The sequence below is a fragment of the Herbaspirillum sp. GW822-FHT03A08 genome (assembly GCF_058801885.1).
Map to the genome: position 1 here is coordinate 461,372 of NZ_JBXANR010000004.1, position 57,671 is coordinate 519,042.

At 59.6% G+C, this 57,671-nt stretch carries 48 protein-coding genes, 1 pseudogene and 1 riboswitch (2 of these 50 running past the window's edge); of the genes and pseudogenes, 16 read left to right on the top strand and 33 right to left on the bottom strand.

What is annotated here, in order from left to right; all coding sequences use genetic code 11:
• Nucleotides 1–1,637 carry the 5' portion of a methyl-accepting chemotaxis protein gene (locus AC1RN6_RS15310; RefSeq protein WP_493006294.1) on the bottom strand. The gene continues 16 nt to the left of window position 1, outside the view, so the window shows 1,637 of its 1,653 coding nt (coding positions 1–1,637); the start codon lies at nt 1,635–1,637; its stop codon lies off the left edge, out of view.
• Between the two features lie 500 nt (nt 1,638–2,137).
• Complete coding sequence (gene polA / locus AC1RN6_RS15315; RefSeq protein ID WP_493006295.1) at nt 2,138–4,930, bottom strand: DNA polymerase I; 2,793 nt, start codon at nt 4,928–4,930, stop codon at nt 2,138–2,140.
• Here polA and AC1RN6_RS15320 point away from each other — a divergent pair, their 5' ends adjacent.
• From AC1RN6_RS15320 to AC1RN6_RS15340, 5 genes are all read left to right on the top strand, one after another.
• A complete protein-coding gene (locus AC1RN6_RS15320; RefSeq protein ID WP_493006296.1) occupies nt 4,931–5,677 on the top strand; it encodes an LOG family protein in 747 nt (248 codons plus the stop codon).
• 116 nt (nt 5,678–5,793) lie between these two features.
• Complete coding sequence (locus AC1RN6_RS15325) at nt 5,794–6,207, top strand: DUF2782 domain-containing protein (RefSeq protein WP_493006297.1); 414 nt, start codon at nt 5,794–5,796, stop codon at nt 6,205–6,207.
• Between the two features lie 71 nt (nt 6,208–6,278).
• Nucleotides 6,279–7,235: a homoserine kinase gene (locus AC1RN6_RS15330; RefSeq protein ID WP_493006298.1), complete on the top strand. Its 957-nt coding sequence runs from the start codon at nt 6,279–6,281 to the stop codon at nt 7,233–7,235.
• A gap of 2 nt (nt 7,236–7,237) precedes the next feature.
• Entirely contained in the window at nt 7,238–8,038 is an 801-nt protein-coding gene (locus AC1RN6_RS15335; RefSeq protein WP_493006299.1) for a BPSS1780 family membrane protein, read from the top strand.
• 76 nt (nt 8,039–8,114) lie between these two features.
• Complete coding sequence (locus AC1RN6_RS15340) at nt 8,115–9,677, top strand: methyl-accepting chemotaxis protein (RefSeq protein ID WP_493006300.1); 1,563 nt, start codon at nt 8,115–8,117, stop codon at nt 9,675–9,677.
• A 77-nt stretch (nt 9,678–9,754) separates the two neighbouring features.
• On the opposite strand, the gene xylB is transcribed toward AC1RN6_RS15340, so the two are convergent.
• From xylB to AC1RN6_RS15370, 6 genes and pseudogenes are all read right to left on the bottom strand, one after another.
• Nucleotides 9,755–11,248 (bottom strand): xylulokinase, encoded by a 1,494-nt coding sequence (gene xylB, locus AC1RN6_RS15345; protein WP_493006301.1) that lies wholly within the window; start codon nt 11,246–11,248, stop codon nt 9,755–9,757.
• Between the two features lie 73 nt (nt 11,249–11,321).
• A complete protein-coding gene (gene dalD / locus AC1RN6_RS15350; RefSeq protein ID WP_493006302.1) occupies nt 11,322–12,734 on the bottom strand; it encodes a D-arabinitol 4-dehydrogenase in 1,413 nt (470 codons plus the stop codon).
• A 65-nt stretch (nt 12,735–12,799) separates the two neighbouring features.
• Nucleotides 12,800–13,912 carry an ABC transporter ATP-binding protein gene (locus tag AC1RN6_RS15355; RefSeq protein ID WP_493006303.1) on the bottom strand — a complete coding sequence of 371 codons (1,113 nt, stop codon included), beginning with the start codon at nt 13,910–13,912 and terminating at the stop codon, nt 12,800–12,802.
• 106 nt (nt 13,913–14,018) lie between these two features.
• Nucleotides 14,019–14,714: an HAD family hydrolase gene (locus tag AC1RN6_RS15360; protein WP_493006304.1), complete on the bottom strand. Its 696-nt coding sequence runs from the start codon at nt 14,712–14,714 to the stop codon at nt 14,019–14,021.
• A gap of 11 nt (nt 14,715–14,725) precedes the next feature.
• A pseudogene (locus AC1RN6_RS15365) lies at nt 14,726–15,508 on the bottom strand (carbohydrate ABC transporter permease); the annotation flags it as partial.
• Nucleotides 15,509–15,537: 29 nt separating this feature from the next.
• Nucleotides 15,538–16,506 carry a carbohydrate ABC transporter permease gene (locus AC1RN6_RS15370; RefSeq protein ID WP_493006305.1) on the bottom strand — a complete coding sequence of 323 codons (969 nt, stop codon included), beginning with the start codon at nt 16,504–16,506 and terminating at the stop codon, nt 15,538–15,540.
• Between AC1RN6_RS15370 and AC1RN6_RS15375 the strand changes: the two genes are divergently transcribed.
• Nucleotides 16,400–16,627, top strand: coding sequence for a hypothetical protein (locus tag AC1RN6_RS15375; protein ID WP_493006460.1), 228 nt, complete (start codon nt 16,400–16,402; stop codon nt 16,625–16,627). The two genes, AC1RN6_RS15370 and AC1RN6_RS15375, sit on opposite strands and share 107 nt — an antisense overlap.
• On the opposite strand, the gene AC1RN6_RS15380 is transcribed toward AC1RN6_RS15375, so the two are convergent.
• Nucleotides 16,620–17,909: an ABC transporter substrate-binding protein gene (locus AC1RN6_RS15380; RefSeq protein ID WP_493006454.1), complete on the bottom strand. Its 1,290-nt coding sequence runs from the start codon at nt 17,907–17,909 to the stop codon at nt 16,620–16,622. The genes AC1RN6_RS15375 and AC1RN6_RS15380 overlap by 8 nt on opposite strands.
• A gap of 353 nt (nt 17,910–18,262) precedes the next feature.
• Between AC1RN6_RS15380 and AC1RN6_RS15385 the strand changes: the two genes are divergently transcribed.
• Together AC1RN6_RS15385 and AC1RN6_RS15390 are read left to right on the top strand one after the other, a co-directional pair.
• Nucleotides 18,263–19,231 carry a sugar-binding transcriptional regulator gene (locus tag AC1RN6_RS15385; RefSeq protein ID WP_493006306.1) on the top strand — a complete coding sequence of 323 codons (969 nt, stop codon included), beginning with the start codon at nt 18,263–18,265 and terminating at the stop codon, nt 19,229–19,231.
• A 54-nt stretch (nt 19,232–19,285) separates the two neighbouring features.
• Entirely contained in the window at nt 19,286–20,188 is a 903-nt protein-coding gene (locus AC1RN6_RS15390) for a carbohydrate kinase family protein (protein ID WP_493006307.1), read from the top strand.
• Nucleotides 20,189–21,010: 822 nt separating this feature from the next.
• On the opposite strand, the gene AC1RN6_RS15395 is transcribed toward AC1RN6_RS15390, so the two are convergent.
• On the bottom strand, nt 21,011–23,308 hold the full coding sequence (locus AC1RN6_RS15395) for a UvrD-helicase domain-containing protein (RefSeq protein WP_493006308.1): 2,298 nt from the start codon (nt 23,306–23,308) through the stop codon (nt 21,011–21,013).
• A 187-nt stretch (nt 23,309–23,495) separates the two neighbouring features.
• Here AC1RN6_RS15395 and AC1RN6_RS15400 point away from each other — a divergent pair, with 187 nt between their 5' ends.
• Together AC1RN6_RS15400 and AC1RN6_RS15405 are read left to right on the top strand one after the other, a co-directional pair.
• Nucleotides 23,496–24,740 carry an MFS transporter gene (locus AC1RN6_RS15400; RefSeq protein ID WP_493006309.1) on the top strand — a complete coding sequence of 415 codons (1,245 nt, stop codon included), beginning with the start codon at nt 23,496–23,498 and terminating at the stop codon, nt 24,738–24,740.
• A 137-nt stretch (nt 24,741–24,877) separates the two neighbouring features.
• Nucleotides 24,878–25,366 (top strand): Dps family protein, encoded by a 489-nt coding sequence (locus tag AC1RN6_RS15405; RefSeq protein WP_493006310.1) that lies wholly within the window; start codon nt 24,878–24,880, stop codon nt 25,364–25,366.
• A gap of 108 nt (nt 25,367–25,474) precedes the next feature.
• On the opposite strand, the gene AC1RN6_RS15410 is transcribed toward AC1RN6_RS15405, so the two are convergent.
• The 13 genes from AC1RN6_RS15410 to AC1RN6_RS15470 form a co-directional block, all read right to left on the bottom strand.
• Nucleotides 25,475–26,728: an MFS transporter gene (locus AC1RN6_RS15410; protein WP_493006455.1), complete on the bottom strand. Its 1,254-nt coding sequence runs from the start codon at nt 26,726–26,728 to the stop codon at nt 25,475–25,477.
• 185 nt (nt 26,729–26,913) lie between these two features.
• Nucleotides 26,914–27,918 (bottom strand): 4-hydroxythreonine-4-phosphate dehydrogenase PdxA, encoded by a 1,005-nt coding sequence (locus tag AC1RN6_RS15415; protein ID WP_493006311.1) that lies wholly within the window; start codon nt 27,916–27,918, stop codon nt 26,914–26,916.
• A 118-nt stretch (nt 27,919–28,036) separates the two neighbouring features.
• A complete protein-coding gene (locus tag AC1RN6_RS15420; RefSeq protein WP_493006313.1) occupies nt 28,037–28,987 on the bottom strand; it encodes a LysR family transcriptional regulator in 951 nt (316 codons plus the stop codon).
• 125 nt (nt 28,988–29,112) lie between these two features.
• Entirely contained in the window at nt 29,113–29,745 is a 633-nt protein-coding gene (thiE, locus tag AC1RN6_RS15425) for a thiamine phosphate synthase (protein ID WP_493006315.1), read from the bottom strand.
• A complete protein-coding gene (gene thiD, locus AC1RN6_RS15430; RefSeq protein ID WP_493006316.1) occupies nt 29,742–30,572 on the bottom strand; it encodes a bifunctional hydroxymethylpyrimidine kinase/phosphomethylpyrimidine kinase in 831 nt (276 codons plus the stop codon). The genes thiE and thiD overlap by 4 nt, the downstream gene beginning before the upstream one ends.
• A gap of 14 nt (nt 30,573–30,586) precedes the next feature.
• A complete protein-coding gene (locus AC1RN6_RS15435) occupies nt 30,587–31,396 on the bottom strand; it encodes a thiazole synthase (protein WP_493006317.1) in 810 nt (269 codons plus the stop codon).
• A gap of 18 nt (nt 31,397–31,414) precedes the next feature.
• Entirely contained in the window at nt 31,415–31,615 is a 201-nt protein-coding gene (gene thiS / locus AC1RN6_RS15440) for a sulfur carrier protein ThiS (RefSeq protein ID WP_493006318.1), read from the bottom strand.
• A gap of 17 nt (nt 31,616–31,632) precedes the next feature.
• Nucleotides 31,633–33,546 (bottom strand): phosphomethylpyrimidine synthase ThiC, encoded by a 1,914-nt coding sequence (thiC, locus tag AC1RN6_RS15445; RefSeq protein WP_493006319.1) that lies wholly within the window; start codon nt 33,544–33,546, stop codon nt 31,633–31,635.
• A gap of 84 nt (nt 33,547–33,630) precedes the next feature.
• Nucleotides 33,631–33,735, bottom strand: a riboswitch (TPP riboswitch).
• An 87-nt stretch (nt 33,736–33,822) separates the two neighbouring features.
• A complete protein-coding gene (locus tag AC1RN6_RS15450) occupies nt 33,823–35,688 on the bottom strand; it encodes a TRAP transporter large permease (protein ID WP_493006320.1) in 1,866 nt (621 codons plus the stop codon).
• Nucleotides 35,685–36,725: a TRAP transporter substrate-binding protein gene (locus AC1RN6_RS15455; RefSeq protein WP_493006321.1), complete on the bottom strand. Its 1,041-nt coding sequence runs from the start codon at nt 36,723–36,725 to the stop codon at nt 35,685–35,687. Before AC1RN6_RS15455 ends, AC1RN6_RS15450 begins: the two co-directional genes overlap by 4 nt.
• Nucleotides 36,726–36,801: 76 nt before the next feature.
• On the bottom strand, nt 36,802–37,821 hold the full coding sequence (locus tag AC1RN6_RS15460; RefSeq protein WP_493006456.1) for a transketolase family protein: 1,020 nt from the start codon (nt 37,819–37,821) through the stop codon (nt 36,802–36,804).
• Nucleotides 37,822–37,841: 20 nt separating this feature from the next.
• Nucleotides 37,842–38,681 (bottom strand): transketolase, encoded by an 840-nt coding sequence (locus AC1RN6_RS15465; protein WP_493006322.1) that lies wholly within the window; start codon nt 38,679–38,681, stop codon nt 37,842–37,844.
• Between the two features lie 9 nt (nt 38,682–38,690).
• Entirely contained in the window at nt 38,691–39,440 is a 750-nt protein-coding gene (locus tag AC1RN6_RS15470; protein WP_493006323.1) for an SDR family NAD(P)-dependent oxidoreductase, read from the bottom strand.
• 297 nt (nt 39,441–39,737) lie between these two features.
• Here AC1RN6_RS15470 and AC1RN6_RS15475 point away from each other — a divergent pair, with 297 nt between their 5' ends.
• Nucleotides 39,738–40,640: a LysR substrate-binding domain-containing protein gene (locus AC1RN6_RS15475; RefSeq protein ID WP_493006324.1), complete on the top strand. Its 903-nt coding sequence runs from the start codon at nt 39,738–39,740 to the stop codon at nt 40,638–40,640.
• Between the two features lie 54 nt (nt 40,641–40,694).
• On the opposite strand, the gene AC1RN6_RS15480 is transcribed toward AC1RN6_RS15475, so the two are convergent.
• The 3 genes from AC1RN6_RS15480 to AC1RN6_RS15490 are packed head-to-tail and all read right to left on the bottom strand — an operon-like array spanning nt 40,695 to nt 44,271.
• Entirely contained in the window at nt 40,695–42,236 is a 1,542-nt protein-coding gene (locus AC1RN6_RS15480) for a M48 family metalloprotease (RefSeq protein ID WP_493006325.1), read from the bottom strand.
• Between the two features lie 32 nt (nt 42,237–42,268).
• Nucleotides 42,269–42,634, bottom strand: a complete 366-nt coding sequence (locus AC1RN6_RS15485; protein WP_493006326.1) for a hypothetical protein — start codon at nt 42,632–42,634, stop codon at nt 42,269–42,271.
• Between the two features lie 20 nt (nt 42,635–42,654).
• Nucleotides 42,655–44,271, bottom strand: coding sequence for a CHASE2 domain-containing protein (locus tag AC1RN6_RS15490; protein ID WP_493006327.1), 1,617 nt, complete (start codon nt 44,269–44,271; stop codon nt 42,655–42,657).
• 287 nt (nt 44,272–44,558) lie between these two features.
• On the opposite strand from AC1RN6_RS15490, the gene AC1RN6_RS15495 reads away from it, so the two are divergent.
• The 3 genes from AC1RN6_RS15495 to AC1RN6_RS15505 all read left to right on the top strand — a co-directional run bounded on the left by AC1RN6_RS15495 (nt 44,559) and on the right by AC1RN6_RS15505 (nt 49,421).
• Nucleotides 44,559–47,369, top strand: a complete 2,811-nt coding sequence (locus AC1RN6_RS15495) for a valine--tRNA ligase (RefSeq protein ID WP_493006328.1) — start codon at nt 44,559–44,561, stop codon at nt 47,367–47,369.
• A gap of 192 nt (nt 47,370–47,561) precedes the next feature.
• On the top strand, nt 47,562–48,014 hold the full coding sequence (locus AC1RN6_RS15500; RefSeq protein WP_493006329.1) for a DUF2147 domain-containing protein: 453 nt from the start codon (nt 47,562–47,564) through the stop codon (nt 48,012–48,014).
• Between the two features lie 294 nt (nt 48,015–48,308).
• Entirely contained in the window at nt 48,309–49,421 is a 1,113-nt protein-coding gene (locus tag AC1RN6_RS15505; protein ID WP_493006330.1) for a branched-chain amino acid ABC transporter substrate-binding protein, read from the top strand.
• 20 nt (nt 49,422–49,441) lie between these two features.
• Here the strand turns inward: AC1RN6_RS15505 and AC1RN6_RS15510 are convergent, their stop codons facing one another.
• Together AC1RN6_RS15510 and AC1RN6_RS15515 are read right to left on the bottom strand one after the other, a co-directional pair.
• A complete protein-coding gene (locus AC1RN6_RS15510) occupies nt 49,442–49,903 on the bottom strand; it encodes a YaiI/YqxD family protein (protein WP_493006331.1) in 462 nt (153 codons plus the stop codon).
• Between the two features lie 86 nt (nt 49,904–49,989).
• On the bottom strand, nt 49,990–50,832 hold the full coding sequence (locus tag AC1RN6_RS15515) for a 2-keto-4-pentenoate hydratase (protein ID WP_493006333.1): 843 nt from the start codon (nt 50,830–50,832) through the stop codon (nt 49,990–49,992).
• Between the two features lie 330 nt (nt 50,833–51,162).
• Here AC1RN6_RS15515 and AC1RN6_RS15520 point away from each other — a divergent pair, with 330 nt between their 5' ends.
• Entirely contained in the window at nt 51,163–52,272 is a 1,110-nt protein-coding gene (locus AC1RN6_RS15520) for a branched-chain amino acid ABC transporter substrate-binding protein (protein ID WP_493006334.1), read from the top strand.
• A gap of 29 nt (nt 52,273–52,301) precedes the next feature.
• Here the strand turns inward: AC1RN6_RS15520 and ruvB are convergent, their stop codons facing one another.
• On the bottom strand, nt 52,302–53,357 hold the full coding sequence (ruvB, locus tag AC1RN6_RS15525; RefSeq protein WP_493006335.1) for a Holliday junction branch migration DNA helicase RuvB: 1,056 nt from the start codon (nt 53,355–53,357) through the stop codon (nt 52,302–52,304).
• Between the two features lie 20 nt (nt 53,358–53,377).
• Nucleotides 53,378–53,956 carry a Holliday junction branch migration protein RuvA gene (gene ruvA / locus AC1RN6_RS15530; RefSeq protein WP_408168185.1) on the bottom strand — a complete coding sequence of 193 codons (579 nt, stop codon included), beginning with the start codon at nt 53,954–53,956 and terminating at the stop codon, nt 53,378–53,380.
• A 178-nt stretch (nt 53,957–54,134) separates the two neighbouring features.
• On the opposite strand from ruvA, the gene AC1RN6_RS15535 reads away from it, so the two are divergent.
• Entirely contained in the window at nt 54,135–55,088 is a 954-nt protein-coding gene (locus tag AC1RN6_RS15535) for a DUF808 domain-containing protein (RefSeq protein ID WP_493006336.1), read from the top strand.
• Here AC1RN6_RS15535 and ruvC read toward each other — a convergent pair.
• The 3 genes from ruvC to purH form a co-directional block, all read right to left on the bottom strand.
• Complete coding sequence (gene ruvC / locus AC1RN6_RS15540; RefSeq protein WP_493006337.1) at nt 55,085–55,627, bottom strand: crossover junction endodeoxyribonuclease RuvC; 543 nt, start codon at nt 55,625–55,627, stop codon at nt 55,085–55,087. The genes AC1RN6_RS15535 and ruvC overlap by 4 nt on opposite strands.
• A gap of 66 nt (nt 55,628–55,693) precedes the next feature.
• The gene (locus tag AC1RN6_RS15545; RefSeq protein ID WP_493006338.1) at nt 55,694–55,978 is read right to left on the bottom strand and encodes a GIY-YIG nuclease family protein; all 285 of its coding nucleotides are present in this window, start codon (nt 55,976–55,978) and stop codon (nt 55,694–55,696) included.
• 149 nt (nt 55,979–56,127) lie between these two features.
• Nucleotides 56,128–57,671 carry the 3' portion of a bifunctional phosphoribosylaminoimidazolecarboxamide formyltransferase/IMP cyclohydrolase gene (gene purH / locus AC1RN6_RS15550; protein ID WP_493006339.1) on the bottom strand. 28 nt of this gene lie beyond the right edge of the window, so 1,544 of the gene's 1,572 nt are visible here — the last part of the coding sequence; its start codon lies beyond the right edge, outside the window; it ends in the stop codon at nt 56,128–56,130.

The following is a 57,671-nucleotide window of genomic DNA, read 5'->3' on the forward strand; positions in this document are numbered from 1 at the left end:
TCCGGCAATTCCGGATGCATAGGCGTAATGTCGATAGTACGCTGCGCCGGCGGCGCCATGCCGATCTGGCGGCCGTCCAGCTTGAACACGCTGACCAGCTGCGTCAGGTTGCCCGCCTGGTCCTGCAGCGATTGCGCAGCGGCGGCAGCCTGTTCAACCAGTGCCGCATTCTGCTGCGTCATATCGTCGATCTGGATGATGGCTTCGTTGATCTGCTCGATGCCGCTGCTTTGCTCGGTATTGGCGCTGGTGATTTCCGACATCACATCGGTGACGCGGCGGATGCTGGTGACGATATCGGTCATCGTCACGCCGGCCTGCTCCACCAGCTTGCTGCCGGCTTCGACCCGCTCCACCGAATCGCCGATCAGGACCTTGATTTCCTTGGCGGCGCTGGCCGAACGTTGCGCCAGGCTGCGCACTTCCGACGCCACCACGGCAAAGCCGCGGCCCTGTTCGCCGGCGCGCGCAGCTTCCACTGCAGCATTCAAGGCCAGGATGTTGGTCTGGAAGGCAATGCCGTCGATCACGCTGATGATATCCACCACCTTTTGCGACGAAGCATTGATCGATTCCATCGTCGCCACCACTTGCGACACGATGCTGCCGCCTTGTACCGCGACATCCGACGCCGCCACCGCCAGCTGATTCGCCTGCAAGGCGTTCTCGGCATTTTGCTTGACGGTGGAATTGAGCTGCTCCATCGACGAGGCGGTCTCTTCCAGTGAACCGGCTTGCTGTTCGGTACGTGCCGACAGGTCGAGATTGCCGCGGGCGATTTCGGTCGACGCCGTGCTGATGGTTTCCGAGCCGGTGCGCACTTGCGTGACGATCGCCGCCAGCTTGTCGCGCATGACCCGCATGGCCGCCAGCAGACTTTCCTGGTCGCCCTGTTTGGTATCGATATGCACGGCGAGATCACCATCGGCAATCTGACCGGCGATGCTCACGGCGTAGTCCGGCTCGCCGCCCAGTTTTTTCAGCAGATTGCGCGTGATCCACACCGCCGCCAGCAGCGCGGTGATGATGCCGACTGCGCTGGTGACCAGCATCAGCCAGCGCGCCGCGTTGTAAGCGCTGGTGCTGTCGCGCGCCGCATCCACGTTCTGCTTGTCTTCGATGGCGTTGAGCGCATTCAGCTCGGCCTGCCATTTCTTCTGCGCCGGCAGATATTCTTCTTTCAGGAACTGTGCGAGTTCATAGGCTTCGCGCTTGAGACCGAGGTCAACAGCCTGGTCGATCAGCTTGTGCGCGATATCGGCTTGCGCCTTGATTCGGGGGAGTGCGGCTTTTTCTTCCGGCTGCGTCCCGGTTCCGGTGTCGAACATCGACCGCAGCTTCTGTTCGGCAGCGAGATACTTCTGCGTCTGCCCCTTGATATACGCCGCCTCCTTCTCGATATCGTCGGCACCGCCTTGCAACATCAGATTGCGCAGCGAGATTGAACGCTCCTGCACCGTCTCGGCCATCTCGCTGACGAGCCTCGACTCCGGATTATTGATGCTGACCACTTCAAGAAAGCGCCGCTGCATCTGATCCATGTTGTACAGACCGAACACCGTCACTGCAATCAGCAACAGCACCACCCACGCGAACCCCAACCCCAGCCGCGTTCCCACCTTCATCCCTGCAACCATGACGCCTCCTCGTTCTTCTACTTGATCCGATGATCCCGAGAAGCCGCTGCGCCTGAAACCGGCAATACGAATACGTCGACCTGCTTTGCTTTGTTTTCCGTCGACCTACGCCAACTTCACTGTGCAACAGCTTCGTGTCTTTTATTTAATTTGTTTCGTGGTCCCCCACCGTCACCGGGCGATGACGATGATGCAACTTTTAGCGTTACTTCTTTTTTATTGTGTTTACTTCAAGTACGGCCAATGCATTTGCCAGGTCATATTCTGCACCAAGCGGGACATGCTCGCAGGAATGTTAATGCAGGGCAAGCGAGGGAAGGAAGAATGTGCAACACCTGCAAAGAACGGGCGAAGCGGAGCGAGCAAGGAAAATCACAGAACGTTTAACAGGGCGGTGAAGCGCAGCGAGCGAGTCGCGATTTGGCCGAGGAGCGCAGACGTACTGGAGTCCGTCGAGCACCACAGGCCAAAGCCCGGCTCGCGCAGTAGCTTCCCCCCTGTTAATGGGCTTCGTCCCAGTTTTTGCCGGTTCCTACTTCGGCTAGCAAAGGCACCTTCAAGTCCGCAACATTTTTCATCAGTTCAGGTAATTTTTCACGCACGATTGCCAGCTCGTCATCCGGCACTTCCATGACCAGTTCATCATGCACCTGCATGATCAGCCTGGACTTCATGCCGTCACGCTCCAGCCAGCCCTGTACGGCGATCATTGCCAGTTTGATCAGATCGGCGGCAGTGCCCTGCATCGGCGCGTTGATCGCCGCGCGTTCTGCACCCTGGCGGCGAGGGCCGTTGGGTGAATTGATCTCCGGCAGCCAGAGTCGGCGGCCGAAGACGGTTTCCACATAACCTTGCGACTTGGCCTCGAGGCGCGTGTTGTCCATGTATTGCTTGACGCTGGAGAAACGCTGGAAATACTTGTCGATGTACATCGCCGCAGCCGCACGTTCGATGCCCAGGTTGCCGGCCAGGCCGAAGGCGCTCATGCCGTAGATCAGGCCGAAATTGATGACCTTGGCGTAGCGGCGCTGCTCGCCGGTGACGTCGCTCAATCCGACGCCGAAAATTTCCGCTGCAGTGGCGCGGTGAATGTCTTCGCCGTCGGCAAAAGCCTTGAGCATGTTCGCGTCTTCGGAGATATGCGCCATGATGCGCAACTCGATTTGCGAATAGTCGGCGGACACAATTGTGCTGCCTGCTGGCGCAATAAAGGCTTCGCGGATGCGGCGGCCTTCGGCGGTGCGGATCGGGATGTTTTGCAGATTGGGATCGTTGGACGCCAGACGGCCGGTGACCGCCACCGCTTGTGCGTAATTAGTGTGCACGCGGCCGGTGGTCGGATCGACCATCTTCGGCAACTTGTCCGTGTAAGTCGACTTCAGTTTGGACAGGCCGCGATAGTCGAGCAGGATCTTCGGCAGCGGGTAATCTTCAGCCAGCTTCTGCAGGACTTCTTCATCGGTTGAGGGGGTGCCGGACGGTGTCTTCTTTACGACCGGCAACTGCAATTTCTCAAACAGGATTTCACCGAGCTGCTTGGGAGAATTCAGGTTGAACGGCTGGCCCGCCAGTTCATAGGCTTGCTGTTCGATTTCCAGCATGCGTTTACCGAGTTCATTCGATTGCGTCGCCAGAATGTCGGCATCGATCAGCACGCCGTTGCGCTCGATCTTTTGCAGCACGACAGAGGTCGGCACCTCAATCTTTTCATAGATGTAGCGCAGCTTGGCGTCGTTTTCGATTTGCGGCCACATGGCCTGATGCAGCGCCAGCGTGACGTCGGCGTCTTCCGCTGCGTATTCGGTAGCGCGGCCGATCTCGACCTGATCGAAACTGATTTGCGAGGCGCCCTTGCCGCACACGTCGGTGTAGCTGATCGTGGTGCGGTTGAGATGGCGCAGCGCGAGGCTGTCCATGTCGTGCGTGCGATGCGATTCGAAGACGTAGGATTCCAGCAGCGTGTCATGCACGATGCCGCGCAATTGCACGCCCTGGTTGGCGAAGATGTGGCTGTCGTATTTGAGATTCTGTCCGAGCTTGGGCTTGCTCTCGTTTTCCAGCCATGGCTTGAGCTTGTTCAGCACCAGCTCGCGCGGCAATTGCGCCGGCATGTCCTGATAATTGTGGGCGACAGGGATGTACGCAGCACGGCCCGGTTCGCAGCACAGCGAGATGCCGACCAGCTGCGCCTGCATGGGAACCAGCGAGGTCGTCTCGGTGTCCACCGCTGTGAGCGGAGCGGCGTTGATTTTTTCTATCCACGCGTCGAGCTGCGCTTCGGTCAGAACGGTTTCGTATTCCTTGACGATGGCGGCGCTGGTGTCGAATAGACCGACTTGCGCAGGACCGGTGGAGACGTCGGCGCCGACTGCGGCCGATGGGGACCCGGAAGATGCATCAGCGGCACTGGCGGAGCCAGCGGCAGCGCCTTCTGCGGCGTCGAGTTCCCGCAGCCAGGTGCGGAAGTTGTAGCGCGTGTAGATTTCACGCAGTGCAGCGTTGTCATTCGCTTGCACGGTGAGCGAATCGAGGATGGTGCCCATGTGCGCCGACAGATCGCAGTCGGTCTTGATGGTCACCAGCACGCGCGCCTGCGGCAACCACGGCAAGGCCTTGCGCAGGTTCTCGCCGACCACGCCGGTGATCTTTTCTGCATTGGCGATGACGCCGTCGAGCGAGTCGTATTGGGTGAGCCATTTGACGGCGGTCTTGGGTCCGCACTTCTCGACGCCGGGAACGTTGTCGACGGTGTCGCCGATGAGGCTGAGGTAGTCGACGATGCGTTCCGGCGGTACGCCGAATTTGCCGATGACGCCGGCGCGGTCCATGGTTTCGTTGCTCATGGTGTTGACCAGCGTGACGTGATCGTTGACCAGTTGCGCCATGTCCTTGTCGCCCGTGGAGACGATGGTCTTGAGTCCGACTTCGGCGGCGCGCACGCCCAGCGTGCCGATGACGTCGTCGGCCTCGATGCCTTCGACCATCAGGATCGGCCAGCCCAGTGCGCGTACGGCGGCGTGAATCGGTTCAATTTGCAATGCCAGGTCCTCGGGCATCGATTTGCGTGTAGCCTTGTACTCGGTGTACAAGTCGTCACGGAAAGTTTTTCCCTTGGCGTCGAATATACAAGCGATGTAACTTGCAGGATAATCATTACGCAGTCGGCGCAACATATTGATGATGCCGTACAACGCACCGGTCGGCGCGCCTTCCGCGTTACGCATATCTGGCAAGGCATGAAATGCACGATAGAGGTAACTGGAACCATCAACTAACAACAAGGTTTTTTGCATATGGAACTTAGAGGAAAAAATGTACCGCGACTGCGGGAAGTGAATGACATCGAGCGCGCCACCGCCAAGAAGGCACGCGAGTCATGGCATGTACTCACGATTATGGCAGAATTTATCGAGTCGACCGAGCGCCTGTCGGAGCTGCGACCTGCCGTTTCCATCTTCGGTTCTGCGCGTACGAAACCGGACGATCCGCATTATGCCTTGTGCGTCGACATCGCGCGACGCCTTTCCGACGCTGGCTTTGCGGTCATCTCAGGCGGCGGCCCCGGCATCATGGAAGCGGCCAACAAAGGCGCCTTCGACGGCGCCTCGCCATCGGTCGGCCTGAACATCGAACTGCCGCATGAGCAGCACGGCAACGGCTGGCAGGACATCTCTTTGTCATTCCGCCATTTCTTCGCGCGCAAAGTCGCCTTCGTCAAATACGCCGACGCCTATGTTGTGTTGCCGGGCGGCTTCGGCACGCTGGACGAACTGACCGAAGCGTTGACCCTGATGCAGACCGGCAAATCGCGTCTGATGCCGGTGATTCTGGTCGGCAGCAAATTCTGGGCCGGCCTGATGGACTGGATCCGTACGCGCCTGGTCGATGACGGCATGATCTCCGCCAAGGATCTGGATCTGCTGCAGGTGATCGACGATCCGGCCGAAGTCGTGGTCGCGATTCAAAAATTCTACGAAGCCCGTCAAAAACCGGCAGGCGCCGACGGCGACAGTGAACAACAGACCGGCATGTATTTGTAAAGCAGCGTAACCTGCAAGCATGTCCCCGTCCTTGCGCAAGCGCCACCAACTGCGGGCGCGCAAGGGCGGTTTGTTACAATGACAGCATATCGTTCAACTTCTATAGAAGAATCACCATGAACCTCACACAAATCTGGTCGAAAGCCGCTCTGCTGGCCGCCGTCACTGCCGCGGCCGGTTTTGCGTCGCCTTTGGCGATGGCGCAATCCGCGCCGGCCGCTGTCGCGCCACCGCCGCCTGAACTGCAAACGCTGGACGAAGGAGAACCGCCAGCCGTGACCATCAAGAAGCCGGGCGAAGGCACAGGTTCCGGCAACAAGATCGAAGAACGACGCGATCACGGCCAGACCAAGGAAATCAAGGTCCAGTCCGGTCCGAGCACCTATTACCTGAAGCCGAAGGAACAGCTCGGCAGCTCCACGCCGGGCGATGCGCAAAGCGGTCCGCCGACCAGCGCCCAATGGCAGATCAAGGAATTCGACTGGGGCGGCAAGAAGAAGCCGAAAGACGGCGACAATTCCGACAAGTAATCCATCCGTTCAGGCGCGCACATCAACAACCGCGCGCCTGAACTTCTCATCGTTCTTCATCATTTCCGCACATGGCAGTTTTTACTCCGGTCAGCCTGGATGACCTCTCCGGCTGGATATCCCAGTTTTCTCTCGGCAAAGCGCTCGCCATCAAAGGCATTTCTTCCGGTATTGAAAACAGCAATTTCTTCATCACGACCGAAAGCGGCGAATACGTCCTCACGCTGTTTGAAAAACTGAGTTTCGAGCAACTGCCGTTTTACCTGGAACTGATGCGCCATCTGGCGCAACGCAATGTGCTGGTGCCGGCGCCGATTCCCAACCGGAACGGCAGCATCATCAACGCGCTCAACGGCAAACCCGCATCGATCGTCACCAAGCTCGAAGGCGCTTATCAGCCGAAGCCGCAGCCCGTGCATTGCGCGGAAGTCGGCTCCATGCTGGCCAGGATGCATCTGGCGGCACAGGACTTCGGCATCCGCCAGCCCAATCTGCGCGGCCTGCCATGGTGGCGCGAGACGGCGCCGGTCGTGCTGCCGTATCTGGATGAAGAGACACAAAACCTGTTGCGCGCGGAAATGCAATTCCAGGAAGAGTTCGCCGCCTCCGACATCTACGCGCAGTTGCCCAACGGCCCGGTGCATGCCGACCTGTTCCGCGACAATGCGATGTTTGTCGATACGCGCCTGACCGGTTTCTTCGATTTTTATTTTGCCGGTTGCGACACCTGGCTGTTCGACCTCGCAGTGACCGTCAACGACTGGTGCATCGACCTGCCGACCGGCGAACTCGATCTGCCGCGCGTGCAGGCCATGCTCGACGCCTACCACGCTGTGCGGCCATTCACGCCGGCCGAGCAGCAAGCCTGGAACGCCAGCCTGCGCGCCGCCGCGCTGCGTTTCTGGCTGTCCCGTCTTTATGATTTCTATCTTCCGCGCGCCGCCGAAATGCTGACGCCGCACGATCCTACGCACTTCGAACGCATCCTGAGATTGCGCGTCACGCGCGCCAATCCGCCACTGAACTGATTATGGAAAAACTGCCTGCAAAAACCGGCTGGCTTTGGGTCAAGGAAGGCGTTGCGCTGTTTCGCAAGCAACCTGCCGAAGTATCGACGCTGTTCCTGAGCTACATGTTTCTGATGCTGGCGCTGGGCATCGTGCCGGTCATCGGCCAGTTGCTGCCGCTGATCCTGGTGCCGGTGTTTGCCATGTCCTTCATGCAGGCTTGCCGCCAGATTGAGGAAGGCAAGCGCGTGTACCCCAACCTGCTGCTGGTCGGCTTCCGCTCTCCTGCCCTACGCACTTTGCTGACATTGGGCGTGCTGTACTTGCTGGCCGCATTCGGAGCTGTGGGCGTGTCGGCACTGGTCGACGGCGGCGCCTTCTGGAACGCCATGACCGGCACGGGCGGGCTCAACCCAAAAGATATCGAAGGCAGCAACATCAGCCTGGCGATGGTCCTGGCGGCCGTCGTGTATATCCCTGCGGCAATGGCGTTCTGGTTTGCCGCGCCGCTGATCACCTGGCAAAACATGCCGCTGGGCAAGGCGCTGTTCTACAGCTTCTTCGCCGTACGCCGCGCCGGCAAGGCCTTTCTACTGTACGGACTGGCGTGGCTGGTGATCGGCATCCTGCTGCCGGCCGCCGTCAGCACCATCGTTGCATTGCTGATCAACAACGTAACGGTCATCGTATTTATTTTGCTGCCATTGTCGATAATATTGACCGTCGTCATGTATTGCTCTTTTTACCCGACTTACACTGCAATCTTTGGCAGGCCGCAGCGCGACGAAACATCCGTTCCTGAAAGCAACGACAGCGCGAGGTAAAATGTTTGCAAAAAGAAAATAATTCTTTATTGCAAGCAAACTGCCTATAACAACGCTTCTGTCACGGGGAAAAAAGATGCGGATGAACCTGCCTGTCACCAATGTCGAGTATCCATTACAAGACGGCAAATCCATTGTTTCGAAAACGGATCTGAAGGGCAACATAACTTACGTCAATCCCTACTTCATCGAAGTCAGCGGATTCCACGAAGAAGAACTGATGGGCGCGCCGCAAAACATCGTGCGCCACCCCGACATGCCGGCACAGGCTTTCGCCGACATGTGGAAAACCGTCAAGAAGGGCATCCCCTGGACCGGCCTGGTCAAAAATCGCCGCAAGAACGGCGATCACTACTGGGTGCTCGCCAACATTACCCCGGTGCGCGAAAAAGGCCAGGTCATCGGCTACATGTCGGTACGCACCAAACCATCGCGCCAGGACATCACCGCCGCAGAAAAACTCTACACCGGCATCCGTAAAGGCAAGGCCAGGGGCATCGCCATCGAGCAAGGCAATGTAGTCAGGACCGGCGTAAAGGGTTGGATCGCCAAACTCGGCAAGATCCAGCTCAACACCCGGATCAACCTGTCGATGATCACCATGCTGGCGCTGCAACTGGTCGCGGCGAGCGTAAGCTTCTTCACCGATCACAGCAAGCTCAACACCGGCATTTGCGTCGCCACCATCCTGCTCACGCTGTATATCTGGTACGCATTGCACAGTGCCCTGGTGCGTCCGATCAATGCGGCGCTGAAAGCGACTTACGCCATCACCGGCGGCGATCTGTCGAACAATATCGAATCCGACCGCCACGATGAAATCGGCCGCTTGCTGCGCGCGCTGCGCCAGATGAACATCAATCTCACAGCCATCATCGGCGATGTCCGTTCCAACGTGGAATCGATCAACGGCGCCACCCGTGAAATCGCCAGCGGCAACATGGACTTGTCGCATCGGACCGAAGCCCAGGCGTCGAATCTGGAAGAAACCGCATCCAGCATGGAGCAACTGGCTGCCACCGTGCGCCAGAATGCCGATAGCGCATTGCAAGCCAATCAGCTGGCGGCATCCGCGTCATCGATTGCCGTCAAGGGCGGCGACGTAGTGGCCAAGACCGGCAACACCATGAGCGAAATCAGCGAATCGTCGAAGAAGATCGTCGACATCATCAGCCTGATCGACAGCATCGCGTTCCAGACCAACATTCTGGCATTGAATGCTGCGGTGGAAGCGGCGCGCGCCGGCGAACAGGGCAAGGGTTTTGCGGTGGTTGCTTCGGAAGTGCGCAGCCTGGCGCAACGCTCGGCAGGCGCCGCCAAAGAGATCAAGACGCTGATCGAAGATTCAGTGGAAAAAGTCGACATCGGCAATCGCCTGGTGGACGATGCCCGCAGCACCATGACGGAAATCGTCGATTCGGTCAAACGCGTCACCGGCATCATGAACGAGATCACCATCGCCACCCAGCAGCAAAGCGCCGGCATCACGCAAGTGCATCAGGCCGTGACCGACATGGACGAAAGCACGCAACAGAACGCCGCGCTGGTGGAACAGGCCGCCGCTGCTGCCGGCAGTCTGGAAGAACAGACCGGCCGCCTGCTGCAAGCGATTGCCGTGTTCAAGTTCCAGCACAAATAATCAAAAATAATCGAAGACAGCAAAGCAAGCGATAAAAAATCAACGGCTGGGAGCGAACACATCGCTGCCGGCCTTTTTTATTGCGCCGCTGCTTCTTCCGAGGACGGCAATGCGGGCAATGCCGGCCAGGGCCGATAGATATCGCGATAACGCTGCAAACGCGGCATCAAGGCATCATGCCGTTCTTTTCGCGGCGTAAAACTGTCCTGCTGCTGCGGCTTGCGGCAGACCACTTCTTCTGCGCCACCGTCCGCCAGCCACGCCAGACGCGCCGCGCCCAGAGCGCCGCCTGCTTCGCTGCCGACATGCGTAACGATGCGGACATTGAGCGCGTCGCTCAACAGCTGCGCCCAATACGCACTGCGCGCGCCACCGCCGACCAGCGACAACTGCTGCACACCGGTGCCGGCAGCACGCAAGGCGTCCAGTCCATCGACCATGCCAAAACTCACGCCCTCCAGCACGGCATACGCCAGCGCCGCGCGCTGATGTTCATGCGACAAACCATGGAACGCGCCCAGCGCATAGGGATCGTTATGCGGCGTGCGCTCGCCCGACAGATACGGCAGGAACAGAGGCGCATTGGCCAAGGCTTCGCCATCCAGCAAGGCCACTTCTTCCAGCAAGGTCTTTTCATCGACGCTGCACAGGCGGCAAAACCAGCGCAGGCAACTCGCCGCCGACAGCATCACGCTCATCTGATGCCAGCGTTGCGGCAAAGTGTGGCAAAACGCATGAATCGCGCGCGCCGGGTTGGGGCGGAATTTGTCGTTGACCACGAACAGCACGCCCGACGTGCCGAGCGAGAGGAAGCCGTCTCCCGGATTGACCGCGCCGATACCGACCGCGCTCGCCGCGCCGTCACCGGCGCCGCCGGCAACCCTGACCTCGGGTGACAAGCCCCATGCCTGCGCCAATGCAGGCAGCAAAAAGCCTGCTGCGCGACTGCCATCGACCAGCGCCGGCATCTGTCCGCGGTGCATGCCGCTGGCGGCAAGCAAGTCATCCGACCAGTCGCGCCGCGCCACATCGAGCCAGAGCGTCCCGGCAGCATCGGACGGATCGGAAATTTTTTGCCCGGTCATCTGCAGACGCAGCCAATCCTTGGGCAGCAACACGCATGCCACCTGAGCAAACAATTGCGGCTCATGCCGCGCCACCCACAGCAGCTTGGGTGCGGTAAATCCGGGCATCGCCAGATTGCCTGCCACCTCATGCAAATCGGGAGCGCGCCGCGTCAGCTCGGCGCATTCTTCCGTGCTGCGCGAATCGCTCCACAAGATCGCCGGCCGCAACACCTGATCGTGCGCGTCCAGCAGCACTGCGCCGTGCATTTGCCCTGACAAGCCGATAGCCCGGATCTGCATGAACTGTTCCGGACCGATCTGCGCGCGCAGCTTGGCAACGGTGTCGCAGGCCGCCTGCCACCATTGCTGCGGATCCTGTTCCGACCAGCGCGGGTGCGGACGCGATACGGCCAGCGGCGTGCCTGCCAATGCCAGCAGCTTGCCCTCGGCATCGATCACGACCGCTTTGACTTCCGACGTACCAAGGTCTATCCCCAGATACATGGTGCTCCTCGTTGTATTCTCATTTGTCCTTGTCCGCCCTCAGTCTCCATCGGATGATCCGGCGAACAGGTATTTACGCGGACATTTTAGTCGAAGCCGCCAGCCAGGCATTGATATCGACCACCGCTTCGCGCAGCAGGCGTTCCAGCGGCACCGAGCCTGCCAGTTCGCCCCACAGTAGCGGATCGGCGCAATAAGCACGCAGCGGATCGGGGGCATCCAGCATGGCCCGTGTTGCCGCCGGATCGAACACGCCGTCCTGATATTCGTAACTCAGGGCGCCCTGCTTCCAGCGCTGCAGGAAGACAAAGAACAAAGCCGGCAACTGCGCCGTCGCACGCGGTTGATGGCCGCGCGCCAGACTGTCGCTGATGGTTGGCCGGATAAAGCCGGGAATCTTGGAGAAGCCATCCGCCGCCACGCGCTGGTTGGTGTCCTGAATCGCCGGATTGCCGAAGCGTGCCAGTGTGGTGTCCCGGTAGGCTTCCAGATCCAGCGGACTCGGCGTCAGGCTGGGGATCACATCCTGCGTGACGTAGTCGTAGGCCATGCGATGAATATCTTCATGCGCCGTGCCTTCATGAATATAGTTGAGACCGATCAGCGTACCTGCCCACGCGATGCAGCTATGGCTGGCGTTGAGAATACGGATCTTCGCTTCCTCGTATGGCAGAACCGAAGCGACCATTTCCACGCCGACCTTTTCCAGCGCAGGCCGGCCGGCTTTGAAATCATCCTCGATCACCCATTGAATGAAGGATTCCGCCATCAACGCGCAAGGATCGTCGATGCCGATTGCCTCTTTGACGCGCTGACGCACGGCATCGGTCGGACGCGGCGTGATGCGGTCGACCATGGAGTTGGGGCTGGTGACGTTGTTGCGCACCCATTCCAGCAATTGCTGATGGCCGCGCAAAGCCAGGAACTGCTGCAAGCCGCCGAGAAAGCGCTCGCCGTTGTGGCGCAGGTTGTCGCAGTTGAGCAGCGTCACACCGCCGGCGTTGCCGTCATAGCGCGCCTGCAGAATCGCCGTGATGGCGCCGTAAATGGTACGGCGCTCGCCATCGATGTCGGCTGCCAGATCGGGTTGATGGACGTCCAACAGATGCTCATGATCCAGGTAGTAGCCGCCTTCAGTCACGGTGAAAGAGATCACACGGGTACGCGGCTCGGCGCCGGTTTTCACGAGGCTTTTCAACTGCGCATCCCAAGGAACGATGTCACGGATGGCGTGGATGGTTTCATACGCACGCTGCCCTTGCGGCGTCACCGTCTCCAGCGTGTAGCGGCCCTCGCTTTGCTGCAATGCCTGCAATAGCGGCGCCATGTCGGGGCGAATATTTGCCAGCGCCAGTTGCCAGCGGCGGTCCTCGTCGTTGCCGCGTTCGCGCAAGCGATGCAGGTAGACTGCCTGATGCGCACGGTGAAACGATCCGGCGCCGATATGCAGCCAGATCAGGTCGTTTTTTGAATCGCGATTGCTCATGTTGTCCTCTGTTGCTTTATTGCTTTGTTGCCTGTTCTCTATGCCGTGATCCTTGTGTCCCTGCGTCAATGCACCGCTGCCGGACGCTCTTCAAGCCGCGGCACGGCGCTGCCGTCCTGGCGGAACAGGTGGCAGCGATTGGCATCGGCGCTGACGCCGATCACGCTTCCGGCGGCGAGCTTCAGGCTGTCCGGCACGCGCAGGATCAGGGACTCTTCCGATGCATCGCTGGCGGCGTACAGGTAAGAGAAGTCCCCCAGCAACTCCAAGGCAGTGAAGTGCGCCTGCAGCATCGGCTTGTCATCGACGATGCGCAGATGTTCCGGCCGGATGCCCAGCGTGACCTTGTCGCCGACTTTCAGCGTACTGGCTTCGACCGCAGCAAGTTGGCGTCCACCGCCGGGCAAATGTACCAGCGCGCCTTCTTCGCTCAAAGACGCCACCGCGCCGTAGATGAAGTTCATCTTCGGCGAACCGATGAAGCCGGCTACGAAACGATTAGCGGGATGGTGATACAGCTGCTGCGGCGTGCCGACCTGCTCGATGCGGCCGGCCGACAGCACCACAATCTTGTCCGCCAATGTCATCGCTTCGATCTGATCGTGTGTGACATAAATCATGGTGGTCTTGAGATCGTCGTGCAGCTTGGAAAACTCCAGGCGCATCTTCACCCGCAAAGCGGCATCGAGATTCGACAAGGGTTCGTCAAACAGAAACACGCTCGGCTGGCGCGTGATCGCGCGGCCGATGGCGACGCGCTGACGCTGGCCGCCGGACAAGGCGCGCGGCTTGCGGTCGAGCAGATGGTCGATATGCAGAATTTTGGCGGCGTGCTGTACCGCCGTGTCGATCTCGCTCTTGGACTTGCCCGCGATCTTGAGACCGAAAGCCATGTTGTCGTACAGCGTCATGTGCGGGTACAAAGCATATGACTGAAACACCATGGCGATACCGCGCTTGGCGGCCGGCACGTCGTTCATGCGGCGCTCGCCGATATTCAGGTCGCCGGCGCTGATGTCTTCCAGACCGGCAATCATGCGCAGCAAGGTCGACTTGCCGCAGCCGGACGGGCCGACGAAGACGACGAACTCACCGTCATCGATATCGAGGTTGATGTCGCGCATGACTTCGTTGTCTTCGTAGCGCTTGGCGAGGTTGCGGATGGTGACGGCTGCCATGGAAGTCTCCTTGTTTCTCTGTGTCTCAATGATTTCGTCGCAGTGAGTGTGATTGCAATAGCGATGGCGACGATGTTTTGTATGAATGCTGCTGCGGTTTATCTGATCAGGCAGCATCTTCCGCCAACATGGCGGCGATCAGTCCCGGCAATTCACGCATGTCGTCGAACACCAGTTCGGCGCCGGCCGCCAGTAATTTCTGATGCATGCCCTCCTTGTCGTGCGCCACGCCGGTGAAACCCAGCACGCGCATACCGGCACTGCTGGCGGCGCGCACGCCGGTGACGCTGTCGTCGACGGCGACGCACTGCTGCGGCGTGATTCCATATCCTTCCGCCGCCGCAAGATAGACATGCGGCGCCGGCTTGGGCCGGCCGACGTCGTGGGCGCTGTGAATATGCCCCTCGAACATGTCCAGCAAGCCGCAGCGACGCAACCCTTGCACGATGCGATCGCTGCCGCTGTTGCTGGCGACGGCCTTGGGCAGATCGATTTGCTGCAAGGCTTCCGCGATGCCGGGCACCAGTTGTACTTCGTCGCCGCAGGCGATGCCGACGGCAGTATTGATGTCGGCATACTGCGCAGCGTTCAGGCCGAAGCCGAATTCCAGATCCAGTTCATCGAGCAGCAGCTCAGTGAACATGCCGAGCCTGGAAGCAATGGCATGATGCAATTTGTCGCTATCGGCAGGATCCTTCAGCAGCGGCAGGAGATGTTCATGCAGCACGCGCAGGGCGATGCTTTCGCTGTCGAGCAGCACGCCGTCGCAGTCGCACACCAGATGCGTGATTGTTGATGTCATGTGTTCTTTCATTACTTCACTGCGCCAAAGGTCAGGCCGCGCACCAGTTGCTTCTGCGCCAGCCAGCCGAGCGCCATGATGGGCGCGATCGCCAGCAGCGACGCAGCCGACAGCTTGGCCCAGAACAAGCCTTCCGGATTGGAGTACGAGGCGATGAATACCGTCAGCGGCGCCGCGTCGACGCTGGTCAGGTTAAGACTCCAGAAGGCTTCATTCCACGACAGGATGATCAGCAGCAGTGCCGTCGATGCCAACCCGGGCATCGCAGTCGGCAGCAGCAGATAAAGCATCTCTTGCCAGGCATTGGCGCCGTCGATACGAGCGGCTTCGAGGATCTCTTTCGGCACGTCGTTGAAATAGGTGAACGCCATCCAGACCGCGATCGGCAGATTGATCAGGGTATAGATCAAAGTCAGCCCGGTCACCGAGTCCAGCATGCCGCTGTTCTTCGCCAGCAGGTAAATCGGCACCAGCACGCCAACGGCCGGCATCATCTTGGTCGACAGCATCCATAGCAGCAGCTTCTGCGTGCGTCCGGTGGGGAAGAACGCCATCGAATACGCCGCCGGCACGGCAATCAGCAACGCCAGCAAGGTCGAACCCAGCGACACGATCATGGAATTCTTGACAAAGGAAAGGTAGTTGCTGCGCTCGAAGACTTCGCGGAAGGTATCAAGCGTCGGCATGAAGATCAGGCTTGGCATATAGGCCTGATGCTCGTTCTTGAAGGCCGTGATGGCGACCCAGAAGATCGGAAAAAACAGCACGATGGCGCAGGTCCAGGCCAGCAGGCCGACCCAGAGCGGACTCTTTTTTGTATCGTTCATTTTTCGTTCGCTCCTTTCAGATTCTTCGCCAGCATGCGCACCAGGAAGAACGACACGATGTTCGCCAGCACCACCGCGAAAATACCGCCGGCCGAGGCGATGCCGATATCAAATTGCTGCAGGCCGATGGAATACACGAGGTAAGTCAGGTTAGTGGTCTCGGTGCCAGGACCGCCCGCTGTAGTGGTGAAGATTTCGGCAAACACCGACAACAGGAAGATGGTCTCGATCATGATGACCACCGTGATGGCGCGTTTGAGGTGCGGCAACACGATATAGAAGAAGATGCGGATCGGCCCGGCGCCATCCAGTTGCGCGGCTTCCTTCTGATCGCCGTCGAGCGATTGCAGCGCGGTCAGCAGAATCAGGAAGGCGAACGGTATCCATTGCCATGACACGATGATGATCACCGACAGCATCGGATATTCAGCCAGCCAGTCGATCGGCTCCATGCCGAGGTGACGCATGACGAAGGCCAGCATGCCGTAGACCGGATGCATGATCATGTTCTTCCAGATCAGCGCGGCCACGGTCGGCATCACGAAGAACGGTCCGATCACCAGCAGCCGCGCAATACCGCGCCCGCGGAATGGCTGGTCGAACAACACCGCCAGCAAAGTACCGCCGATGACGCTGATGCCCAGCACGGAGCCGATCAGCAAGGCAGTGTTGGCGATCGACGGCCAGAAGGCGGGATCCTCCAGCAGGAACTGATAATTTTCCAGTCCGACGAAGCCGGTCTGGTCCGGCGCCATCAGATTGTAGCGATTGAATGAGAAATAGACCGTCATCGCCAGCGGCACGATCATCCACAGGAACAGCAAGGCTACTGCCGGCGTCTGCAGCAGACGGATCGGCATGAAGCGTTCGCCTCCCGCATGTTTTCCGCGGCGGGATTGCTGTGTGGATGAAGGTGAAGCGCTGGCTTCAGGAGGCATTGAAGAAGTATTCGATATCGACGACATGGCGGCCTCGATGCAATCAGGTTCGGGCCGGCATCATGACGACGATCCGGCGGAATTCGGTAGAACGGTTTCATGCGCCGCCCGGCATCAAGCCGGGCGAACGCAAAGCGGCATTATTTGATGTAACGCCCCTGCTTCATCATGCGTACGGTCTGCGCCTGCGCCGTCTTCAACGCTGCATCCGCAGTGCCCTTGCCCGCCAGCGCACCGGCAATCGCCTGGCCGGTGATGGTGCCGATGGACTGGAACTCCGGAATCGTGGCGAACTGGATGCCGGTGTAAGGCACCGGCTTCACGGTCGGATTGTTGGCATCAGCGTTCTGGATTGCATCGAGAACGAAATCGGAGAACGGCGACGACTTTTTGTACTCGGCCGAAGCGTAGGTAGAAGTACGCGTGCCCGGCGGCACCAGGGCCCAGCCGCTATCCTTGGCGACCAGCTTGATGTAATCCTTGGAAGTCGCCCAGGCGGCGAACTTCTTGGCGGCGTCTTGTGATTTGGACGACTTCGGCACGGCCAGCGACCAGATCCACAACCAATGCGATCCCTTGTCGGTAGTCGCCATTGGCGACGGTGCGAAGGCAGTCTTGTCCGACACCTTGGAATCCTTGCCGTGATACAGCATGCCGGCGGCGACCGTGGCGTCTACCCACATGCCGCATTTGCCACCCGAGAACAGCACCAGGTTTTCATTAAAACCATTGGAGCTCGCGCCCGGAGGACCGTATTTGCGCATCAGGTCGACGTAGAAATTGACGGCCTGCTTCCATTCCGGCGTGTCCAGCTGCGGCTGCCATTTTTCGTCGAACCAGCGGCCGCCGTAGGCATTGACCATGGTGCCGACCAGCGCCATGTTTTCACCCCAGCCGGCGCGGCCGCGCAGGCAGATGCCGTAGACGCCCTTGGCCGGATCATGCAGTTGCGACGCCAGCTTGCCGATCTCTTCCCAGGTCGGCTTCTCCGGCATCTTCAGATTCTTTTGCGCGAACAGATCCTTGCGGTAGTAAGTCATCGAGCTTTCCGCATAGAACGGCAGCGCGTACAGCTTGCCGTCGGTGGTCAGGCCTTCGCGCACGGTCTTGATCAGATCGGCTTCGTCGTAGTCGGCAGGCAGGCCGGTCATCGGCGCCAGCCAGCCTTTCTTGGCCCAGATCGGCGCTTCATACGCACCAATGGTCATCAGATCGAACTGGCCGCTGTTGGTGGCGATATCGGTGGTCAGACGCTGGCGCAGGACGCTCTCTTCCATGGTGACCCAGCGCAGCTTGATGTCGGGATTGGCTTTTTCGAACTGCGGCGACAGCTTTTGCAGTTCGATCATGTCGGGATTGTTGATGGATGCAATGTTCAGTGTGACCGGCTCGGCAGATGCAATGCCGGCGATGCCGACGGAACCGAGCATTGCGATAGCGGTAGCAATGCGTGTACTGACACGTGCGACGGGGGCGCGAAGTTTCATGCTTGTCTCCAATTGTGTGCGGGCTGAAGAACGTCCGGAAAGGGCCGTCTTTGCCTCGATGTAGTTATTGAGCAAAAAATCTGTTTGCGAGCAAATAATCAAACATCGCCGACCGAAAGTCAAGCATTTGCATTTTTCTTGAGCAAATATTCAATTTTGATAATAATGCGATGTCGTCATGCCGAATTGCCGCAGACCGCAGTGCCGGCCAACTCCGTACAATGCCGGATCGCCTCAACTGTCATCCATGGGATTGTATGGAGGAGACGACAGCAGGTTCATAACAAGGAAAATCGATGTCATCCAATTCATCCAAACTCGATCTGGCGGCGCGCGCCGCGTGGATGTATTACGTCGCCGGCAACACCCAGAACGAGATTGCGGAACGTCTCGGCATTTCGCGCCAGATGGCGCAGCGCATGGTGGCCTATGCCGGCGCATCGAATCTGGTGAAGGTGCAGATCACGCATCCGATTTCGTCCTGCCTGGAATTGGCGCAAGGCCTGCAGCAGCGTTACGGGCTGGAAGTGTGCCGCGTAGTGCCGAGCGCCGTTGCCGACGAACCAGCTGTCGATGACGCACAAGGCACGCAGCAAATGCTCGCCGTGGCCGGCGCCGAGCTGATGGAACAATACCTGCGCCAGGAAGCGCCGCTGATCGTCAACGTCGGCTCCGGCCGCACGCTGAAAGCCGCCATCGAAAAAATCAGCGACATGGAAAGACCGCAGCACCAGATCGTCTCGATGATCGGCGCGTTCGCCTCGGACGGCTCCGCCAATCGCTACGACGTCGCCTTGCTCGCCGCCGAAAAAATGCAGAGCCGCTTCTATCTTCTGCCGGCGCCGCGCGTGGCGGAAAGCGAAGCGGATCGCAAGCAATGGTGCAACCACCGCGCCTACCAGATCGTCACCGGCCTGGCGCAAAAAGCCGACGTCACCTTCCTCGGCATCGGCACCATCGCTTTGCAGGGCGCGATGCATGAAGACGGCTTCATCGACGATGAAGAAGTAGCGCAGCTGCAGCAGCAAGGCGCAGTCGGAGAACTGATCTGCCACGCCTTCGGCGCCGACGGCAAGATGCTGCGTTCACCGCTGGCTGCACGCATCACCACGCCGCCGCTCAGTACGCCGCCGGCCAAGCCGGTGATTGCGATGGCCGGCGGACGCAAGAAAGCGGAAGCCGTACGCGGTGCCTTGCGCGGCGGTTGGCTGACCGGTCTGGTGACGGACGAATACTGTGCGCAATTTGCGCTGCAGGATGATTGAGTTTCAACGCAGTCAAAACAAGAATTTTTCAGAATCAGCACCACGGAGACATCCATGCCCCACCCCATCGAATTCGTCGTCTTCGGCGAAGCCCTGACCGATTTCATCCGCCAGCCCGGCGGCGAATGGCGCGCCCTGCCCGGCGGCGCCTGCTGGAACGTCGCACGCGTCGGTGCGCGCCTGGGTGTGGCGACCGGTTATGCCGGCAGCATCAGCAGCGACGTCTTCGGCGAAGAATTGCGCGTGCTCACGCAGGAAGCGGGACTCGACATGCGCTATCTGCAGCAAGTCGACAAATCGCCGTTGCTGGCGATGGTGACCTCGACCACGCCGCCCAACTATTTTTTCGTCGGCGACGACAGCGCCGACCTGCATTTCGATCCGAGCAAATTGCCTTCAGGATGGATGGACGACGCGCGCGTGCTGCACTTCGGCTGCATCAGCCTGACGCGCGAACCGCTGGCATCGCGTCTGCTGGCGATCGCCGCCGAAGGCGCCCAACGCGGCAAACGCATCGCCTTCGATCCCAACTGGCGCAAGCTGATGGATCAGCCGGACTATCACGTGCTGATGCGCAAGCTGCTGGCGTTGTCGCATTACGTGAAGGTGTCGGATGAGGATCTGGAGAAACTGTTCCCTGACGATGCGCAGCCTCTGGCGACGTTGAAATCGCTGGCGCCACAGGCCGAGATTTTGTTCACGCGCGGGGCGGATGGACTGTCGTGGATCAAGGGGGAGAGCGTGATCGATCAGCCGGCTTATCGGGTTAATGTCATTGATACCGTGGGCTGCGGCGATGCGTCAATGGGCGGTTGGATTGCCAGCATCTTGCGTCAGGCTGATGCGCCGGTGATCCAGCATTTGCAGTGTGCTGCTGCTGCGGCGGCGTTGTCGGCGGCTCGGGCGGGGGCTTATGCGGCTACTTGGGATGAGGTGCAGGGGTTGATTCGCGCTTGATCTTAATGCTTCGTTTTGTTCCGACTTCCCGTCTTGGGTAGCTTCAGTTTTTCTTGCTTCGATCAACCCTGCCGGGGGTAGCCCGGCGGCTACTCACTTTTCTTGTCTCGCCAAGAAAAGTGAGCCAAAGAAAGTTGGAGCACTGCTCCAACAAAGGCTAAGTCGTAGCCCCTTCGGGGTTCCCGGCGCCAGCGGGCGAAAATCGGGAAGGGAAAACAACTCGCTTCGCTCAGACATTTTTCCCTTCTTAATCCGATTTTCACCTGCTGACGCCGGCTACTCTCAAGCGGACTTCGAGACTGGCTGCGCGTCGCCAGGGAACGGTGGCGGCTTTAATATCTCCGGCCTCATTTGCTTCGTCGTTCCAACGCAAGTTGGAACCCAGCGTCGTGAAGAAGGGTGAGTGATGTACTGACGCCACTGGGTCCCAGCGTTCGCTGGGACGACGGCGTTAAAAAAAGAAAGTGAAGTTTTTAGCAGGCAGATACTTGTGGCACGATGCCGAAGGCGAGTCACCCCTGGCGAGGCGCAGCGAGCCAGTCTGGCCGTTCCGCTTATGAGCTGCCGTTGGTGACATGCACAAATCGGAAAAAGAAGGGAAAAATGTTTGAGCGCAGCGAGTTGTTTTCCCTTCCCGATTTAGGCTTGGCAGCAACGGGGACCCCGAAGGGGCTGCGAATCGCGGTCGCCTTTCTTTGCTTACTTTCTTTGGCGAAGCAAAGAAAGTGAGCGGCTGCCGGGCCGCTCCCGGCAAAGGTTGATCGAAGAAAGAACAGAATCAGCTACGAACAAACAACGAGTCGGAACAAAACAAACCCAACCTCACCCAAGCTTCTCCAACTTAGCCACACTCAAATCCAGCAACTTCATCCCAAACTTCCCGAAGTTGATATGCGCCCGCGTACTACCGCCGCCGCCTTCAATATTGACAATCACACCCTCGCCAAACTTGGCATGCGCCACATTCTGCCCAATCCGCCAGCCCGAATCAGGCCGGGAAAAATTCTGCGCAATCTTGTTGTTGCCTGACTCAGGCGCCGCATCCCAGGCCGATTTCGGCTGTGCAAACCAGCTATGCTGTTGCTGCTGAATCTTCGGCGACAGCCACTTGATCGACTCGTCCGGCAGCTCATCAAAGAAACGTGAGCGCATGTTGTAGCGCGTCTGGCCGTGCAACATGCGGGTCTGCGAAAAGCTCATGTACAAACGCTTGCGCGCGCGCGTGATCGCGACATACATCAGACGACGCTCTTCTTCGACGCCGCCTTCTTCCTTGGCGCTGTTCTCGTGCGGGAACAGGCCCTCTTCCAGACCGGTGATGAATACCGCATCAAACTCCAGCCCCTTGGCCGAGTGCACCGTCATCAGTTGCAAAGCATCCTGCCCGGCCTGCGCCTGATTGTCGCCGGCTTCCAGCGAAGCATGCGAGAGGAAAGCCGACAGCGGCGACATGATCGTCGTCAGCGACGCATCGGCATCGATGATTTCAATGCCGTCTGCGGTCGTAATGGACGTACCCGCAACGGCCTGCGCCTGCGGCCCGAGGAAGGCCGGCGCATCCAGGCCGTAGCCTTCTTCCGAGACGAACAAGGTGGCGGCGCTGACGAGCTGCTCCAGGTTTTCGATACGGTCGGCGCCTTCTTTTTCGTTCTGGTAATGCGTGATCAGACCGCTGGCGTCGAGCACCACTTGCACCATTTCTTGCAGGGGCAGATTTTGCGTTTCAAAACGCGCGCCTTCGATCAGCTTGATGAAACCGTTCAACGAAGAACCGGCCTTGCCGGCAACATAGGGCACTGCCGCATACAGCGAGCAGTTGTACTGGCGCGCGGCGTCCTGCAATTGCTCCAGCGCCTTGGCGCCGATGCCGCGGGTCGGGAAGTTGACCACCCGCAGGAAAGCGGAATCGTTGTGCAGGTTGTCCATCAGCTGCAGATACGCGATCGCATGCTTGATTTCAGCGCGCTCGAAGAAGCGCTGGCCGCCGTACACGCGGTAAGGAATCGCCGACGAGAACAAGGCGTGTTCCAGCACGCGCGACTGTGCGTTGGAGCGGTACAGCAGGGCGATCTCGCTGCGCGACCAGCCTTCGGCGATGAGGTTCTTGACCTGCTCGATGATCCATTGCGCTTCCTGCAGGTCGCTGCTGGCTTCGAAGATACGCACCTGTTCGCCATGTCCGGCGTCGGTGCGCAGATTCTTGCCGAGGCGCTTGCTGTTGTTGGCGATCAGGATGTTGGCGGCGTCGAGGATGTGGCCGTGCGAGCGGTAGTTTTGCTCCAGCTTGATCAGGTTCTGCACGCGGAACTCGCGCTCGAAGGCCGTCATGTTGCCGACATTGGCGCCGCGGAATGCGTAAATGCTCTGGTCGTCGTCGCCCACTGCAAACACCGCGCCACTGTCGACCTGTCCCTGACCCGACATCAGCTTGAGCCATTTGTATTGCAGGTCGTTGGTATCCTGAAACTCGTCCACCAGCACGTGGCGGAAACGGCGCTGGTAATGTTCGCGCAGCGGCTGGTTGCGCGACAGCAGCTCGTACGTGCGCAACAGCAGCTCGGCAAAGTCGACCACGCCCTCGCGCTGGCATTGCTGATCGTAGAGGTCGTAAAGCTCGACGAACTTGCGGTTGTAGTCGTCATGCGCTTCGACGTCCTTGGCGCGCAAGCCCTGGTCCTTGGCGCCGTTGATGAAATACATCAGATTGCGCGGCGGATACTTCTCGTCGTCCACATTCATCTGCTTGAGCAGGCGCTTGATGGCCGACAGCTGATCCTGCGAATCGAGAATCTGGAAAGTCTGCGGCAAGGCGGCGTCACGGTGATGCGCGCGCAGCAGGCGATTACACAAGCCGTGGAAGGTGCCGATCCACATACCGCGCGTATTGATCGGCATCATCGCCGACAGGCGCGTGAGCATTTCCTTGGCGGCCTTGTTGGTGAAGGTCACCGCAAGGATGCCTGAAGGAGACACCTGCCCGGTCTGGATCAGCCATGCAATGCGGGTCGTCAGTACGCGCGTCTTGCCTGATCCGGCGCCGGCCAGAATCAATGCGGATTGTGCGGGAAGGGTGACGGCCGCGAGCTGCTCGGCGTTGAGATTGTGGAGAAGATTTTGCATCCCGCGATTATACGTGGGTGCGTCATCCTCAGCGCGCCATTGGTCCGGATTCTTCGCCTGATTCTTCCATCTAAAAATCCGCCGGACCGGACCAAATCCCGCGCCGCCAGCAGGTTTGCGGCAACAGGAGTAAAATTCTGCACTGCAACATGGCATTGAGGCCGGTTGCCCTCTCTTACTCCCTATCATGTCCGAAGAAGCTCTACGTTCCACTCCCGCTGCCGCCACCGCCGCTACTGAAGCCGCGCCTGTCAGCACCCCTGCGCAATCCGCAGTCATCGTCCAGATCCTGTCGACGGTGTTATTCACTTTTCTTGCCTATATGACCATAGGCATCCCGCTGGCGGTCTTGCCGGGCTATGTGCATCTGGATCTGGGCTACAGCTCCTTCATTGCCGGCCTGTCGATCAGCGTGCAATACCTGTCCACTTTCATCACGCGCGCACAAGCCGGACGCATGGTCGACACCATCGGCCCCAAGAAAACCGTCATGCGCGGCATGCTGGCCTGCGTTGCCAGCGGCGTCTTCCTCGTGCTGGCCGCATGGTCGTCGGAATTGCCCTGGCTGAGCCTGTCCATGATCCTGGTCAGCCGCTTCTGCCTCGGCATCGGCGAGAGCCTGGCCGGCACCGGCTCCATCATCTGGGGCATCGGCCGCATCGGCGCCACCCATACCGCGCGCATGATTTCGTGGAACGGTATCGCCACCTACGGCGCACTGGCCATCGGCGCTCCATTGGGCGTGGCTGTGTTGCATGTGGCAGGTTTCTCGGCGATCGGATTCCTCGCGCTGGCGCTGCCGCTGATCGGTTACCTGATTGCGCGTCGCCGTCCTGCGGTGCCGGTGGTGCGCGGCGAACGCCTGGCCTTCCGCCTGGTGCTAAATCGCGTGCTGCCTTACGGTATCGGTCTGGCGCTGGGCACGGTCGGTTTCGGTGCGATCGCCACCTTCATCACGCTGTATTACGCCAGCCATAATTGGTCCAACGCGGCGTTCTCGCTGACGCTGTTCGGCGGCTTCTTCATCGGCTCGCGCCTGCTGTTCGCCAATTCGATCAACCGCTTCGGCGGCTTCAAGGTCGCGATCGCCTCTTTTGCGGTGGAAGCCGTGGGCCTCAGTATCCTGTGGCTGGCCGGTTCGGCGGAAGTCGCCATGGTCGGTGCGGCACTGGCCGGATTCGGCTTCGCATTGGTGTTCCCGTCATTGGGCGTGGAAGCGGTCGGCCTGGTGCCGGCGCCAAATCGCGGCGCGGCGCTGGGCGCATATTCGGTGTTCCTCGATCTGGCCCTGGGTATTACCGGTCCGCTGGCGGGGCTGATCGTCGGCCAGTTCGGGTACGAAGAAGTCTTCCTGTTCGCCGCCATCGGCGCACTGTGTGCGGTGGCCTTGACGCTGTCGCTGTATCGTCGCGCACAACTAGCCAAAGAATAATCAATAGAAATAAGCGATAGCAATAATCGAATTTAATACCTTGTGATGGTGTCAATCATCCCTATGTCTTATTCATGGGGTTGCGGTTTTGGCATAAAATCGCAATGTTGCATTCCATCACACCAAGGAGCGAAACAATGGCAAAGAAAAACGTGGCAGCGATCAACATCGGCATCAATGACAAGGATCGCAAGAAGATTGCAGACGGCCTCAGCAAACTTCTGGCCGATACTTATACGCTCTACCTGAAGACGCACAATTTCCACTGGAACGTCACCGGTCCGATGTTCAACACGCTGCACCTGATGTTCGAAGGCCAGTACAACGAACTGGCGCTGGCTGTCGACCTGATCGCCGAACGTATCCGCGCACTGGGTTATCCGGCGCCTGGTTCGTACAAGGATTTCGCCAAACTGTCGTCCATCCCTGAAGCCGACGGCGTCCCTGCTGCCGACGAAATGATCCGCCAGTTGGTGGCCGGCCAGGAAGCAGTCACCCGCACTGCGCGTTCGATGTTCCCGGCAGTTGACGCAGCCGCCGATGAACCGACCGCCGACTTGCTGACACAGCGCATGCAGTTGCATGAAAAAAATGCGTGGATGCTGCGCAGCTTGCTGGAAGGCTGAAGCAAAGCTCGTCTCACTGTCGCATTAAAAAAGCCGGCTTCATGCCGGCTTTTTTGTTTTTGCGTGGATTTCCGCGTTGATCCGCATTGTCTTCCGCATTCACTCCAGTCAGGCCGGAACCTTGCGCCCGTCATGCAGATGTTCGAAGAAGTGGATGTCGCGATCCGGACGCATCTTCAGCGCCATCACTGCACCGATCAGCAGGAACACCGCTGAGCCGACAAACGGCAGATTCCAGTTACCGGTCAGGTCGATTACTGTGCCGAACACCACCGGTGAAATGATCGTCGCCAGCGCCGCGCCGGTATTGAGCATGCCGCTGGCGGTACCCGTATATTCCGGCGCAACGTCCATCGGCACGGCCCAGATCGGTCCGATGGTCAATTCGAGCATGAAGAACGCGCCCGACAAGCACCATGCGACCACGTTGACGTCATGGCTCAGCATCACCGGCACCAGGAAGCACAAGGTACCCAGCAGACTGAACGCAATCACACCCTGACGCGCCATCGGCAGACTGCCGGTTTTCTTCAATACCTTGTCGCTGATCAGGCCGCCCGTGACGTCGCCCACCACGCCGGCGAAGAACACGCCGGACGCAAAGATCGCCGACTTCTTGATGTCGAGATGGTATGCGTTCATGAAGAAGATCGGCACCCAGCTGAAGAACAGCGTATTGGTCCAGACCTGGCAAAAGTAGACGAAGATGGTCGGCGACATGCGGCGCAAGATTTTCTTCCATGGCGTATCGCCGCCGTTTGCCGTGACCTTGACGTGTTCCGGCAAGCGCGCCAGTTCCGCTTCATTGATCGCCTTGTGCTCGCGCGGATTGTCTTTGTAATACACCGCCCACGCGATGATCCACAAAGCTGTCAATGCACCGACGATGACGAAGGCCGCTCGCCACGAGTGCAGCACGATCAGCAACGCCACAATCGGCGGCGCCACGGCATTGCCCAAGCGCGAAAACGAGTGCGTGATCCCTTGCACAAAGCCGCGATCCTTGCGCTGAAACCAATTGGCGATCGCGCGTGCCTGCGCCGGCAACGCCGCGCCCTCACCGATCCCAAGCAGCAGCCGTGCCAGAATCAGCGACACCAGTCCGCTGATGAAGCCGGTGGCAATCGTCGCCACCACCCAGATCGAACCGCAGACGATCAGCGTCTTCTTGGCGCCGAGCCGGTCGGCGAACCAGCCGCCGATGATCTGGAAGATCGCATAGGTATAACCGAAGGCGGAGAACGCCAGACCCAGTGTGGTGTTCGACAGGCCGAGCTCATCCTTGATCGGGCCGGCGGCGGCGGCAAGATTGACGCGATCCAGATACAGGATGAACGACATCGCGCAAAAGATGGCGAGCATGTATTTCTGAACGTGCGTCGCGCGCCCGGTTGGACCGGCGGCGCCGGCTGTTACGGCGGAAAGTGATTGCATAGTCTCCTCACGGAAGGTGTGGCGCCTTGTTGGCGCTCATTGTTGTGATGATTGTAATGATCTGGATATTGCACAACCCGAGGGCCGCGCCCAAGCGCGACATCCTTCAACGGTCAGCTTTTCAGGCGGCTTTCTCCCATGCGGCAAGCAAGTTCAAAGGCGTTTTCCATCGCCGTGATTTTGGCGATGCCTTTGCCGACGATATCGTAGGCAGTGCCATGCGCTGGTGTCGTAATCGGAATCGGCAAGCCGCCTTCCACCGTCACGCCGACGTCGAAACCGAGCAGCTTGGTCGCGATCTGCCCCTGGTCGTGATACATGCTGACGATGCCGTCGAGCTGTCCGTTTTTGGCGCGCAGGAAAATCGTGTCGGCGGGGAACGGACCGGTCGATGGATAGCCTTTCTTCGCTGCCATGGCAATGCCCGGCTCAATCACGTCGATCTCTTCGCGTCCGTAGTTGCCGTTGTCGCCGTTGTGCGGGTTGAAGCCGCACACGCCGATGCGCGGCTCCGCCTTGCCCGCAGCGCGGAAGGCATCGGTCAGCATGCCAATGGCTTGCGCCACGCCTTCTGCGCTCAGCACCGACGACACGTCTTTCAAAGGCATGTGCGAAGTCACGCGACCGGTCCACAGGTCATTGAGAATGTTCAACTCACCGCATGGACCGTCGTAGTTGAGCAGCTTGGCAAACCAGCGCATTTCATCTTCTTCATGCATGCCGCCCAGGCGCATGGCGCCTTTGTTCAGCGGCGCGAAACACAGCGCATCAGCCTTGCCGTCAGTCACCAGTCTGGTACCCAGCTTCAACGAATCGAGAATGAAATGACCGTTATCGACACCCGCCACGCTGGGCGCATATTCGCGCGCGTCGCCATCCCAATCCTGAATCGTCAGCCAGTCGGACGCCTGCGGAATCGGTGCATTGACGGCGTTGGCGGCGCGTTCGATGGCGGCACGATTGCCGATCAGCGTGATATCGGCGCGCTTGCCGATGGCAGGCAAGGCCAGCAGTTGCACGATGAGTTCAGGACCGATCCCGGCCGGATCGCCGATGGTCAGGGCGATGCGAGGTTTCTTGATGGATGATTGCGAGGCTGATGATGATGCAGCGGACATGCCGTCTCCTGTGTAGTCTTGTCTTTTGATCCGCCGGACCGATCAAATGAAATGACAAGCAAACGGCATGGCAGACGTTGCACAGACTATAAAGGCGCTACCCGCAGGGCTTCCATCGCTATTTCGGCGAATCAGGATTCGCGTTTTGCGAAACCGGGCTGGAAAGAGCCTCCACCAAGGACTTCGCAGAAGAGGACATGGCGATATCCGGTTGATGACAAAGCACAAAACGGCGCGTCGCCCAGTCGCCGCTGATGGGAACCGAGCGAAACTGCTCGCCGCCGGCCAGCAATGCAGCGACTGCGGTCGGCATCAGGCCGATCCCGATTTCTTCACCGATCATTGCCGCCATGCTGTGAAAGCTGCGCACCATGATGCGCATGTGCAGCATGCGATTGGTCTCACTCGCCAGCCGTCCTAACATCAGAGAAATCGCCGCGCCTTCGGATAAGCCGATGACGTTGTGCGGCAAGATATCGTCCAGCGTGACGCTGTCGTATCCGGCAAGCGGATGTGCGCGCGGCGTCACCAGTACCAGCCGGTCTTCGCGATAGGGCGCGGTGGGCAAGTCGGAACCGCCAAGCGTGCTTTCATAGATGCCGATGTCGGCGACACCGCGCGTGACAGTCTCCAGTACGCCTTGACTGTTGAGTTCGATCAGATCGATCTTGATACCGGGATAGCGTGCGTTGCAGTGCCGGATATCCTTGGCGAGAAACTGCAGCACCACCGAAGTACATGCCGCGACGCGCACCACGCCCATGTTGCCCTGGCGGAAGGCATTGGCATCGTCCTGCATGCGTGTCACCGAATGGATCATGCTGCGCACGTGCGCGAGCAAAGTGCGCCCTGCATCCGTCAACGCCATCCCGTGCGGCAGACGATCAAATAATGCAATGCCGAATTGCGCCTCAAACTCCTGAATGCGGCGCGAGGCGGCGGCCGGCGCCAGATGAATACGCTCGGCAGCCTTCGTGACGGCGCCCAGTTCCGCCGTTGCCTCGAACAGTCGCAACGTGGTCAGGTCAAAATGGACGCGGTCGGAGGAGAGATCAGGAAGAGAAGACATGGGCTTGGCTTTTGGCTGGCGAAGGAATGAAGACGCGGAGGAGAGCTATTTAACCACTTTTCTCCGCATCAGCCCGGCCATCGCTTTATTGCCCCATTCGCCGGGCTGATAAAGCGCCTCCGCTGCTAGCGAATCAGTTGACTGAACGCGCGAGCGGACACTTCCGGATCATCCGTCATGTAGACGCTGCTGATCGCCGCCACCATGTCGGTGCCCTGCGCAATCAGCGGCAGGCAATTCTCTTGCGTCATGCCGCCGATGACAACGACCGGCAGTGGGATTTCTTTCTTCGACTCGGCCACGATTTCCGGTGCGGTCTTGAATTCATATTTTTTCACGCGCGATGGATAGAAACCGCCGAAGGCAACATAGGTCGCGCCAGCTGCATAGGCGTCGCGCGCCAGTTGCAGCGTGCCGTAGCACGAGGCGCCGACGATCTTGTCTTTGCCGACCTGTGCGCGCACTTCCGCCACTGAGGCATCAGTGCCGCCGACATGGATGCCTTCTGCATCGAGTTCGATACAGAGATCAACATAGTCGTTGATGATGAATGGGGTGTTGTGACGGCGGCAGACTTGCAGCAGCGCACTCGCCTGCTCTTTGCGCAGCGCTGCATCAGCAGTCTTGTGGCGGTACTGCACCAGCGTCGCGCCGCCTTTGATGGCCTGCCCGGTGGCGCTGACCAGTTTTTCGGTGTCGTCCCAGTCGGGCGTCACGATGTACAGTCCGCGCAAGGACCATTGTTTGGCTTCACTCATTTATTTTCTCCAGCAAAGGATCGTTCATACAGCGGCACGCGATTGGGGATGCGCTGCCCGGGGGCAATCGCGTAGGAAGTCTCCAGCGCGTGCTGGCAATACTGCTGCGCGGATTCGATAGCCTCGCGCATGCCGAGACCGTGCGCCAGCATCGCCGACAAAGCCGCCGCCAAGGTGCAGCCGCTGCCGTGGAATTCGTCCTGCAAACGCGGCCAGCTCCATGATGCAAAGGCGCCTTCAGGACCGAACCAGCGATTGACTACATCCTGATGCTGCGGGCCGTGGCCGCCCTTGAGCAGCACATGCGCGCAACCGCGCTGCATGAGGATGTCAGCCTGCTGTTCCGGCGCATGCTCGCTGCCGCACAGCCGGCTGGCTTCGTTGAGATTGGGCGTGATGACGGTGGCAACCGCATAGAGCGACTCGATTGCCGGCGCCGCATCATCGGTCGACAGCTGGTCGCCCTTGCCGTTGGCCAGCACCGGATCGAACACCACCGGCAAGTCCGGCTGGCGCGCGCGCAACTGCAAAATCAGATCCGCAATCGTCTCGGCATTGCGGCGATTGCCGGCAATGCCGAGCTTGACGGCCCGAATGTCGAAGCGATCGATCAGCACCTGCGCCTGATGGCGTATCAGCTCCGCATCGAGCGGATGCACGGCGAACACGCTGACGTTATCCTGCACCGTCAGCGCCGTCGGCACCGACAGCGGATGGCAACCGAGCGCGCTGATCGCAGGAATATCCGCCTGCATGCCGGCGCCGCCGCTCGGATCGGAGCCGGAGAACACCAGCACGCACGGCGGTGATGAACGATAGGAAGACATCGGGCCCAACCGGCTTAAACGACGCGGCCGGCCATCGGCGACGACGGCGACGCAGCGAAACGTTTAGGAACACGTCCGGCGAGGAAGGCTTCGCGTCCCGCCTCCACCGCCAGCTTCATCGCACGCGCCATGCGAATCGGATCGCGCGCACCGGCAATCGCGGTATTCATCAGCACGCCGTCACAGCCAAGTTCCATCGCAATGGCCGCATCGGAAGCCGTACCGACGCCGGCATCGACCAGCACCGGAATCTTCGACTGCTCGATGATCAGCGACAGGTTCCATGGATTCAGAATGCCCATGCCGGAACCGATCAGCGACGCCAGCGGCATCACCGCGACCACGCCAATGTCTTCCAGCATGCGCGCCTGGATAGGATCGTCGCTGCAATACACCATGACGTCGAAGCCGTCCTTGACCAGCGTCTCGGCAGCCTTCAAGGTTTCCGGCATGTTCGGAAACAAGGTCTTCTCGTCACCCAGCACTTCGAGCTTGACCAGCTTATGGCCGTTCAACAATTCGCGCGCCAGTTGCAGCGTGTAGACCGCATCTTCAGCGTTATAGCAGCCGGCCGTATTCGGCAGGATGGTGTAACGCGAAGGCGGCACCACGTCGAGCAGGCTGGGTGCGTTCGGATCCTGGCCGATGTTCACGCGGCGAATCGCGACGGTGATGATATCGGCACCGCTGGCCTCGGTGGCTTCGCGGGTTTCGTTGAGATCCTTGTACTTGCCGCTGCCGACCAGCAGGCGCGAGCCGTAGGTCTTGCCGGCGATCGTCAGTCCCGCGTCTGCAGTCAGCGCGGGAGCGTCGTTCATGTTCATGTCAATTCCTTTCAGGTTTTAGCCGCCGCCGATGGCGCGAACCACGTCGACGCGATCCGCATCGGCCAGCACGCGTCCGGCCCACAGTTGCGACGGCACCACTTGGCGGTTCACGGCTACCGCCACGGCCTTGCCGGTCAGCTCCAGCGCAGCGATGAGCTGCGCCAGATCAACCCCGTCGGCGATGGCGTGCGGCTTGCCATTCAATTCGATCTGCATCGCATTCACCGCAGCAATCAGGTCTTGGAATAAATCTCGGCGCCCATCTTCACGAACTCCACCGACTTCACTTCCATCCCCTGCTTCAAGGCGGCGATTTCCGAGATGCCTTCCTTGGCGGCGTAGTCGCGCACTTCCTGCGTGATCTTCATCGAGCAGAAATGCGGACCGCACATCGAGCAGAAATGCGCCACCTTGGCCGAATCCTTGGGCAGGGTCTCGTCATGGAATTCACGCGCCTTGTCCGGATCGAGACCGATGTTGAACTGGTCTTCCCAACGGAATTCGAAGCGCGCCTTCGACAGCGCGTTGTCGCGGATCTGCGCGCCCGGATGGCCCTTGGCCAGATCGGCCGCGTGCGCGGCGATCTTGTAGGTGATGATGCCGTCCTTGACGTCGACCTTGTTCGGCAGGCCCAAATGTTCCTTCGGCGTGACGTAGCACAGCATCGCCGTGCCGTACCAGCCGATCTGCGCAGCGCCGATGCCGGAAGTGATGTGGTCGTAGCCCGGTGCGATGTCGGTGGTCAAGGGGCCCAGCGTGTAGAACGGCGCTTCGTGGCACTGCTCCAGTTGCAGGTCCATGTTTTCCTTGATCAGGTGCATCGGCACGTGGCCGGGACCTTCGATCATGACTTGCACGTCGTGCTTCCACGCGATCTTGGTCAGCTCGCCCAGCGTCTTCAGTTCGCCCAGTTGCGCTTCGTCGTTGGCGTCGTAGATCGAGCCCGGACGCAAGCCGTCGCCGAGGCTGAAGCTGACGTCATAGGCCTTCATGATTTCGCAGATATCTTCGAAATGCTCGTACAAGAAGGATTCCTTGTGATGCGCCAGGCACCATTTCGCCATGATGGAACCGCCGCGCGAGACGATGCCCGTCATGCGTTTGGCGGTCAGCGGCACGTATTGCAGGCGCACGCCGGCGTGGATGGTGAAGTAGTCGACGCCCTGCTCGGCCTGCTCGATCAGCGTGTCGCGGAAGATTTCCCAGGTCAGGTCTTCAGCCTTGCCATTGACCTTTTCCAGCGCCTGGTAAATCGGCACGGTACCGATCGGCACCGGCGAATTGCGGATGATCCATTCACGCGTTTCGTGGATGTTCTTGCCGGTCGACAGGTCCATGACGTTGTCGCCGCCCCAGCGGATGGCCCAGGTCATCTTTTCGACTTCTTCGCCGATGGACGAGGTCACGGCCGAGTTGCCGATGTTGGCGTTGATCTTCACCAGGAAGTTGCGGCCGATGATCATCGGCTCGACTTCCGGGTGATTGATGTTGGCGGGGATGATGGCGCGGCCGCGGGCGACTTCGTCGCGCACGAATTCCGGCGTGATCGTCGCGGGGATCGAGGCGCCAAAAGATTGACCCGGATGCTGGCGGCCCATCAGGTCGGCCAGCTTGTTGCCCATCGGACCGGAGGCTTTCAGTTGCTCCAGATACTCCTGGCGGCGCAGGTTTTCGCGGATGGCGATGAATTCCATCTCCGGCGTGATGATGCCTTTGCGCGCGTAGTGCATCTGGGAGACGTTGCCGCCGGCTTTGGCGCGGCGCGGCTTGCGATGCAGGTTGAAGCGCAGCTCGGCGAGCGCCGGGTCGTTCAGGCGCTGCTGGCCATATTCGGAAGTCGGGCCACCGAGTTCGTCGGTGTCGTCGCGCTCCAGAATCCACGGCAGGCGCGGCGTCGACAGGCCGTTGCGGATGTCGATCTTGACGTCCGGATCGGTGTAGGGACCAGAGGTGTCGTAGACGTAGATCGGCGGATTCTTTTCCGAGCCGAACATGGCAGGCGTGTCGGACTGGCTGATTTCTCGCATCGGCACTCGGATGTCAGGGCGCGAACCGGAGACGTAGATCTTGCGGGAATTTGGTAAAGGCTGGACAGCCGCTTCGTCTACCGTGGCGGTAGCGGAGAGGAATTTCGGATTGGCGTTCATTTTGGCTCCTTTGCTTGAAATTACTTGGCTTGGAGCCAGCAAAGGAGGATTCGGAAGGGACCTGTTGCGTGATGACGATGCAATGCGGTGGTTCCGGCGCTTCCCTTCGCTGGCATTACCCAGATCAGGTTCAAGGGTATTTCTCACCCGTTTGCCGTACGTTGGCATTCAGGACCCCTAGCATTTTGTTTCTCTTACTACGTTCAGTTTCAAACGTCGTGGGCCGGATTCTACACCCATAATCCGGCCCGTGACATCACAAATTTCGACTAGTTGTCATGAGAGAAATCCTATAGAGATCCATGGCACCGCAGCAACAATCAGCAGCCCGGCAAGCAGCGCGCCGAGATAGGGCCAGATCTTGCGCATGCCGGCATCGGGGCTCACACGGCCGATGGTGCAGGCGCTGTAATAGCCCAATCCGAACGGCGGCGCGAACAGGCCGATGCCCATTGCCAGGATCACCACCATCGCGTAATGCACCTCATGCACGCCCAGTTGCCTGGCGATCGGAAACAGCAGCGGCCCGAACAGCACCATCGCTGGAATCCCTTCCAGCACGCTGCCCAGCACGATGAAGGTGACGATGGAAATCAGCAGGAAACCCCAGCGTCCACCCGGCATCAGCGACATGATGTGCGCCAGGTCGTGCGAGAAGCCCGACTGCGTCAGCGCCCATGCCATGCAAGTCGCAGTGCCGATGATGAACAAGATCGCACCCGACAGCGAAGCAGTTTCGACCAGCATCGGATACAGGCGCTTCACGTCGAAGCGGCGATAGACAAGGATGCCGACCACGATCGTGTAGGCGATGCCGATGGTCGATACTTCGGTCGCCGTCGCCACGCCTTCCACCACTGCCGTGCGGATCAGCACAGGAATCGCCAGCGCCGGCAGCGCCACAACGAAAGTACGCAATACGACTTGCAGCGATGCGCGCTTGACGTCCTTGAGATTGCTCTCCGAGATGCGTTGACGCGCAAGGACCGCCAGCGCAACCGCCAGCACGATGCCCGGCAACAAGCCGCCAGTGAACAATGCCGCAATCGACACGCCGGTGACCGAACCGATGGTGATCAGCACCAGAGAGGGCGGAATCGTCTCCGCCATTGCGCCGGATGCGGCCAGCAAGGACACCAGTTCCCCCTCTTCCATGCCGCGCTTCTTCATCTCGGGAAACAGCACCGGCGCCACCGCCGCCATGTCGGCCGTCTTGGCGCCGGAAATACCCGACACCAGCATGATTGCGCCCAGCAACACGTAAGACAAACCGCCGCGCACATGTCCCAGCAGCGAGGCGAGAAAAGCCACCATGGCCTTGGCCATCTGCGTCATTTCAATCAGTTGTCCTAGCAGGATGAACAGCGGCACTGCCAGCAGGATCAGCGAACTCATGCCTTCGTTGACGCGGCCAGGTACAACCTCCAGCGGCGTTGACGTGGTGCACAACAAATAAGCAATCGTGACCAGCCCGAAACAGAACGCGATCGGCACGCCGGCCAGCACGCCCGCACCCAGCAGCAGGATGAAGAAGAAGGCCAGGTTCCAGTTGCCCATGGACTGCAGCTGGCTGCCGCCCAGATACAAGGCCGCCGCAATCGCCGCCAACACCAGCGCCACGAATCCCAGATCGCGCCAGCCGTGGCGCGCCAGACGCAGGCCGGACACGCACAGCATCAGCACGCAACCGACTGCCAGCGCCGCTTCGCGCACGGTACCGGGCAAACCCAGCGCAGGCGTTTCCACCACCCATTCGTTCTGTGCGTATTCGATTGCGGGCAGCAGCAGCATGCCGATGAACAGGCAAGGCGTGCCGACTGCAATCGCTTCAATACGCGCACGCCAGGCCGGCGACAATTTGCCGATCAGCGCCGTCATGCGCATGTGTTCGCCGCGCCGCAAGGCGACCGCCGCGCCGAACATCGCCAGCCACAGGAACACGGTCGACGCCAGTTCATCCGCCCACACCAGCGGCTGATGCAGCACGAAGCGCGAGAACACGCTGGTCAGCAAAATCGCCACTTCCGCCACTACGGCGATGGCGGCCGGAATCTCGATGAGCAAGCCCAGCGCCCGGTCCAGGTGCGTCAAACCCAGACTGGGCCCCGGCATGGTCTCGATGTGATGGCCGGCGGCCATCATGCCAGCTCTCCGGAATATTGCTGCAGCAGATGCCAGCCCTGCTCGCCGAACTTGGCTTTCCAGTCCTTGTAGAACGTGGTCTTGCGCAAGGCATCGCGGAAGGCGTTCTTGTCGACGTCGATGAATTGCAGGCCTTTTCCGGTCAGCTCCTGACGCAGCGAGTCGTTGAGTTTGGCGATATCGGCACGCTGATCCAGCGCCGCCTTGTCGAATTCACGCAGCACGATGGCCTGCACATCCGCCGGCAATTTCTGGAAGGCGCGCTTGTTGCCCAGCACCAGATACGCATCCCACACGTGGCTGGTCATGCTGCAATATTTCTGCACTTCGTACAGGCGCGCGGTGGCGATGATGGGCAGAGGATTTTCCTGCCCTTCGACCAGCTTGGTTTGCAGAGAGGAATACACCTCGTTGAAATTGATCGGCGTCGGTCCCGCACCCAGCGACTGAAACAGCGAAGTCAGAATAGGCGCAGCCGGCACGCGCAACTTCATGCCCCGCAAGTCGTCCGGCGTGCGGATCGGTTTGACGCCCGACGTGATCTGGCGAAAGCCGTTGTTCCAGCTGCGCGACATGCTCATGACGCCGACCTTGTCGATCTGGCTGAAGATGTACTTGCCGAGATCGCCATCCATCGCCTTCCACACTTCATCGTAGCTGGAGAAGGCGAAGCCGGTGTTGACGATGCCGGCCGCCGGCACCAGCGTCGCCAGGATGGAAGCGGCGATGTTGAAAAATTCGACGCCACCGTTGCGCACCTGCGCCAGCAGGTCGGTATCCGAGCCAAGCTGGTTGGCCGGAAAGAGCTTGATGTCGACACGGCCGCCAGTGGCTTCCTTGATACGGTTGATGGCGTCTTGCGCGCGCTTGTTGACCGGATGCGTCGGGTCCTGGCCGGTGGCGAATTTGTAGTTGAATTCGGCGGCGTGAGCGTATCTGGTGATCCACGCCGACATCGGCAGGGCTGCGCCGGCGGCGCCGTAAGTCAAAAGCTTGCGGCGGGTAATCCCGCTCTGCGTGAGTGCGTCCTTGGTCATGTCTGTCTCCTTGATGTGGTTTTACTTGTTATTGCATGCGGCTTCCTGTCTGGTTTCCTTTTCTAGTGCGCAGCGCTTACAGCCACGACTTGATGTTGGCCGACATCACCGCAGCGGAAATACCGTAGCGGTCATGCAAGGTCGGCAAGGCGCCGGCGTCGAGGAAGGCATCCGGCAAGCCGATCTGGCGGAATGCCGGCGGCCGCATGTTGGCGCGCATCAGTACACCGGCTACTGCCTCGCCGAGACCGCCGACAACGGAGTGATTTTCGGCGACGATGACCATGCGGCCGCTGCGCGCCGCTTCTTTGCGGATGGTGTCTTCATCGAGCGGCTTGATGGTCGGTACGTGCAGCACGCCGACGTCGACGCTGTCCTGCTGCAGCAGCTTGGCCGCTTCCAGTGCGCGCATGGTCATCAGGCCGGTGGAAATGATCAGCACGTCGCGGCCGTCGCGGATCATCTTGGCCTTGCCCAGTTCGAAGTTGTAGTTGTATTCGTCCAGCACGGCCGGCACGTTGCCGCGCAACAGGCGCATGTAGACCGGCCCCTGATGGTCGGCGATCTGCGGCACGGCCTGTTCGATGTCGAGCGCATCGCAGGGATCGACGATGGTCAGATTGGGCATGGCGCGGAAAATCGCAAGATCATCGGTCGCCTGATGACTCGGTCCGTAACCGGTGGTCAATCCCGGCAAGGCGGCGACGATCTTGACGTTGAGGCTTTCCTCGGCAATCGCCATGCAGATGAAGTCGTAGGCACGGCGTGAAGCAAACACGGCGTAGGTCGTCGCGAACGGCACCATGCCTTCGCGCGCCATGCCGGCGGCGGCGCCCATAAGCAACTGTTCGGCCATGCCCATTTCGTAGAAGCGCTCCGGATGCTCCTTGGCGAAAATGTGCAGGTCGGTGTACTTGGCCAGATCGGCGGTCATGCCGACGATGTCGGTGCGCACATTAGCCAGCTCCGCCAGCGCATGACCGAACGGTGCCGGGCGCGTTGCCTGCCCCTCGGCCGCCAGCGAGGCTATCATCGCCGAGGTGGTCAGACGTGGTTTGGCCGGTGCCTCATTCTTTACGCCAGTCTTTGCGTCCATCTGCTTTTCTTTTAGCTGATTCATGCTTCGCTCCCGACATAAAGCGTATCGAGCGCGAGTTGCCATTCTTCAGGATCGACACGGATAAAGTGATTCTTTTCGCGCCCTTCGAGGAAAGGCACGCCCTTGCACATCTTGGTGTCGCAGATGATCACGCGCGGCTTGTCTTCCGCCAGCACGCGCGCGCGGTCGAATGCCGCGACCACTTCCTTGAGATTGTTGCCGTCGACACGCTGTACATACCAGCCGAAGGCCTGCCACTTATCGGCCAGCGGTTCGAAGTTAAGTACGCTCCTGGACGGGCCGTCGGCTTGCTGGTTATTGACGTCGACGATGGCGATCAGGTTACCGAGCTTCCAGTGCGCGGCGGACATGGCGGCTTCCCAGGTCGCGCCTTCATCGAGCTCGCCGTCCGACAGCAGGTTGTAGACGAAGGATGAAGATTTCTTGCGCTTGAGGCCGAGCGACATGCCGACTGCAACAGTCAGTCCCTGCCCGAGCGAGCCGCCGGTGATTTCCATGCCGGGCGTATAGGCCGCCATGCCCGACATCGGCAGACGGCTGTCGTCGCCGCCGTAGGTTTCCAGTTCTTCTTCCGGCAGCACGCCGGCTTCAATCAGCACCGAATACAGGGCAATCGCGTAGTGGCCGATCGACAGCAGAAAACGGTCGCGCTCTTCCCAATGCGGATCGTCCGGCTTGTAACGCAGCGCGCGAAAGTAAGCCACTGCCAGTACGTCGGAGATGCCCAGCGCCTGGGCGATATAGCCCTGCCCCTGGACCTCGCCCATGCGCAGCGCTTTCTTGCGGATGCGATAGGCGCGCTCGGCGAGGGTGAAATTTTGTTCCATGGTAGTCATCGCAACTCCTTAATGAATCAGCATGCCGCCGTTGACGTCCAGCGTGACGCCGGTCAGGTAGGACGACAGATCGCTGGCGAGGAAGAGGCAGCTGTTGGCAACGTCATCGGCAACACCGAGACGGTTGAGCGGAATGCCTTTGAGGATGTCGACCTTCATCTCATCGGTCAGCTTGCCGGCGGTGATGTCGGTCTGGATCAGGCCGGGCGTGAGCGAATTGACGCGGATGTTGTCCGGCCCCAGCTCACGCGCCATGGCGCGCGCCAGCCCGAGCACGCCGGCTTTGGCAGCGGAGTAATGCGGGCCGCCGAAGATGCCGCCGCCGCGCTGCGCCGACACCGACGACAGGCAGACGATGGAACCGCTGCGGCGGCTGCGCATGTGCGGGATCAGCGCCTGGCTCATGTAAAGCGTGCCGCGCAGCGAAACGTCGGTGACGGCTTCGTAGTTTTCCGGCTGGATGTCCATGATCTTCAAGGGCTGCGTGATGCCGGCGTTGTTGACCAGGATGTCGACCTGGCCGAGACGCTGCAGGATTTCCCTGGCGGCGCGTTCGCAATCGTCCTTGACGGTAACGTTGCAGGCCAGTCCGATGTGGCCGGCGCCGATATCCTTGGCAGCGGCGACGGCGGCAGCTTCATCCAGATCGAGAATGGCGACGCGGCCGCCATGTGCGGCGAACAGGCGGGCCACGGCCTTGCCGATACCGCGAGCGGAAGCAGCGCCGGTGATGACGGCGACTTTGTCTTTGAGTAACACGGTTGTCTCCTTGATGGATTTAGAGCCTCTGACAAAACACCGCTGGCGGCGTTGCTTCTCCCGGTTCAGCTTAACCAAGGTACTTTCGTACTGTCTGCACCGGCGCGCCTTGCCACCGGCGTTTTGTCAGAGGCTCTTTGTTTGTCTGGTAATCGGGCTTAGATTTATTCACAACGGGCCCTGACGACGAATGCAGTATTTCACCCACCCCATAGGCCGGCAAGCTAGAATCCCTCAACATGCTTTGAATAATTTTCATAACAAGAACAAGCAAGAAATCCTGCAGGGAGACACGCCATGCATCATCTGCCGCCACTCAAATCGGTGATCGCCTTTGAAGTCGTCGCTCGTCTGGGCAACATCAGCAAGGCCGCCGAAGAACTCAACCTGACGCCTTCTGCCATCAGCCATCAGATCACCAACCTGGAGAATTTCGTCGCGCTGAAATTGTTCCACCGCACCTCGCGCGGCGTTGCCCTCACACCGGCCGGCGAGCGCTATCAGCAAAGCCTTGCCGGCGCATTGGCGCTGATTGCCAGCGCCGCGCAGAACGCCCGTGCCGACGACGGCATCGAGGTGCTGCGCGTACATGCCTCACCGAGTTTCGCCAGTCTGTGGCTGATGCCGCGACTACCGCATTTCATGCAGGAACACCCCGACATCCGCATTCGCCTGTCGGCGTCGTACATGCATTCGGATTTTTCACAGGGAGAGATTGATCTGGACATCCGCTATGGAGCGGCGCGCTGGGCCGACCTGCATGTCGAGACGATTGCCACGGAAGAAGTGATGCCCATGATCAGTCCGACGCTGGCCGAGCGGCTGAAGCTGCGCACGCCGCAAGACTTGCTACAGCAGGGATTGATTTTTTCGGAAGTGAATCTGGTGCAATGGCCGCAATGGTTCGCCGCCAACGGCATCCAGCTCGCTCCGAGCCAATACGCGCTCAGCTTCGACCGCGCCTATCTGGCAATCGAAGCGGCGATCCAGGGTCTGGGGGTGGCGCTGGACAGCGCCTGGCTGGCGAATGCGGCGCTCACGGAGGGGCGGCTGGTGCCGGTGTTTCCGGATCGCAAAGGCATTCGCGTACACGCGCACCATCTGGTGTATCCGGCCACGCATGGGAAATGGACCAAGGTAGAGCGCTTCAAGCGCTGGCTGCTGCATGCGGTCTCGGCACCGCGCCAGCGAAATGAATAAAGGCGCAATTTCTCGCGCCTTTATTCATTTCATTCTCGTTCGTCCCTCGATGCCTTACTTGACTTTAATCTTGTCGCCAATCTGATTTGCGATGGTCTTGGCCCGTGCATCGCTCTGCATCTTGTCAGTCTGGCGCTGCGCCTCGGTTTTGGAGCGGTCCAGACAAATGGCGCGGAAGCGGGGATTCGATACTGTACACGCCAGTGCCATGCGTTCGGCCGTCCCCTTGTCGTCCTGCGCAACGTAGAAACTAATTACATCCGGCATGGCGCGCTGCGCCTGTCCGAAATACGCGTATTGCTGTTCGATGAAGGCCTTGCCCTTGGTTTTATCGGTGGCTGCGATGATATTGGCGATGATCACCTGCACCGCCCATGAACGTTGCGGCCAGTCCTGATTGCGCATCAGCACCTTCATCTGCTCTGCCCGGCTGATGCCATTTTTCTGCATCACGTCATACAGATACGATACCGCCATGCCATCACCTGCAGTCGCGCCGCTTGCCGCCGTGCGCGCCAGCCGGAGCGCATCACGATGCTTGTTCGTCGCCGTCATCTGTTCGATGCGAGGAAACAGCGCATAGTGCGCCAGCACTTCGGCGGTGTATTTTTCCTTCAACGCATTGCGCCAGGGAGCAACACGCGGCTGTGGCCGCGGGCGCGGAAGCAGCGGCGTGACTTGCTGACTCAAGGCATCTTCGCGAAATACTGCATCGTCATGATTCTGCGTCGCCGAACCGATCAGTGCGGAGATCTTGTCATTGATCGAATCGCCGACCTCGCCCACGGCCTTGTCGACATCCGTCTTGCGTCCCTGGATGGCCGCTGAACGCTTGATCTGCAGCTGCGCCTGGCTTTTCTTCGCGACGTCTTGTTCGACATCCGCCAGTCGTTCAAGAAATGCCTTGAATCCGGAAGCATAGGAGTAGCCATTGCGCAAACTGATGGTGGCGCCCAGGCGATCGGCCTGTTCTTCGACCGAGCGCTGCCAGGCCGGCAGCAGTACGCTGTTGGCGGCCATGCCCAACAGCGCGATGTTGTCCTGGCTGCCCCAGCCGTTCAGGTTGACTTCTTTCGCTGCGGTCTTTGCCGCGATGGCCAGCAAGGTCGCCGTGTCCGTCAGCATGCGGGCATTGTAGGCAGTCTGATGCCCCAGGTAGACGTGCGCAAACTCATGCGACAGCAGCGCAAAGATCTCATCTTCCGATTCGAAGGATTGCAGCACGGCGATATTGACGAAGATATTGCCGGCGCCGGTGGAATGCGCATTGAGCGTGGAATCGGATGAAATATAAACCTTGCCCGGCCAGTCTGGTACCTCGGCGGTTTGCTTGATCTTGACGTACAGCTGGTTCAGATAGGCCTCCATGGCGGGCATGTTCACCAATCCATAGCCCGCGGCCCGGTTGTCATTGACGTCCTCCACTGCGTCATCCCATTTCGGCGTCTCGACCTTGGGCAGATCGCCGACTTTCTCGACGCTGGGTCCTGTCAGGGACAGGGACGGCAGTTTTTCTTTTACATCCTGAACAGTCTGGCATCCCGCCAGCGCGCATAACAATGCGCCGCCGGCAAGCAATTGGTACCTGTGCTTCATTTCCCCATCCCCTGAAAATATTCTGTTTTCGATCAGCAGTTCTTGCCTGCTGCACCCGGACTTCCCGCGGTATCTTTTGCTCCCGGCATGGCGCTGCAGCGATGCACCGACTGACGGTCGGCGCGCACGTCCATGGCATCGACCCAGACGTCCTTGCCGCCGACGCTCACTTTGAAGAAATCGTTCTTTGACTCCTTGATGGGCCAGGGAAGATTGCTGGCGGCGACCGTAGCAGCCGGCGCAACTGCATCCGGATTGGCATACACCGGCAAGGGATTCTGTTTCGCGGCGACGACGCTGCCGAGGCTTTGTGCAGACACGGCGGTGGCGCAAGCCAACAGCATCAGGCTCAAGACAGACGCTTTGATGCGCGCTGCGGCTATGGTGTTTTTTTTCATGCTTTTCCCCTAGTTCCTGGTTAATCTTCAGACTCTTTCATTCCCAGCTTCTTCAGCAACTTTTCATTCAGTTCAAACCATTCCGCAGCAAAGGTGAAGAACACGATGTCGACGGTCGACATCAAGCCGATGGAAAAACAGTACTGCCCTATTGCGACAAATAGGCAAACGACTGCCATCGCCATTGCCAGCTTCAGAATAATCCAGAGCAATTCAGATACCGTCTGCGCGAGTCCCTGCAAAAGGTGCACGCATTTTTCCATCCTTGAGTGCGGTTGTTTAAGGGTGACCCAGGTTTTCTTTTCTTTCGGTTTCGACTCGGAGCCGAACAACCAATCCGTTGTCGGTCGCCACCAGCGATGCCAGCGTTCGTGCAGATGATCGAGACGCCGATGCCAGCGCGTTGGACGAGAGTCCGTCCAGATTGCGTGGAAGGCCTTGGGAAGAACCAATCCACACAGCAGGCTCACACAAAGAAAGAGATAGAGCTTCAGATGACTTGAACTTGTACTCCATTCCAAATGGATATCGCGAGGATAGCGATGCCCGAAGGTCAGCAGGTTATCAAGCGCCATGGCGTGCAGATAGACGCCTGGAATCCGGCCATGCAAGGGTGAGAGTACGCGGTCTCCACCGCCGGAGAGTGCGGCCCCTACCATGACTACGCGGTCTTCGAGTAAGCGTTTCAGAACTGCTTCCTCTTCTTCGGAGCTGGAGGCGAGGTCGCTCGCATACAGCGTCTCGTGATACACGCACACCGGCTTCTCGGCGTCATGATGCTGCCAGTTCTTGACAATGGCCGGCGCCAGCTCAAGCACACCGAAATCCTGCCGGCAGTACAGACGGTTGCCGTTCTCCTGTTGTCCCGGCTTGCTTTCCTTGCTCTCTTTGTCTTCCGCAGCGAGCCAGCGCAGGCCGTAGATGGCTGGATGCAAACCCCAAGTCAGCGCCAGTTCATTGTCTTCGACATGCAACTGTCGTCCGAAAGCCTCGCGATAAATCGCCAGTGCAGCGCTGGGCAGCGCTTCTTCGTGAGAGTCTTTTTCTTCTTCGTTTTCCAATGGATAGGCCCAGGCCAGGCGATCCAGACTGTCTGGCGTGTACTGCAAGGCGACTTTCTGGAAACAGCGCCCGGCAAGGCTCTCCAGCTCAGGACGCAGCAGTGCGTTACCGGTAGCGTCCGGCGATACGCCGAGGAAGACCCGCGTTCCCTGCTCTTGCAGCGCACAGAGACTCTTTGTCAGCAGTGCAATGGTGGCGTCATCGCGTACCTGAGCAAAATAGATGTCGAGGAATACTGCGCGCGGACGATAGCGCGCCAGCGCTTTAAGCAGACGCGCGTGGTAAGAATAGTGAGGCGGCCAAGCCTCTCCTGCATCGCTGAGCGCGGCATTGTCGATCAGAACAACGCTCGTATGCTCGCGCGCGGCAGCGTCGTACAGCTTTCCCGTAAATGGAGCGTAGATACGCGCATTGCTTCTGGTCGAAAATTCCTCGCCGACGATTTTTGGCCAGAGGAATGCCAGCAGAATGCCGATGCACAACGCGGTCGCGCTTTCCAATGCAGTACGCCTGAAAAGCACTCCCGGCGATATTGCCTTTTTTGCAACGTTACGTCTTGGTTTGCGGGGCTTCATATCAGCATTCCCCGCAGCTCGCCACAGAGTGGCAATGCTGCCCTGCCTGTCGATTGCATATGCTTGAATCAGATTATTTTTATATTCGGCAGGTACGAATACCTTCCCCCGGATCAAGGCCATTTTTGCATTTGGACAACGTTGATCGCAAGTACTTTCTCGCCCGTTCGGCCTTATTTTGAAGGGCAGTGATGCAAATCGTCACGTGCGCTCCGGTAGGTTGCTTTTAACCGCTGTGGGCATGCCTCCTTTATAATGGACGGTTTCGCAAAAACACACGTCAAATCATGGAATTAGCCAAGTCGTTCGAGCCTGCCGATATCGAAAAATTCTGGCGCGAGGAGTGGGAAAAGCGCGGGTATTTCGCCGCCACCACCGCGCCTGAAAAGCCGTCGTTCAGCATCCAGCTGCCGCCGCCGAATGTGACCGGCACGCTGCACATGGGCCATGCATTCAACCAGACCATCATGGACGGCCTGACCCGCTACCATCGCATGCGCGGTTTCAACACCGCCTGGATCCCGGGCACCGATCACGCCGGCATCGCCACCCAGATCGTGGTCGAACGCCAGCTCGACGCACAGAAAATTTCGCGCCATGACCTCGGCCGCGAGAAGTTCGTCGAGAAGGTGTGGGAGTGGAAAGAAAAATCCGGCTCCACCATCACCGGTCAAATGCGCCGCATGGGCGCCTCGACCGACTGGGACCGCGAGTACTTCACGATGGATCCGAAGATGTCGAACGCCGTCACGGAAGTCTTCGTGCGCCTGTTCGAGCAAGGCCTGATCTATCGCGGCAAGCGCCTGGTGAACTGGGATCCGGTGCTCGGCACGGCTGTCTCCGACCTCGAAGTGGTGTCGGAGGAAGAAGACGGTTCGATGTGGCATATCCGCTATCCGCTGGTGGACGGCAGCGGCCACATCACGGTGGCGACGACGCGTCCGGAAACATTGCTGGGCGACGTCGCCGTGGCGGTCGATCCGACCGACGAGCGCTATGCCCACCTGGTCGGCAAGATGCTCAAGCTGCCGCTGACCGACCGCGAAATTCCGATCATCAAGGATGAATACGTCGACAAGGAATTCGGCACCGGCTGCGTCAAGATCACGCCCGCGCATGACTTCAACGATTACGCCGTGGGCGCGCGTCACAACCTGGAAAAAATCAGCATCCTGACGCTGGACGCCAAGATCAATGAAAACGGCCCGGCCAAATACCAGGGCCTGGATCGCTTTGAAGCGCGCAAGCAGATGGTTGCCGACCTCGACGCGCAAGGCCTGCTGGAACTGGTCAAGCCGCACAAGCTGATGGTGCCGCGCGGCGACCGCACCGGCGTCGTGATCGAACCGATGCTGACCGACCAATGGTTCGTCGCCATGAGCAAGCCGGCGCCGGAAGGCACCTACTTCCCCGGCAAGTCGATCGCCGAAGTGGCGCTGGAGAAAGTCGCCAACGGCGAGATCAAGCTGATTCCGGAAAACTGGAGCAACACCTACAACCAGTGGCTCAACAACATCCAGGACTGGTGTATTTCGCGCCAGCTGTGGTGGGGCCATCAGATCCCGGCATGGTACGACGAAGACGGTAAGGTCTACGTTGCCCGCACCGAGGAAGAAGCCAAGACACAAGCCGGCGGCAAGACTGTGACGCGCGACAACGACGTGCTGGATACGTGGTTCTCGTCGGCGCTGGTGCCGTTCTCGACGCTGGGTTGGCCGGAAGTCACGCCGGACTACAAACTGTTCCTGCCGTCGTCGGTGCTGGTGACCGGCTTCGACATCATCTTCTTCTGGGTGGCGCGCATGGTCATGATGACCACGCACTTCACCGGCCAGGTGCCGTTCAATACGGTCTATGTGCATGGTCTGGTGCGCGACGCCAGCGGTCAGAAGATGTCGAAGTCCAAGGGCAACACACTTGACCCTATCGACCTGATCGACGGCATCGGCGTGGATGAACTGGTCGCCAAGCGTACCGTCGGCCTGATGAATCCGAAGCAAGCCGCCAGCATCGAAAAGGCGACCCGCAAGGAGTTTGCGGACGGCATTCCGGCCTTCGGCACCGACGCACTGCGCTTCACCTTCGCCTCGCTCGCGACGCTGGGCCGCAACATCAACTTCGACCTCGGCCGCTGCGAAGGCTATCGCAACTTCTGCAACAAGCTGTGGAACGCCACGCGCTTCGTGCTGATGAATACCGAAGGCCAGGACTGCGGTTTCGACGGTCACGTCAAAGGCGAATGCAACAAGGAAAAACTGCAGTTCTCGCAAGCCGACCGCTGGATCGTGTCGCTGCTGCAGCGCGCCGAGGCGGAAGTCGAAAAGGGTTTCGCCGATTACCGCTTCGACAACATCGCGTCGGCCATCTACAAATTTGTCTGGGATGAATACTGCGACTGGTATCTGGAAGTCGCCAAGGTGCAAGTGCAGACCGGCAACGACGCACAACAGCGCGCCACCCGCCGTACTTTGCTGCGCGTGCTGGAAGCGGTGCTGCGCCTGGCGCATCCGGTGCTGCCGTTCGTCACCGAAGCGCTGTGGCAAAGCGTTGCGCCGCTGACCGACAAGAAGCTCGATCCGGCCGGCGATTCGATCATGCGCCAGCCGTATCCGCAAGCCGATCTGGAAAAGATCGACGCCGAAGCGGAAGCGTGGATGACGCAACTGAAGACGCTGACCGATGCCTGCCGCAATCTGCGCGGCGAGATGCAATTGTCGCCGGCGCTGCGCGTGCCGCTGATCATTGAGACTGCCAATGCGGAAGCGGTGAATTCCTTCCTGCCGTATCTGCAATCGCTGGTGAAGCTGAGCGAAACGCAAGTCGTAACGCAACTGCCGGAGTCGCCCGCGCCGGTCGCCATCGTCGGCGATCTGAAGCTGATGCTGAAGGTGGAAGTCGACATCGCCGCCGAACGCGAACGCATGACCAAGGAGATCACCCGCATCAGCGGCGAGATCGTCAAGGCCAACGCTAAACTGTCCAACGAGAGCTTCGTCGCCCGCGCGCCGGAAGCGGTCGTGGCGCAAGAGAAAGAGCGCCTGGCCAATTTCACGGCGACGCTGGCAAAACTGGAAGAGCAACTGGCCAAGCTGAAATAAGCAGCGCCCGCTCCCTCCGCAAAGCTGCCGTTCCGTAAAGGACGGCAGCTTTTTTATTGCCGCTCTGCATCGACAACATCACAGGAGCATCTCCGTTTTAATCCTTGCCGGACACGCCGAGCTTGTCTACACTAGCTGAGTAAAATTAGAACAACCGTGCTTTTATTAAATTCAACCCTGGACGGAGACATCATGAAAACTCGCATCATCCTGAGCAGCGCCCTGCTGGCCCTGAGCGCACTGACTACCGCAACCGCCTGGGCCGACGGCTCGCCGGTAGGCCTGTGGAAAAACATCGACGACGCCACCGGCCAACCCAAGGCGCTGATCCGCATCACCGAGAGCGGCGGCGAGTTGACCGGCAAGATCGAGAAGCTGTTCCGGCCGGCGGAAGAAGATCAGAATCCCAAGTGCGTGAAATGCGAAGGTGCATTGAAAGACCAGCCGATCGTCGGCATGACCATCCTCTCCGGCCTGAAAAAAGACGGCGAGGAATACAACGGCGGTCAGATCCTGGACCCGGCCAACGGCAAGTTATACAAGAGCAAGCTGACTGTGATCGAGGACGGCAAGAAGCTCAATGTGCGCGGCTATATCGGTATGCCGATGCTGGGCCGCACGCAGACATGGGTGCGCGAAGAATAGATCTGCGGCGTTCATATTTCCGGGCGACAAGGCGGCTTCGGCCGCTTTTGTTTTTGCGCGATATTTTTGTCCGGCGCGGCCGTTTCCTTGTTTTATAATTAACTTCACTGTCGCGAGAAATGATATAAACAATTGTGCTTTTCCATGGGACCGGACCGGCTCTTTTCAGGTTCGTCGGGAGCATCGCGACGCCCTGCCATCCCATTTCGCAAAACGTATGGCTTTCAGGTCGGAGGGCGTATGTGGCAAAGGTGGCATGGCTTTTCTTCGCGACGCTTCGCGCTCGCACTTTGCATGGCGGCGATATTCGCAACACCGCTCTCCGAAACGTGTGCCGCCGATCAATCGGTAAAAATCGTGCCTATCGGCTTTGCCGGGCCGCTGGGTGAAATCAATGCGAAGAGCGGACGCAACGCAGCAATTCTCGCCATCGAAGAAGCCAACAAGACGGCTCCGCGCATCAACGGCCAAACGGTATTTTTCGAACTCGTCGAGCAGGACGACAAGGCCGATCCGCGCATTACCGAATACATCGCGCGCTATTTCACCAATAGTAAAGTCATCGGCGTCATCGGCCACTGGACCAGTAACGCCACCGTCATCGCAGCCCCCATATACAACGAAGCCGGTCTGGCGCAAATCTCTCCGGCCTCGTGGAGCCGCGGCTTCACACAGAAATCCTACAGGACCGCTTTCCAGATCCTTGGCAGCGATGATGCCGGACTGGCAGCTGCGGCCGATTATCTGGTCAGGGAACAGCAACTCAAGCGCGTCTTCGTTCTGGACGACGGCGCTTACCTCGGCGCCAGCATGGCGGATTATCTGTCAAATCACGTGAAAGCAGCCGGCGGCGACATCGTGTACCGGACATCGGTCAACGGTAAGACGTCCGACTTCAACGCGCCGTTGCAAATGGCCCAGCAGCTCAAACCGGATCTGATTTTTTTCAGCGGACGCGTGATTCAGAGCGACGTTCTGGCGCGCAACCTGCAACGTTTCAACCTGTCGGCAAAGTTGCTGATTACCGGCAGCGTCGTGACCGACAGCTTCCTGCGCAATGCCGAGAAGATCAACGTCAACCTGATGGCTATCGTCCCCAGCACGCCGATGGAAAAACGTCCCGGCATGGCGGCACTGCAAAAGAAATACGCGGAGAGATTCAATACGGAGATGCTGCCGTTTGCGGCATACGCCTATGACAGCGTGCACTTGCTGGTCGCTGCCACGAAAAAGGCCAACTCACTGGATCGCAGCAGAATTGTCGATGCGCTGCACGAAATAAAATACAGCGGCATCACGGGCGCCATTTCCTTTGACGCCAACGGCGCGCTGCTCAAGCCTGCTTACACCTTATACGAGTTGGAGCAGCAAAAGTGGGTGCCGCTGCGCGTCTTCACGGCCAAGTGAACAGCAGGTGGAATTGCGGGTTACAGCGTAGGCGCAGGCTTATGCTTGGCGACGTAGCTGTCGAGTTGGCGCGCGAAAGCCCGACCGTCGCTTTGACTGAAGGCGGCCGGACCGCCGGTTTCTACACCGCTGCTGCGCAGCTCTTCCATGAAATTGCGCATGGTCAGATGCTGCTGGATATTGTCGGCCGAATACATTTCGCCACGCGGATTGAGCACCGCGCCGCCCTTGGCGATGGCTTCTGCGGCCAGCGGAATGTCGGCGGTGATGATCAGATCGCCCGGTTGCGTCAGCCTGACGATCTCCTTGTCGGCGACATCGAAGCCGGCAGGCACGACGACCGCTTTGATAAAGCGCGACGGCGGCACGCGCAGGAGTTTATTGGCCACCAGCGTGACCTGGATGTGCGTGCGCTCGGCAAGACGGAACAACATGTCCTTGATGACGCCCGGACAGGCATCGGCATCAACCCAGATTTGCATAGTCGGCTCTCAGACTCGGCTCTCGAAAAAACATCGGACCGCAACGGGTCCGATGAGAATTACTGCATGAAGCGAAGGCGCAGGTATCAGACAAACGACACCGTCAGTCCCGGCAAGGCAACACCGGAGAAGGCCGTGATCCAGGTTTGCCCGGCCTCGATCGGATAGGCGTCGGTCCAGGTGCCGGTGGTGATGATTTCCCCTGCCGCCAGCGGTGCAAACTGCGGTTGCGTCTTCAGCAACTGATGCAGATGCCACAGGGCGTGCAACGGACTGTCGGCTTCGTCGTTGAAAAAACCTGCGGCCCGCAACGTGCCGGTGCTGTCGGTACTGCTCGACAGCGAGACGCTGGCGCCGGCAAGGATGTGCGCCAGATTGTGACGGGTGGAGGACGACAAGACATGCGGCTCACCGATGATGAGCGTGCCGTGCAGGCCGAAGGCGGCGATCGCGTCGGCGACGGTGAACTCCCAGTTGGCGAAAGGACAGGCGACGATTTCAAAGCCATGCGCCATCCATTCGATGCATTCGGCCAGTTCGTCGATGGTGGCGTCGGGCGACGGCGCCTGGCCCAGCTTGAAGACGATTTCGGGTTCGATGCGCGGTTGCAGCGCACCGACCAGGCATTGCTTGCCGTGATTGTCGTCAGCATAACGAACCGTGCTGTCGTAAATATGCGCCCAGATCGGGATGCGCACGTCGTCCGTCACGCCGTATTTGTCCCAGGTCTTGTGAACGGTAAAACCAATCTTGCGGCCGATGGGCTGGTCGCCTTGTGCTACGCGAATATCGAGGATACGGCGGGCAATGTCGTAAGCGTCGTCAACGGACAGCGGTTCGGAAGAGGACAGAAGCGGCAGTAGACATGCGTTTGCGCGTGCATCGAGGAGTTGATGCGCGTACCGACTGGCTTGGCTCGACATAAGCATGAGAGGCTCGCACAGAAAGATAGTGAATAGCTATCCATTGTCGATGACGATTAATTTTTGCACAAGTGAAAATAAGGACATCATTACAAAGTTTGCCAAATTTTCTTTGCAAGTTTTCAATAAAACGGCAAAATCAATACCGACGAGTACGTCAAACACTTTTGACGCTGTCGCGTGATTTATTCCCATAAATCAACTAAATGGGCTGGTTGCACTTGCCCGCAAGAAAGGGACACGATGATGCGATCCATGCACTCCCCTTTTTCACCTCGCGTTCCGCGAGTTTTACGGCCTTCCTTCATTGTGCCTCGTCTGGCAACGGCATTGCTGATGCTGACTTGCCTGGCGACCTCCGCCGCACAGGCGCAGGACGATACGCTGGAAGTCGGAATCGGCTTCGCCGCGCCATTGACGGAAGTGCGCGTGCAAGCCGGCCTGGATGCCGCCAGACTTGCCGTGGAACAAGCAAATCTGCGCAATCCTCAAGTCGGCGGACGCAAGGTGCGTTTCGTCTTGCGCACGCAGGACGACAAAGGCGACGTACGCACCGCCCCGCTGGTGGCGCAGTATCTGGTCGACAGCGGCGTAGTCGGTGTCATCGGCCACTGGACATCGTCGTGCAGCATCGCCGCCGCGCCCGTGTACCAGCGCGCCCGCATGGCACAGGTGTCGCCGGCATCGACCTCCCATAAATTCACGCAGCTCAGTGCGCCGACGACGTTCCGCATCATGGGACACGACGACGACAACGGCACCTATCTTGCGCGCTATGTCATCAACGATCTGAAAGCCCAGCGCATCATGATCGTTGACGACGGCAGCCAGTTCGGCATCGGCCTGGCGGATCAGTTCGGTAATATCGTGCGCGCGGAAAAGGGCCGCATCATCGATCGCAGCAGCATCAGCAACAAGACTTCGGATTTCAATGCGGTGCTGCGCACGGCAAAACAAGAGAAGGTGGATCTGATCTTTCTGAGCGCGCGCGTCAATCAAAGCGGCGAATTTGTGCGCAACATGAAGCGGCTGGGCGTTTCGGCCACTTTGCTTGCCACCGGCGGCACCGTCAGCATGACGTTCCTGTCCACTGCGGGCGATGCGGCGGAAGGCGTCATGGCCATGGAGCCGGGCCCGGCACTGGAACGGCTGCCCGAGTGGAAGAAGCTGCAAAAAGATTTCTCGACGCGCGGCAAAGGAGAGATGGCGCCCTTCACGATCTTCGCCTACGACGCCACCAGCGTATTGATCGCGGCCATCCTGCAAGCCAATTCGCTGCAACCGGCTGAGATCGTCAAGACACTGCACCAGATTCGCTACAAGGGAGTGACGGGAAACATCTCTTTCGACAGCGAAGGCAATCTGCACCAGCCGGTGTATACGCTCTACCGCGTGCAAAACAAGGTGTGGGTGCCCGTCAAGAGTTTTGGCGCATCAGCAAAGTAGACTAAGGCAATGACGCCGGCCGCGCTGCGTCAGCCGGCCCAGAGGTCGCCGTTGGGACTGGTGCGCGGCGCCGTCACACCGAAGTGAGTATAGGCCGCCGGCGTCGCCACGCGTCCGCGCGGCGTGCGTTGCAAATAGCCTTGCTGGATCAGATAAGGCTCGAGCACGTCTTCAATCGTGTCACGCTCTTCGCCGATGGCGGCCGCCAGATTGTCGAGGCCGACCGGACCGCCGTTGAATTTGAACAGCACCGCTTCCAGCAGTTTGCGGTCCATCAGGTCGAAACCGACCGGGTCGACATCCAGCATCACCAGTGCGGCGTCAGCCATGGCTTGCGTGATGCGGCCGTTGCCCTTCACTTCCGCATAGTCGCGCACGCGGCGCAACAGGCGGTTGGCGATGCGTGGCGTGCCGCGGCTGCGCTTGGCGATTTCCAGCGCGCCCTCTTCGACGATGGGCGCGTTAAGCAAACCGGCGCTGCGCGTGACGATGCGCGCCAGTTCCGGCGGCGAATAGAATTCCAGGCGCGCGACGATGCCGAAACGGTCGCGCAGCGGATTGGTCAGCATGCCCGCGCGCGTCGTGGCGCCGACCAGCGTGAACGGTTGCAGGTCGAGGCGCACCGAGCGCGCAGCAGGACCTTCGCCGATCATGATGTCGATCTGATAGTCCTCGAGCGCAGGGTAGAGAATTTCTTCGACTACCGGCGACAAGCGATGGATCTCGTCGATGAAGAGGACGTCGTTGGCTTCCAGGTTGGTCAGCAAGGCGGCCAGATCGCCGGCGCGCTCCAGCACCGGGCCGGAAGTCTGGCGCAGGTTGACGCCCATTTCACGCGCGATGATATGCGCCATGGTGGTCTTGCCGAGGCCCGGCGGCCCGAACAGCAATGTATGGTCGAGCGCTTCGCCGCGCTGGCGTGCCGCCGAGATGAAGATCTCAAGCTGGCCGCGGACTTTTTCCTGGCCGACGTATTCATCCAGCTGCTTGGGACGCAGTGCGCGTTCGATCGCTTCCTCGTTGGCCGAAGCCGGGGTGGCCGCGATGATGCGCTGTTCGGAGAAGTCGTCAGTCTGGATGCTCATGGATGGTGGCTACGCGCTATTTATGCTTTGGACAACGCCTTGAGGGCGTGCTTGATGCCTTCCGACACGGTGGCGTCGGCCGGCACCTGCTTGAGCGCCAGCGTCGCTTCCTTGTCGGAATAGCCGAGCGCCAGCAAGGCGTTGAGGATATCCGAAGTCGTGTCGTGATGCACTACGCCGCCGACCGCACCCAGATCGGCGCCGAGCTTGCCCTTGAGTTCGAGCAACAGGCGCTCCGCGGTTTTCTTGCCGATGCCGGGCACCTTGGTGAGGCGGCCTGCTTCCTGCAAGGTTACCGCCTGCGCCAAGTCGCTGACCGACATGCCCGATAAGATCGACAAGGCCGTGCGCGCGCCAACGCCGGAGATCTTGATCAATTCCTTGAAAGTATTGCGCTCCTCCGCGCTGCCGAAACCGAACAGCACATGCGCGTCTTCGCGGATCGCCAGATGGGTCAGCAATACGACCTTCTCGCCCAGGCCCGGCAGATTGTAGAAGGTACTCATGGGCACGCCGACCTCGTAACCGACGCCATTGCAATCGACCAGCAATTGCGGAGGATTTTTTTCGAGCAGGATTCCGGAGAGACGACCGATCATGATGGCTGAGGAGAAAGATGAATGGTGGAATGATACAGTACTGTTCGGATAAACAGTATATCCATCAGCAAGGTTGCCACCCCATTGCATGACGAATCCAGCCGATTTGCCTAACACCACTCCGGTGGGCTATTGTCTGCCCTGTTTCCCTTCAGCACATCCCCAATAAAAGGACACCATGGCCGGCAGCAGCTTTTTCGCATTGATCGACGACATCGCCAGCATTCTCGACGACGTTTCCGTGATGACCAAGGTCGCCGCCAAGAAAACTGCCGGCGTGCTGGGCGACGACCTGGCGCTCAATGCGCAACAGGTTTCCGGCGTGAACGCCGACCGTGAACTGCCTGTGGTGTGGGCGGTGGCAGTCGGATCGTTGAAGAACAAGGCGATTCTGGTGCCGGCCGCGCTGCTCATCAGCACCTTCGTGCCGTGGGCGGTGACACCGCTGCTGATGCTGGGCGGCGCCTTCCTTTGCTTTGAGGGATTTGAGAAACTGGCACACAAATATCTGCCGCACGAGGAAGATCACGGCGGCGAAGATCACGGCGGCCAGCATGCCGCTGCGGCCGACAACGGCGATGCCGCCGCCAGCGAGCAGGACAAGATCAAGGGCGCGATCCGCACCGACTTCGTGCTGTCGGCGGAGATTATCGCCATCACGCTCGGCACCGTCGCGACGGCACCTTTGCAACAGCAGATCATCGTGCTGGTCGGCATCGCGCTGATCATGACTGTCGGTGTGTACGGCGTGGTGGCCGGCATCGTCAAGCTGGACGACGGCGGCTTGTATTTGCTGCGCACGGGCGGCAGCAGCGGTTTCGGCCAGTTCAAGCAACGCGTCGGCCGCGCCATTCTGGTCGCGGCGCCTTACATGATGAAAAGCCTGACCGTCATCGGGACGGTGGCAATGTTCATGGTGGGCGGCGGGATTCTGACGCACGGCATTCCGCCGGTGCATCACTGGATTGCGGACGTCAGTACGCCGCTCGCCGCACTGCCTGCGGTGGGCGGTTTGCTGTCGGTGATTGCACCGTCGGTCATCGATGCGATATTCGGCGTGATTGCCGGCGGCGTGGTGTTGCTGGTGGTGGAAGCGGTAAAGCGCGTACTGAAACTTTTCAGAAAAAACTAACCGATCAGACGACCGCCGCGCACGCGCAGCCCCTTCTTCGCCAATCCCGGCGCCAGCGCTCCGAGCGCGCTCAAGGCTTCGCCGCTATGTGCATGGCAGATCGCCACACCCAGCGCGTCGGCGGCATCGGTGCCGGGCAAACCCGGCAACGCCAGCAAACGCTGCACCATATCCTGCACTTGCTGCTTCTGCGCCTTGCCGTGCCCGGCAACGGCTTGCTTGACCTGCAGCGCGGTGTACTCCGCCACCGCCAGATCGGCATTCACCAGCGCACAAATCGCCGCGCCGCGGGCCTGGCCGAGCAACAGCGTGGACTGCGGATTGACGTTGACGAAGACTTTTTCGATCGCCGCGCAGTCGGGTGCGTAAGTCTTGATGACTTCACCGACGCTGGAGAGAATGACTTTGAGCCGTTGCGGCAGATCGGCATCCGGCGTCTTGATGGTGCCGGAGGCGATATAGGTGAGCTTTGTGCCCTGCTTGTGGATCACGCCAAAACCGGTGGTCCGCAAGCCGGGGTCGATGCCGAGAATTTTCATGAGTCCGAGCGCGCCCATGACTGAACAATTACGCGTCGTCCCGGCTCCCGCGGGGACCCAATGCCGTCAAACGACCATTGCATACAGATCATTCCAATAAGGGTTGGTCTTCTCGATCAACTCGATTTTCCAGGCGCGCCGCCATGCCTTCAGTTGTTTTTCACGAGCAATCGCGCTGACGATATCGTCGAAAACTTCAACATACACTAAATCCTTGACTCCATACTTCTGCGTAAATCCGGATATCAAGCCATGCTTATGTTCGTACACGCGCCGCACCACATCGTTAGTAACGCCGACATATAAGGTTCCGTTGCGTCGGCTCGCCAGAATATAGACGAAATAACTCATGCGCGAATATTATCGTGCATGCGTTAATTGTCAAAAAGAAATTTCTGTCGTCCCAGCGAACGCTGGGACCCAGTGTCTTACCGGCCGTCTTTACGACGCTGGGTCCTGACTTTCGTCAGGACAACACAAGTATTTGAGAACGATGAAAATTAATGGCGGAAGTGACGTGTGCCGGTCAGCAGCATCACCACATCACGTTCGTCCGCCGCATCAATCACTTCCTGATCGCGCATCGAACCGCCCGGATGGATCACGCAAGTCGCGCCGGCATCCACTACCACATCCAGACCGTCGCGGAACGGGAAGAATGCATCCGACGCCACGGCCGAACCGGCCAGTGTCAGACCGGCATTCTGCGCCTTGATCGAAGCGATGCGAGCGGAGTCGATACGGCTCATCTGGCCGGCGCCGACACCCAGCGTCATGCCGTTGCCGCAGAACACGATCGCGTTGGACTTGACGAACTTGGCGACGCGCCAGGCGAACATCAGGTCTTGCAACTGTTGCTGTGTCGGTTGCTTCTTGCTGACGACTTTGACGTCGGCCAGCAGCACGTTCTTGGCATCCGGCGATTGCACCAGCAGACCGCCGCCGACGCGCTTGAAATCATACGCGTTCAAGCCATTGCCCAGCGGGATTTCCAGCAGACGCACGTTTTGCTTGGCGGCGAAAATCTTCTTGGCTTCGGCGCTGAATGACGGTGCAATCAGCACTTCGACGAATTGCTTGGCGACCGCTTCAGCGGCTGCGCCGTCGAGTTCGCGGTTGAAGGCGATGATGCCGCCGAAGGCGGACGTCGGATCCGTTTGCAATGCCTTGCTGTACGACTCCAATGGATTGGCGCCGACTGCCACACCGCATGGATTGGCGTGCTTGATGATGACGCAGGCTGCGGTGTCGGCAGCATCGAAGGTCTTGACGCATTCCCACGCGGCATCGGCATCGGCGATATTGTTGAACGACAGTTCCTTGCCTTGCAGCTGGGTGTAATTGGCCAGCGCGCCGTCGCTCTTCTTGACGTCGCGGTAGAACGCCGCCGATTGATGCGGGTTTTCGCCGTAGCGCATGTCCTGGACTTTTTCGAAGTGCAGATTCAGCGTGTCAGGATAGGCGCTGCGGGTAGTGTGTTGCTTGTCTTCACCCAGCGAGGTGAAATAGTTGGTGATGGCGCCATCGTATTGCGCTGTATGCGCGAACACTTTCTTGGCCAGCGCAAAGCGCTTCTCATACGGCAGGTCGCCGCTTGCCTGCAGGTCAGCCAGCACGCCGGCGTAGTCGGTCGGGTCGCAGATGACCACCACATCCTTGTGGTTCTTGGCCGATGAACGCAGCATGGCCGGGCCGCCGATGTCGATGTTTTCGATCGCGTCTTCCAGCGAGCACTCTTCCTTGGCCACGGTTTGCTGGAACGGGTACAGGTTCACCACCACCATGTCGATGGTCGGGATGCCGTGCTGGTCCAGTGCGGCGACATGCTCGGGGAAATCGCGGCGCGCGAGAATCCCGCCGTGCACTTTCGGATGCAGCGTCTTGACGCGGCCATCCAGCATTTCCGGGAAACCGGTGTAGTCGGCGACTTCGGTCACCTTGACGCCATTGTCGGCCAGCAGCTTGGCAGTGCCGCCGGTGGACAGGATGTTGACGCCCATGGCGGACAACGCGCGTGCAAAGTCGAGCACGCCGGCTTTGTCGG

Excerpts from the sequence above, each read along its gene's own strand:
- AC1RN6_RS15475 (WP_493006324.1), top strand. The coding sequence starts at position 39,738 with ATGCATCATCTGCCGCCACTCAAATCGGTGATCGCCTTTGAAGTCGTC.
- AC1RN6_RS15545 (WP_493006338.1), bottom strand. The coding sequence starts at position 55,978 with ATGAGTTATTTCGTCTATATTCTGGCGAGCCGACGCAACGGAACCTTA.
- AC1RN6_RS15505 (WP_493006330.1), top strand. The coding sequence starts at position 48,309 with ATGGCGGCGATATTCGCAACACCGCTCTCCGAAACGTGTGCCGCCGAT.
- ruvA (WP_408168185.1), bottom strand. The coding sequence starts at position 53,956 with ATGATCGGTCGTCTCTCCGGAATCCTGCTCGAAAAAAATCCTCCGCAA.
- AC1RN6_RS15435 (WP_493006317.1), bottom strand. The coding sequence starts at position 31,396 with ATGAACATGAACGACGCTCCCGCGCTGACTGCAGACGCGGGACTGACG.
- AC1RN6_RS15330 (WP_493006298.1), top strand. The coding sequence starts at position 6,279 with ATGGCAGTTTTTACTCCGGTCAGCCTGGATGACCTCTCCGGCTGGATA.
- AC1RN6_RS15500 (WP_493006329.1), top strand. The coding sequence starts at position 47,562 with ATGAAAACTCGCATCATCCTGAGCAGCGCCCTGCTGGCCCTGAGCGCA.
- AC1RN6_RS15485 (WP_493006326.1), bottom strand. The coding sequence starts at position 42,634 with ATGAAAAAAAACACCATAGCCGCAGCGCGCATCAAAGCGTCTGTCTTG.
- AC1RN6_RS15370 (WP_493006305.1), bottom strand. The coding sequence starts at position 16,506 with ATGTCGTCGATATCGAATACTTCTTCAATGCCTCCTGAAGCCAGCGCT.
- AC1RN6_RS15380 (WP_493006454.1), bottom strand. The coding sequence starts at position 17,909 with ATGCTCGGTTCCGTCGGCATCGCCGGCATTGCATCTGCCGAGCCGGTC.
- AC1RN6_RS15460 (WP_493006456.1), bottom strand. The coding sequence starts at position 37,821 with ATGGACGCAAAGACTGGCGTAAAGAATGAGGCACCGGCCAAACCACGT.
- AC1RN6_RS15480 (WP_493006325.1), bottom strand. The coding sequence starts at position 42,236 with ATGAAGCACAGGTACCAATTGCTTGCCGGCGGCGCATTGTTATGCGCG.
- AC1RN6_RS15385 (WP_493006306.1), top strand. The coding sequence starts at position 18,263 with ATGTCATCCAATTCATCCAAACTCGATCTGGCGGCGCGCGCCGCGTGG.
- thiS (WP_493006318.1), bottom strand. The coding sequence starts at position 31,615 with ATGCAGATCGAATTGAATGGCAAGCCGCACGCCATCGCCGACGGGGTT.
- AC1RN6_RS15510 (WP_493006331.1), bottom strand. The coding sequence starts at position 49,903 with ATGCAAATCTGGGTTGATGCCGATGCCTGTCCGGGCGTCATCAAGGAC.
- AC1RN6_RS15390 (WP_493006307.1), top strand. The coding sequence starts at position 19,286 with ATGCCCCACCCCATCGAATTCGTCGTCTTCGGCGAAGCCCTGACCGAT.
- dalD (WP_493006302.1), bottom strand. The coding sequence starts at position 12,734 with ATGAGCAATCGCGATTCAAAAAACGACCTGATCTGGCTGCATATCGGC.
- AC1RN6_RS15375 (WP_493006460.1), top strand. The coding sequence starts at position 16,400 with ATGAAGCGTTCGCCTCCCGCATGTTTTCCGCGGCGGGATTGCTGTGTG.
- AC1RN6_RS15335 (WP_493006299.1), top strand. The coding sequence starts at position 7,238 with ATGGAAAAACTGCCTGCAAAAACCGGCTGGCTTTGGGTCAAGGAAGGC.
- AC1RN6_RS15490 (WP_493006327.1), bottom strand. The coding sequence starts at position 44,271 with ATGAAGCCCCGCAAACCAAGACGTAACGTTGCAAAAAAGGCAATATCG.
- thiE (WP_493006315.1), bottom strand. The coding sequence starts at position 29,745 with ATGAGTGAAGCCAAACAATGGTCCTTGCGCGGACTGTACATCGTGACG.
- AC1RN6_RS15340 (WP_493006300.1), top strand. The coding sequence starts at position 8,115 with ATGCGGATGAACCTGCCTGTCACCAATGTCGAGTATCCATTACAAGAC.
- AC1RN6_RS15360 (WP_493006304.1), bottom strand. The coding sequence starts at position 14,714 with ATGACATCAACAATCACGCATCTGGTGTGCGACTGCGACGGCGTGCTG.
- AC1RN6_RS15415 (WP_493006311.1), bottom strand. The coding sequence starts at position 27,918 with ATGTCCGCTGCATCATCATCAGCCTCGCAATCATCCATCAAGAAACCT.
- AC1RN6_RS15410 (WP_493006455.1), bottom strand. The coding sequence starts at position 26,728 with ATGCTCGCCATCTTTTGCGCGATGTCGTTCATCCTGTATCTGGATCGC.
- AC1RN6_RS15515 (WP_493006333.1), bottom strand. The coding sequence starts at position 50,832 with ATGCTTATGTCGAGCCAAGCCAGTCGGTACGCGCATCAACTCCTCGAT.
- AC1RN6_RS15325 (WP_493006297.1), top strand. The coding sequence starts at position 5,794 with ATGAACCTCACACAAATCTGGTCGAAAGCCGCTCTGCTGGCCGCCGTC.
- AC1RN6_RS15395 (WP_493006308.1), bottom strand. The coding sequence starts at position 23,308 with ATGCAAAATCTTCTCCACAATCTCAACGCCGAGCAGCTCGCGGCCGTC.
- ruvC (WP_493006337.1), bottom strand. The coding sequence starts at position 55,627 with ATGAAAATTCTCGGCATCGACCCCGGCTTGCGGACCACCGGTTTTGGC.
- AC1RN6_RS15465 (WP_493006322.1), bottom strand. The coding sequence starts at position 38,681 with ATGACTACCATGGAACAAAATTTCACCCTCGCCGAGCGCGCCTATCGC.
- polA (WP_493006295.1), bottom strand. The coding sequence starts at position 4,930 with ATGCAAAAAACCTTGTTGTTAGTTGATGGTTCCAGTTACCTCTATCGT.
- AC1RN6_RS15455 (WP_493006321.1), bottom strand. The coding sequence starts at position 36,725 with ATGACCAAGGACGCACTCACGCAGAGCGGGATTACCCGCCGCAAGCTT.
- ruvB (WP_493006335.1), bottom strand. The coding sequence starts at position 53,357 with ATGAGCATCCAGACTGACGACTTCTCCGAACAGCGCATCATCGCGGCC.
- AC1RN6_RS15355 (WP_493006303.1), bottom strand. The coding sequence starts at position 13,912 with ATGGCAGCCGTCACCATCCGCAACCTCGCCAAGCGCTACGAAGACAAC.
- thiD (WP_493006316.1), bottom strand. The coding sequence starts at position 30,572 with ATGTCTTCCTATCGTTCATCACCGCCGTGCGTGCTGGTGTTCTCCGGC.
- AC1RN6_RS15420 (WP_493006313.1), bottom strand. The coding sequence starts at position 28,987 with ATGTCTTCTCTTCCTGATCTCTCCTCCGACCGCGTCCATTTTGACCTG.
- AC1RN6_RS15450 (WP_493006320.1), bottom strand. The coding sequence starts at position 35,688 with ATGATGGCCGCCGGCCATCACATCGAGACCATGCCGGGGCCCAGTCTG.
- AC1RN6_RS15520 (WP_493006334.1), top strand. The coding sequence starts at position 51,163 with ATGCTGACTTGCCTGGCGACCTCCGCCGCACAGGCGCAGGACGATACG.
- AC1RN6_RS15535 (WP_493006336.1), top strand. The coding sequence starts at position 54,135 with ATGGCCGGCAGCAGCTTTTTCGCATTGATCGACGACATCGCCAGCATT.
- AC1RN6_RS15400 (WP_493006309.1), top strand. The coding sequence starts at position 23,496 with ATGTCCGAAGAAGCTCTACGTTCCACTCCCGCTGCCGCCACCGCCGCT.
- xylB (WP_493006301.1), bottom strand. The coding sequence starts at position 11,248 with ATGTATCTGGGGATAGACCTTGGTACGTCGGAAGTCAAAGCGGTCGTG.
- thiC (WP_493006319.1), bottom strand. The coding sequence starts at position 33,546 with ATGAACGCCAATCCGAAATTCCTCTCCGCTACCGCCACGGTAGACGAA.
- AC1RN6_RS15320 (WP_493006296.1), top strand. The coding sequence starts at position 4,931 with ATGGAACTTAGAGGAAAAAATGTACCGCGACTGCGGGAAGTGAATGAC.
- AC1RN6_RS15495 (WP_493006328.1), top strand. The coding sequence starts at position 44,559 with ATGGAATTAGCCAAGTCGTTCGAGCCTGCCGATATCGAAAAATTCTGG.
- AC1RN6_RS15405 (WP_493006310.1), top strand. The coding sequence starts at position 24,878 with ATGGCAAAGAAAAACGTGGCAGCGATCAACATCGGCATCAATGACAAG.